The sequence below is a fragment of the Microbacterium sp. CFBP 8794 genome (assembly GCF_014841235.1).
Taxonomy (GTDB): domain Bacteria; phylum Actinomycetota; class Actinomycetes; order Actinomycetales; family Microbacteriaceae; genus Microbacterium.
Genome location: NZ_JACYTT010000006.1, coordinates 114009 through 165553, shown reverse-complemented (window position 1 = coordinate 165553; position 51545 = coordinate 114009). Strand labels below are relative to the sequence as shown.

Sequence of the window (51545 nt, the reverse complement as noted above, 5' to 3'; positions counted from 1 at the left end):
CGGCGTCGGCGGATTCCGCACCATCGCCACCATCACCGTCACCGCCAAAGCCCCGACGATCTCCGCCGGGTCCGTGAAAGTCACGGGTACAGCGAAAGTGGGGGCTATCCTCACCGCCGCGCCCTCGTCCTGGCCCGCGGGCACGACGTTCCGCTACATCTGGTCGGCCGACGGCACAGTGATCGCTGGGGAGAATGCCAAAACCTTCGTTCCCACCGCGGGGGTCGTGGGCAAGAAGATCACGGTCCGCGTGACGGGATCGCTGGCGGGCTACTCCTCCAGCTCCAAAACTTCCGCCGCGACAAATCCGGTCACGAAGGCCACTCTGACCTCGGCCCCGCCCACCATCTCCGGGGCAGCCAAAGTTGGTAGCACGCTGACAGCGAAGGCGGGGATGTGGACTTCCGGGGCCGCACTGCGCTACCAATGGTTCGCGGGCGCGCAGCCTATTGCCGGCGCAACGAGCGCCACCTTCGTACCAAAGGCGGCGCATGTCGGCAGTCGCCTGAGTGTCCGTGTGACGGGGACGCTCCAGGGCTATGTGAACAAGGTTGAGACCTCAGCCCCGACCCGGCCGGTCACTCGCTGACTCTCGGATACTGCGGGTTGGCTGGGCCGGCGCGCCGACCCGCACAATCGCCGCATCAGGCGGGCTCAGACAGGTGTGGTTCCTCGCGGCTGCCAGACAGCGCTACTATTTGTTGACTTTTAGCAAACACCTGGCGCCCGGCTCCGCTCGATCGAGCCGCCCGCCGACCCTTCCCGATGAGGCCCCGATGTCAGACATCACTCGCAATCGCCGCGCGCACACCGCCGGCACCGACACGGTCATGACCCACCGCATGATCATGTTCGTCATCTTCGGCCTCATGGCCGGAATGTTCCTCTCCGCCCTCGACCAGACGGTCGTCGGCACCTCGATCCGCACGATCGGCGACGACCTGCAGGGCTTGAGCCTGCAGGCGTGGGTCACCACCGCCTACCTGATCGTCTCGACGATCTCGACGCCCATCTACGGCAAGCTCTCCGACATCTTCGGACGCCGTCCGTTGTTCCTGATCGCCATCCTGATCTTCATCATCGGCTCGGTGCTCGCCAGCTTCTCGACCTCGATGGTCGAGCTGGCGGCCTTCCGCGCGATCCAGGGCCTGGGCGCCGGCGGCCTGATGTCGATGCCCCTGGCGATCATGGGCGACATCCTCGCCCCGCGCGAGCGCGCGAAGTACCAGGGCTACTTCCTCGCCGTGTTCGGCATCTCGAGCGTCATCGGTCCGCTCGTCGGCGGCCTGTTCGCCGGTGCCAGCGAGATCCTGTTCATCACCGGATGGCGCTGGGTGTTCCTCATCAACGTGCCGATCGGCATCATGGCGCTGGCCATCGTCTGGCGGTTCCTGCACATCCCCAAGCAGCCGCGCGGGTCGGTGCGCATCGACTGGTGGGGCGCCACCACGGTGATCGTCGCCCTCGTGCCCCTGCTGCTCGTCGCCGAGCAGGGCCGCGAGTGGGGCTGGGGGTCGCCCATCGCCCTCGCCTGCTACGTGATCGGAGCACTCGGCATCCTGGCCTTCGTCATCGCCGAGACGAAGATGAAGGATGACGCGCTCATTCCGCTGAAGCTCTTCCGCTCCCCGACCTTCTCGATGGCCACGGTCATCGGCGTGCTCGTCGGCTTCGGCATGTTCGGTGCGATGCTGACCCTGCCGCTGTACCTGCAGCTCGTGCTGGGCTCCTCGCCCACGCAGAGCGGCCTCGAGATGCTGCCGATGATCCTCGGCCTGATGGTCGCCTCGATCGTCAGCGGACAGCTCATCGCCCGCACCGGCCGCTACCGCATGTTTCCGATCCTCGGCACGCTGCTCATGTCGGTCGGCTTCTTCCTGCTGACGTTCCTCAAGTACGACAGCCCCTACTGGCACGTGGCCATCGCCATGCTCGTCATCGGCCTGGGCCTCGGTCAGCTGATGCAGACGCTCACCATCGCGAGCCAGAACTCGGTCGGGGTGCGCGACATGGGCGTGGCCACGAGCGGGTCGACCTTCTTCCGCCAGATCGGTGGAACGCTGGGTACGGCCGTGCTGCTGTCGCTGCTGTTCACGCTCATGCCCACGAACGTGATCGGCTCGTTCTCGGACCGCGCGACCCTCACCGACGCGCTCGACGCCGCTCTCGACCCCACGGTGTCGTCGGCGCCGGCGAACGAGAAGATCATGTCGACGATCTACGGCCCGATCCTCTCGCAGGTCACCGAGGGCACGACCGCCCAGGTGCAGGCGGGCGTGCAACAGGCGACGGATGCCGCGACCCAGGCGGTCGCCGCTCAGGTCGCCGCCGGGCAGATCCCCGCCTCGGCGCAGGCCGCGGCGACGCAGACCGCCGTCTCGCAAGCCCTCTCGGCCGCGTCGGCGCAGATCCAGCAGCAGGTGCCGGTCGCGCGGATCGACACCGACGGAACGGTGAGCCTGGACTTCTCGAATGCCGGCGAGCGCTCGGCGTTCGTCGACACGGTGGCGACCACGCTGGAGGACCAGTTCGCGGCGGGCGGCGACACCTCCGCGCTCGGGGGTGCCGCCCTTGACGACACGTCGTTCCTGGTGGGCGCCGATGCGCGACTGACCAAGCCGTTCCTCGTCGGGTTCAACTCGTCGTCGACGACGGTCTACTGGGTCGCGATGTCGGTCGTGCTGCTCGCGTTCGTGCTGTCGTTGTTCTTCCGCACGCCGCCGCTGCGTGCCAAGTCGGCACTGCAGGAAGCCGCCGATGAGCGCCGCGGCAAGGACGACGAAGACAAGCGCGCCGAAGAGGCCGCCGCGCAGACGGGTGCGCTGATCGCACCCTGACGCGCGTGAGACGACGAAGGGGCGGGGAGTCACGCGGACTCCCCGCCCCTTCGTCGTCGTCAGGCCTGCTCGCGCGCCCGCAGGTCTTTGCGCAGGATCTTGCCCGACGTCGACTTGGGGATGACGTCGATGAACTCCACGCGCCGCACCTTCTTGTGCGGGGCGACCTCCGCGGCCACGAAGGCCTTCACGTCGTCCTCGGTCAGCTCACTGCCGGGGCCGACCACCACGAACGCCTTGGGGATCTCCTGCTCGTCGTCGTCGAGCACGCCGATGACCGCGGCATCCTGGATCTGCGGATGCGAGAGCAGCAGGGCCTCGAGCTCGGCGGGGGCGATCTGGTACCCGTGGTACTTGATCAGCTCCTTGAGGCGGTCGACGATCGTGAAGTATCCGTCGACGTGGTGCACGCCGATGTCGCCGGTGTGCAGGAACCCGTCGTCGTCGAGGGTCTCGGCCGTGGCATCCGGTCGGTTCAGGTAGCCGAGCATGACGTTCGGTCCGCGCACCCAGATCTCACCCGGCGCCGTCAGGCCGTCGTCGCCGTGGATCTCGAGTTCGTCGCCCGTCTCGGGGTCGACGAGTTTCGCCTCGACGTTCGGCAGCAGCACGCCCACCGAACTCACGGGCATGTCGCCGCCGGCGGGGATCGCGTGCGACACGGGACTGAGCTCGCTCATGCCGTAGCCCTGGAAGAAGCGCGCGCCGATGCGGCGCCCGGCGGTCTCGGCGGTCTCGCCGTCGAGGGGTGCCGCCCCCGAGAACACGCTGTGCACGCTCGAGAGGTCGAACTCGTCGACCAGGGGATGCTTGGCCAGCGCAACCGCGATGGGCGGCGCGATGAAGAGGAAGGTGCACCGCTGATCCTGCACCGACCGCAGGAACTCCGTCAGGTCGAACCGCGGCATGGTGACCAGGCTCGCCCGCTGCTTCAGGGCGAGGTTCAGCAGCACCGTCATGCCGTAGATGTGGAAGAACGGCAGCACCGCCAGCACCCGGTCGGCGCTCGAGATCTCGATCACCGGCCGGCACTGGTGCACGTTGGCCACGAGGTTGCGGTGCGAGAGCATGACGCCCTTCGGCACCCCGGTCGTCCCCGACGAGTACGGCAGCACGGCCACGTGCGTCGACGGGTCGAAACGCACCTCGGGCGGCGTGCGCCCCTCGCCCAGCAGGGAGCGCAGGTCGAGGTGCCCCTCGGCGCCGTCGAGCACGATGACGCGGTCGTCGTCGAGTCCCGCGGCCCGGGCGGCGGCGAGCGCCTGCGGCAGCAGGGGCGACACCGTCACGAGCCAGGTCGCCGCCGCGTCGCGCAGCTGCGTCTCGATCTCGCGCGCGGTGTAGAGGGAGTTGATCGTGGTGACGACGGCGCCGAGTCTCAGGATGCCGTGGAACACCGTCGCGAAGGCCGGAACGTTCGGGCAGAGCACGGCGACGACGGTGTCGGCGTCGACCCCGCGTGCGGCGAGAGCCCCGGCGAACCCGTCGACCTGGGCGCGGAGTCCGCCGTAGGTCGTCTCGGCGCCACTGGCCGGGTCGATCAGGGCGACGCGATCGAGATCGTCGTCGGCGAGCGAGCCGAACAGGTAGTCGTAGATGCTCTGGTCGGGGATGTCGATGCGCGGGAAGGGGCTCTGGTACACGGTTCTCTCCTTCGAAAACGGTACGGCGAGGTGCGGTGCGGTGCGTTCATCCTGACAGCGGACGTTGACCCTGTCACCCGATGAGGCCGAGCAGCACTCCCCCGGCGGCCCCGACGAGCACCACGGCCCAGGCCGGTGCCCGGAACGCCGTCAGCAGCACGAAGCCGAGCACCGCGAGGACGAACGGCCCGGGCCCGGTCACCGCGGTGGTGAAGACCGGGCTGTAGAGCGCCGCGGCCAGAATGCCGACGACCGCCGCGTTCGCCCCGCGCATCGCCGCGCGGACGCGAGGTCTCCCCCGCAGGGCGTCCCAGAAGGGCAGTACCCCCACGAGCACGAGGAAGCCGGGCACGAAGATCGCGAGCAGCGCGATCGCCGCCCCGGCGACGCCGCCCGGTCCGACGTCCGACACGGCGCCGAGGTAGGCGGCGAAGGTGAAGAGCGGGCCGGGCACGGCCTGCGCGGCGCCGTACCCGGTGAGGAAGACCTCGGGCGACACCCAGCCGGTCTCGACGACCGCGGCCTGCAGAAGGGGCAGCACGACGTGGCCGCCGCCGAACACGAGCGCCCCGGAGCGGAAGAACGCGTCGGCGAGCGCGACGGTGCCCGAGCCCGTCACCGCGACCAGGACCGGAAGCCCGACCAGGCCGGCGACGGCGAGCACGAGGCAGACGACCGCCACCCGGCGCGACACACCGAACGGCGCGAGAGCGGCCGCGGGCGGCTCGGCGACACCGCGCAGCAGCCACAGGCCCGCGACGACCCCGATGACCAGCGCGCCGATCTGCCCGAGTGCGCCGGGCGCGATGAGAGCCACCGCCAGGGCGATGACGGCGACGCCCGCGCGGCGGGCGTCGGGGGTCAGGGTGCGCGCCATGCCCCACACCGCGTGGGCGACGATGGCGACCGCGATGATCTTCAGCCCCGAGAGCACGCCGTCGCCGACGGGACCGCCCACGAGCGACGCACCCGCGGCGAAGGCGACGAGGATCACGGCCGAGGGCAGCGTGAACGCCACGAACGCGGCGAGCGCGCCGAGCATCCCGGCGCGCTGCAGACCCATCGCGAAGCCCACCTGGCTCGACGCCGGCCCCGGGAGGAACTGGCAGAGCGCCACCAGGTCGGCGTAGGCGCGGTCGTCCATCCACCGCCGCCGCTCGACGAGATCGTCGCGGAAATACCCGAGGTGGGCGACCGGCCCGCCGAACGAGGTCAGCCCCAGGCGCAGGAAGGCGAGGAACACCTCGCTCACGCGTCCCGGTCGTTGCATGGCCGGATCCTCTCGCCCCGGGGGAAACACCGGGTGAACCGTTACGTCAGCGGCACCCGCAGCAGGTCGTCGACCAGACGCAGGGTGAGGGCGGTGAGGTCCTGATCCGCGGAGACGTGGGCGCCGAGCACCGCGTCGCGGAAGCGCTCCACCTCGGCCACCATCGGGTTGGCGGGAGCTGCGACGTCGATGACCTGCGGCGCGGCGTCGCGGGGAGTGATCGTCAGGCGCCTCGGGGCGTCGATCGCATCGATCGAGAGCGAGGCCGTCTCACCCTGGATCTCGCTGGGCAGTGCCGTGTCGGTGATCTTCGACCAGGCGACGTCGGCGACGAACCCGTCGTAGGCGGCGAGCGCGCTGCCCAGCCCGTCGGTGCCCGAGGCGATGCCGACGCGCACGCCGTGAATGCTCCGCGGCGCCCCGAGAAGCCGCACGAGGGCGTGCAGCGGGTACACGCCGAGGTCGCGCAGGGCGCTTCCCCCGAGCGCGGGATCGAAGATGTTCGTCTGCTCCCCGGCGAGCACGTGGTCGTACCGCGCGGAGCGCTTCTCGTAGCGCAGCGAGACGCGGCGGAGGGTCCCCAGCCGCGGCAGGGCGTCGCGCACGGCGGCCAGCCCCGGGTCGTACGCCGTGCGCATCGCCTCGAGCAGCACGACGCCGCGGGAACGAGCGTGCGCGACCGCGGCATCCCAGTCCGCTGCCGTCAGCACGGCCGGCTTCTCGACGAGCACCGGGATGCCGGCATCCACGGCCGTCCGCACCTGTTCCGCGTGCAGCGCGTTGGGGCTCGCGAGGTAGACGGCGTCGACGTCGGCGGCCGCGAGCAGGTCGTCGAGGCCGACGGCGGTCCCGGGCGCCCCGACCGCGTCGGCGAACTCCCGCGCGCGTCGGGGGTCGCGCGAGGCGACGCGCGAGACCTCGATGCCCTCGACCTCCGCCACCGCCCCGGCGAGACGCTCGGAGATGGTGCTGGTGCCGACGATGCCGATGCGGATCATGCCCCCATTGTCGCGCGAGTCCTCGCGCCCGCCCTCGCACCCGTCCTCGCGCCCGTCGAAACCGTTCATCGGCGCCGTGAACCGTCCCGATAGGATCGGCGCGAATCGCCACCCGAGCCCGAGGCACCATGACCACCACCCGAGCCCAACACCGTCGCCGCTCCTCGAGACGCGTCCGTGCCCGCCGCACGCTCGTCGCCGCCGTCGCGGTCGCGGTCATCGCCGCCGGCGTCACCGCTCTCGCTCTGACCCGCGGGCCCGCCGCCCCACCCGTCGCCGACGAGACCGCCGTGGTCGAGACCCCCACGAGCACCCCGACGCCGACCCCGCCGGCGCTGAGCGCCGCCCAGCAGCTGCTCGCCACCTCGACCGACGCGAGAGCCTGCGCGGTGTCGTACGAGGGAGAAGGCATCGAGATCGCCCCCGTGCTGCAGACCGAGGGCAACCGGTACCAGGGCCTGCCGATCCCCCGGACCGCCGGTCGCGTGTTCGCCGGGTGGTACGCCGCGGCCACCGACGCCGCCGCACTGAACCTCTCCGCGCGACTGAACGGCGCCGACCTGGTGTCGTGCAGCGATCGAGAGCGCACGTTGCACGCCGGGTGGACCTCCCCCGAGGCGAACGCGGCCGAGGCCGCCGGCATCCCGATCCTGATGTACCACCAGTTCACGCGGAACCCGCAGGGCGAAGACACCTGGCTGCGTCTGAACTACGCCTACGTCGGCGATTTCGACGCGCAGATGGCGTACATCCAGCAGTCCGGCTTCTACCTGCCCACGTGGGACGAGCTGAGCGCGTTCATCGACGGCGCCCTGTACCTGCCGAAGCACTCCGTCATCATCACCGACGACGACGCCGACAGCTCCTGGCTCGAGCTCGCCGCACCGATCGTCGACGGGCGCAACCTGCTCACGACCTCGTTCGTCATCACCTCTTCGCGCACCGAGCCCACCCCGAACCAGTTCGTGCTGCAGCGCTCGCACACCCACGACCTGCACCGCGCCGGGGCCAACGGCAAGGGCCGCATGGTCAACGACGACGTCGACACGATCGCCGCAGACCTCGAGAAGTCCGCCGAAATCCTGGGCGCGAAAGAAGTGGTCGCCTACCCGTTCGGTCACTACAACGACACGACGAAAGAGGCGGTGCGCAAGGCCGGCTTCGAGATGGGGCGCACCGTCGAGCAGGGGTACGTGCGCATCGGCACCGACAAGCTCGCCCTGCCGGTCGTCCGGATGAACTACGGAATGACCGTCGATGACCTGAAGGGGTACATCGGCTGATCAGGATGCCGATTCCCGACGTTTCCGAGGGGATTCCCGTGCTCCGCAGGGGTGGGCATCCGCAGTCTCCCAGGTAACTCGGCCACAATGCCCAATTGAGCACGCGTCGGCCGGTCTACGCTGTGTACTTCTGTCTCACCGAGAAAACGCGAGCACCTATGGACCTTTCCGTCATCGTTCCGACCTTCAATGAGGGTCCGAACGTCGCCGAACTCGTCCGTCGTACGACGCAGGCGCTCCTCGGTCGCGACGTCGAGATCATCTTCGTCGACGATTCGACCGACGACACCCCCGACATCATCCGCGCCGTCGCCGCCGCCGCGCACGTCCCGGTGCGCCTCATCCACCGCGACGACCCCGTCGGAGGCCTCGGCGGCGCCGTCGTCGACGGTATCCGGGCCGCTGCGGCGGATTACTGCGTCGTCATGGACGGCGACCTGCAGCACCCGCCCGAGGTCATCGCCGAACTCCTCGACCGGGTCGAGGTCGGCGACGCCGACGTGGTCGTGGCCTCGCGCTACATCGCGGGCGGCACCTCCGACGGGCTCGCCAACGCGGTGCGCACCACGGTCTCGCGCGCGTCGACCCTGCTGACCAAGTCGATGTTCCCGAAGAAGCTGCACAACTGCTCCGACCCCATGACGGGCTTCTTCCTCATCGACCGTCGCTCGCTCGACCTCGAAGAACTGCACCCGCGCGGCTTCAAGATCCTGCTCGAGATCCTCGCCCGCAAGCAGATGCGCGTGGCCGAGGTCCCCTTCTCGTTCGCGCCGCGCTTCGCCGGTGAATCCAAGGCCTCGTTCAGCCAGGGAATGCGCTTCCTCATGCAGCTGACCATGCTGCGCTTCGGCCGCATGTCGGCGTTCGCCCTGGTCGGCGGCATCGGCGCGGTGGCCAACCTCGCGATCATGTGGGCCCTGGTGGCCGTACACGTCGAGTACATCCTCGCCGCGGTCATCGCCAGCGTCATCACCATCGTCGCCAACTTCCTCGCGCTCGAGTACCTCGTGTTCGCCGACATGCGGGCCGAGTCGGGGCTCATGCGCCACCGGTTCGTCAAGTCGTTCGCGTTCAACGGCGTCGAGGCGATCGTGCGCATCCCCGTCATCGCGATCCTCGTCGAGCGCGCGCACATGCCCAGCGTCATCGCGGCCGCCCTCACGCTGGTCGCGGCATTCGTGGTGCGCTTCGTCTTCCACGCCCTCGTCGTCTACGCGCCCAAGAAGAGCCGCGTGGGCAAGGCGGTGCGGGCCGTCGAGCCGCTCGAAGACGAACTGACGGCCTGATCCGATCGGCGCTCGTCGCCGTGCGGCGGCGTACGCTGGAAGCATGTCCAGCGAAGCTCCCATCCGTATGTTCGGCGCCGACTGGTGCCGTGACTGCATCCGCACCAAGAAGCAGCTCGACGAGCTCGGCGTCGCGTACGAGTACGTCGACCTCGTGGCCGACCCCGCCGCGGCCGACGTCGCGAAAGAGATCTCCGGGCGTACGAGCATCCCGGTGGTGCTTTACCCCGACTCCAGCCACCACGTCGAGCCCTCGAACGCCGACGTCGAGGCCAAGCTCCGCGAGCTGTCGCTGATCTGACCGGGGTCGGCATGACCCTCGCCACCGCGCGTCCCACCCGCCGCGCGCTCACCGGCGTCGCCGGCACGGCGCTTCCCGCCTTCGTCGATCACCACGTGCATCTGCACCTCATCGACCCGGAGCGGTTGGCGGCGCGCGGCATCGCCGGGGTCGTCGACCTCGGCGGCGATCCGGTGGCCCTCGCCCGTCGCACGACGGGCCTGCCCCGCATCGCCTACGCGGGAGCCTTCCTGACAGCGCCCGGCGGGTATCCGCGTGGCCGGGGATGGGCTCCGGATGCCATCGTGCGCGACGTCTGGGACGCCTCTCTGCATCCGGGAGTCGTCGGGGGCGCACGCACGGCGGTCGACGAGCAGGCGGACGCCGGTGCGTCGGTGATCAAGATCGCCCTGCACGCCGACGCGGGACCGGTGGTGAGCGACGACGTGCTCGCCGCCGTCATCGTGGCCGCTGCCGAACGCGGTCTCGCCGTCGTCGCCCACGCGCAGGGTGCGGGACAGGTCGAGCGGGCGGTCGAGGCCGGCGTGTCGGCCCTGGCGCACACCCCCTTCGACGCCCGCGTCTCGCGCCGTCTGGTCTCGCGCGCCGTCACGGCGGGACAGGCGTGGATCTCGACCCTCGACATCCATCGCGGGGCCGAGCGAGAGCACGCGGTCGCCAATCTTCGCGCCTTCGCCGCCCGTGGCGGACGCGTGCTGTACGGCACCGACCTCGGCAACGGCCCGTTGCCGGTCGGTCTCAATCGCCGCGAGCTCCTCGCCCTACACGAGGCCGGCGTGCGCGGTGACGCGCTGATCGCCGCTCTCGCCGACCCGTGGCCCGCCACCGTCCCCGATGAGGCCGTGTCGACGTTCGTCGCCGGTCCCGCCCCCACCGACCCCGACGACGTGCCGACCTGGCTCAGCCGCGGAACGGTCGTCCCCGCCGAGGAGCTCCCCCGTGCCGACTGATTCCGCCCTCGACGCCGAAGCCGCCGCCCTCGACGCCGCCGACCCCCTCGCGGCGCATCGCGACGCCTTCGTCGGCGCCGAGAGCCCGCTGGTCTACTTCGACGGCAACTCGCTCGGACGACCGCCCCGCGCCACCGCCGACCGACTGGCGCGGTTCGTGACCGACGAGTGGGGCGGTCGCCTCATCCGCGGGTGGGACGAGGCGTGGATGGAGCTGCCGTTCGCCATCGGCGACCGGATCGGCGCGTCGACCCTGGGCGCGGCGGGTGGCCAGACGGTGATCGGCGATTCCGCCACCGTGCTGCTCTACAAGTTGCTGCGCGCCGCCCTCGACGCGCAGATGACCGCCGACGCGAACCGCGTCGAGATCGTCGTCGGGCGCGACGACTTCCCCACCGATCGCTACCTCGTCGAGGGGATCGCCGCCGAACGGGGCGCTCGGGTGGTGTGGGTCGAGGTCGACACCGCCCGGGGAGTGGATGCCGACCTGCTCCGCGCCGTCGTGGGCCCGCGCACGGCCGTGGTGCTGCTGAGCCACGTGTCGTACCGTTCCGGGTTCCTCGCCGACGGTGCCGGTCTCACCGCGATCGCCCACGACGCCGGCGCCCTCGTGCTGTGGGACCTCTGCCACTCGGCGGGTTCCGTGCCGGTGGAGCTCGACGCCTGGGGTGCGGACCTCGCCGTGGGCTGCACGTACAAGTACCTGAACGGCGGGCCGGGGTCTCCGGCGTTTGCCTACGTCGCCGCCCGGCACCAGTCGACGCTCACCCAGCCGGTCCAGGGGTGGATGGGAGCGGCCGACGTCTTCTCGATGGGGCCGCTCTACCGCCCCGCCGACGGCATGCGCCGGTTCCTGTCGGGGACGCCTCCGGTGCTGGCGATGATCGCCCTGCAGGACACCCTCGATCTTCTCGAGCAGGCCGGCATCGCGGCGGTGCGCGCCAAGTCCGTGGCCCTCACCGAATTCGCGCTGCGCGTGGCCGACGGCATCCTGAGTCCGCTGGGTGTGCGGCTCGCCTCCCCCCGCGATCCCGCCGAGCGCGGCGGCCACCTCACGCTCTCGCACCCGTCGATGCGCGCCGTGACCGCACGGCTCTGGGCCGACGACGTCATCCCGGACTACCGCGACCCGCACGGGCTGCGCATCGGACTCTCGCCCCTGTCGACGAGCTTCGCCGAGACGCTCGCCGGCATGCGTGCGGTCGCCGCCGCCGTCGCCCGCGAGGGGTGAGAAGGCTCCGCATCGAGCTTTCGCGGTTTCCGGCCGGGGCTCGGACGCTCGCGAGGGATAGCCTCGGACGGTGATCGATCCCCTCCTCGCCATCGTCGCGGGCGTCGTGGTCGTCGCGCTGGTGACGGTCATCGCTCCCCGCTTCAACGTCGCGGGCCCGCTCGTGCTGCTCGCCATCGGCGCGGCCGTGAGCCTGCTGCCGTTCGTCCCCGCCTTCGCGGTCGACCCCGAGGTGATCCTGATCGGGGTGCTCCCACCCCTGCTGTACTCGGCCGCGGTGCAACTGCCCGCCATCGAGTTCCGCCGCGACTTCGCCCCGATCGCCGGGCTGTCGGTGCTGCTCGTCGTCTTCAGCTCGATCGTTCTGGGGCTGTTCTTCTGGGCGGTGGTCCCCGGGCTCGGCCTCGCTCTGGGCATCGCGCTCGGGGCGATCCTCAGTCCCACCGACGCCGTGGCGACCTCCATCGCCAAGCGCCTCGGCATCTCGCCCCGCGTGGTGACCATGCTCGAGGGCGAGAGCCTGCTCAACGACGCCACCGCCCTGGTGCTCCTGCGCACGGCGGTCGCCGCCGTGGCATCCGGGTTCGCGTTCGCCGACGCCCTCGCCAACTTCGCGTGGGCCGTCGTGCTCGCCCTGGTGCTCGGCGCCGTCGTCGGCTGGGTGAACCTGCGCGTGCGCGAGCGCGTGACCAACTCCGCCGCCAACACCGCGCTGAGCTTCGCCATCCCGTTCATCGCGTACCTGCCCACCGAGCACCTCGGTGGCTCCGGTCTGGTGGCCGCGGTGGTCGCCGGCATCGTCACGGGCCAGGGCGCCGCCCGGCGGTTCACCCCCGAGCAGCGCATGAGCGACCGACTGAACTGGCGCACGATCGAGCTGATCCTCGAGGGCGGCGTCTTCCTGGTGTTCGGGCTCGAGCTGAAAGACATCGTCACCAGCAACCTGCGCGAGCACGAGGGCCTGTGGCACGGCACCTGGCTCGCCCTGTCGGCCCTCGGCATCGCTCTCGTCGTGCGCGGCCTGTACGTGTCGGGTCTCGTCTGGGTGCAGGGCCGCCGCAGTCACGGCCTCTGGCGTCACCAGGACCGCGTCGAGAACGCGCAACAGCGCCTCGACGACTTCGAAGAGGCGTACCACGCGGGTGAGCTCGACACGCAGGGTCGAGCCGACGACCCGGCGCGTGCCGCGCGGCGCATCGGCTGGATGCGCACGCGCATCTCGCGCACCATGGCCGACCTCGACTACTACCGCGACACGCCCCTGGGCGCGCGGCACGGCACGGTGATCGTGTGGGCGGGCATGCGCGGGGTCGTCACGCTGGCCGCCGCCCAGACGCTGCCCGAAGACACGACTCAGCGACCGCTGCTGATCTTCGTGGCCTTCCTGGTCGCGCTCTTCAGCCTGGTGCTGCAGGGCATCACGCTGCCCGCGGTGGTGCGGACGGTCGGGCTGGCCGGGGAAGGCGGCCAGGGACCGTCACGGGAGGAGCAGCGCGCGCTCGACGCCGAGCTGCGCGACGCCGCGATCGCCGCCGTGCAGTCGGGAACCCTCACCCGACGCGACGGCGGCACCTTCCCCGCCGAGATGGTCGAACGCGCCGGAGCGCGGCTCACCCGGCCGCCCGACGACGAGGCGACCAGCCGGGTGCGCGACCTGCTGGAGCTGCGCCTGGCGTCGCTGGATGCCATGCGCCGACGACTCGACCGCCTCAGCCGTGACGGCCGGTACAGCACCGCCGCCCTGCGCCACGCCCTGGCCGAGCTCGACGCCGACCAGCTGAGCCTGGAGCTGCGCATCGACGACGGCACCGACGACTGATCCCTGCCCCCAGCCCCCGCGCGAGTCGCCAGGATTTGTCGCTCTCGGGGGCACGGAAGGGACAAATCTTGACGACTCGCGCGGGGGGTGGGAGCTGGAATAGGCGCGACGGCTGGTGGGTTCTCCCCCACGCGGCTGCGGTCACCGCGAAAGCCGTGGTGACTCGACGGCGGGAGAGAAGTTCGTTCATGAGCAGGTTCACCGGCAAAGTCGCACTCGTCACCGGTGGGGGCAGCGGCATCGGCGCGGAGATCGCGCGGGAACTCGCCGAAGAAGGCGCCTCGGTCGTGGTCACCGACATCAACCGCGAGGCGGCTGACGCCGTCGTCGCGCAGATCACCGACGCGGGCGGATCGGCCGACGCCTTCGCCCAGAACACGGCGAAGTGGCAGGACTCCGAAGCCGCCGTCGCCTTCGCGAAAGAGACGTTCGGCGCCCTTCACCTGGCGGTGAACAACGCCGGCATCGGCGCCGCCCCGCAGAACATCGGCGACTACGACATCGAGGCGTGGGACCGCGTGCGCGCGGTCGACCTCGACGGCGTCTTCTACGGCCTCCGGTTCCAGCTGCCCGCGATCGTCGAGGCCGGTGGCGGCGCCATCGTGAACATGGCCTCCGTCCTCGGATCGGTCGGCATCGCCCAGAACGCGGCGTACGTCGCCAGCAAGCACGCCCTGGTCGGGCTGACGAAGGTCGCCGCGCTCGAGTACACCGCGCAGGGCGTGCGCACCAACGCCGTCGGCCCCGGGTTCATCGACACCCCGCTCGTGCGCTCGAGCCTGTCGCCCGAGGCCCTCACCCACCTCGAGAACGAGCACGCGACGGGTCGCCTGGGCACCGACGCCGAAGTGGCCGCGCTGACGCTGTTCCTGCTGAGCGACGCCGCTTCGTTCATCTCGGGCAGCTACCACCTCGTCGACGGCGGGTACTCGGCCCACTGAGCCGACCGCTCCCGGGCCCGTCGCGCGTCGCGGCGGGCCCGCGGTGCGTCCGGCTCGGCGAGGCCTGTCCCCCGATGGCTGGACGGAGGGCGTCCGGGCAGCCGTTTCCCGCAAGAACCGGACACCGACACGAGAGTGCGCCGGGGCGAGCTGACTGATTCCTCGCGGCGTACGGCACAATGGTGACGGAGGTTTCCATGAGCGATCCGATCCCGACGATGCCGTCATCTGCGGATGCCGCCGGGACCAGCCCCGTGCCCCTCGTGCACGCCGCGGCCGAGTGCCCGAAGTGCTTCACCGAGCTGCAGAGCGACCGTGACTGGTGGCGTGCCCGCCCCGCGGGCTCACGCCTGGTGGGGCTGGTCGTCTCGCGCCCCGACATGCCGACGGTGGTGCAGCAGCGCGACGACCTCACGCGCTTCGGTGTGCCGATCGAGGGATTCCGCCACCCCGCGCCCGAAACGCTCGAGGGGTGGGCGAAGCGGCTGGACCGATTCTTCGGAACCCTCACGCACGGTGACGTGCTCGTGGTCGCGAGCGTCCACGCTCTCGGTCTCACGCGCGAAGACGAGACGCGCGCGGTCGCCGACCTGCGCCGCCGCGGAGTGATGGTGAAGGTGCTGCCGCACGGCGACCGTCACCTGCACGACGCGTCGCTCACCGCACCCGCCTGACGCGGGCGGCGCCCCGCGTCAGGCGGACGCGGGCAGCGCATCGCATCCGTTCGCGCGCGGTCCCGCCCGTCGGGCGGAGCCTCACGACTCGCGTTCGGTCGACGTGGGCCCGCGCGTCACTCCCCGACGTACCGCGCCAGATACTCGCCCGTGAGCGTAGTGCGGGCCGCGACCAGGTCGGCCGGCGCGCCCTCGAACACCACGGTGCCGCCGTCGTGACCGGCGCCCGGTCCCAGGTCGATGATCCAGTCGGCGTGCGCCATCACGGCCTGGTGGTGCTCGATGACGACGACCGTGTTGCCGGCGTCGACGAGGTGGTCGAGCAGCCCGAGCAGAGTGTCGACATCGGCCAGGTGCAGACCCGTCGTGGGCTCGTCGAGCACGTAGACGGCCCCCGACTTGGCCATCGAGATCGCCAGCTTGAGACGCTGACGCTCACCGCCCGAGAGCGTGTTGAGGGCCTGACCGAGCGTCAGGTACCCGAGGCCGACGTCGTTCAGACGAGCAAGGACCGCGACGGCCGGTCCGGTGACGAGGAACTCCGCCGCCTCGGCGACCGACAGCGCCAGCACCTCGGCGATGTTCTTGCCGTCGAGGGTGTACTCGAGCACGGCGTCGGAGAAGCCCGTTCCCCCGCAGAGTTCGCACACGGTCTCGACGGTCGACTGGAACCCGAGCTCGGTCACGATGACTCCCAGGCCCTTGCAGGCGACACATGCTCCCTCGGAGTTGGCGCTGAAGAGCGCCGGCTTCACACCGTTCGCCTTGGCGAACGCTGCGCGCACCGCGTCGAGGATGCCCGTGTAGGTCGCCGGGCTGCTGCGGCGCGAGCCCTTGATCGCCGATTGGTCGACCACGACGACGTCGTCGAACGACGGCAGGTGGCCGTGGATGAGCGAGGACTTGCCCGACCCCGCGACCCCGGTCACGACGGTCAGGACGCCGCGGGGCACGTCGACGTCGACGCCCCGCAGGTTGTGGTCGACGGCTCCGCGGATGGGCAGGGCGCCGGTCGCCGCGCGCACCGCCGGCTTGAGCCGCGCACGGTGGTCGAGGAACCGGCCGGTCAGGGTGTCGGAGGAGCGGAGCCCCGCGACGTCGCCCTCGTACTGCACCCGGCCCCCGTCGCGCCCGGCGCGCGGGCCCAGATCGACGACGTGGTCGGCGATGTCGATGACCTCGGGCTTGTGCTCGACGACGAGCACCGTGTTGCCCTTGTCGCGCAGCTGCAGGAGGGTCTCGTTCATGCGCTGGATGTCGTGGGGGTGGAGTCCCGCCGTGGGCTCGTCGAAGACGTAGGTGATGTCGCTGAGGCTCGAGCCGAGATGCCGGATCATCTTGGTGCGCTGGGCCTCGCCACCCGAGAGCGTGCCGCTCGCGCGATCGAGCGACAGGTAACCCAGACCGATGCGCACGAAGGCGGAGAGGGTGTCGCCCAGCCCCTCGACGAGGGGCGCCACGGAGGAGTCGTCGATCGTCCGCACCCAGGCCGCGAGGTCGGTGATCTGCATGGCGGCGGGATCGGCGATGTTCACGTCGCCGATGCGCGAGGAGCGGGCGCCGTCGTTCAGCCGTGTTCCCGCACACGCCGGGCACGCGACGAAGGTGACGGCGCGATCGACGAAGGCCCGCACGTGCGGCTGCAGGGCGTCGCGGTCTTTCTGCAGCATGCTCTTCGTGATCTTGGGAACGAGTCCCTCGTAGGTCATGTTGGTGTTCGCGATGCGGACCTTGGTCTGCTCTTTGTAGAAGAAGTCGTGACGTTGCTGCGCCGAGTACTGCTCGATCGGGGTGTCGGCGTCGACGAACCCCGACTCGCTGAACACGCGCACCATCCAGCCGTCGGCGGTGTATCCCGGAACGAGGATGGCGCCCGCGTTCAGCGACAGCGTCTTGTCGACGAGCTGGTCGAGGTCGATGTCGCTGACCTTGCCGAGCCCCTCGCACTCGGGGCACATGCCCCCGGTGATCTCGAACGAGCGTCGCTCTTTCTGGCCCTTGCGGGCGCCCCGGGCGACGGTCACGGCCCCCGCGCCCGAGATCGACGGGACGTTGAACGAGAACGCCTGCGACGACCCGACGTGCGGCTGCCCCAGACGGCTGAAGAGCATGCGCAGCATGGCGTGCACGTCGGTGGCGGTGCCCACCGTCGATCGGGCGTTGGCGGTCATGCGCTCTTGGTCGACGCGGATGGTCGCGCTGAGGTTCTCGAGCGCGTCGACGTCGGGCCGCGAGAGCTGACCCATGAACTGCTGCACGAACGTGGGATAGGTCTCGTTGATGAGCCGCTGCGACTCGGCGGCGATCGTCCCGAAGACAAGCGATGATTTGCCCGAGCCGCTCACTCCGGTGAACACCGTGAGCCGACGCTTGGGAACGTCGAGGTCGACGCCCTTCAGGTTGTTCTCGCGCGCGCCGCGCACGCGGATGACGTCGTGCGCATCGGGGACGGGGTCGCTCATGCGGCGCTCCTTCGAGGATCGGCCCCGGGTGGGCCGCCCCCAGTGTGGCGCAGACCCCCGACATCCGCGAGGCTCCTCGCACGCCGGCCCCGAACGACGACGGCCGGTTGAGACGACGACGCCCCCTCAGCCGGAGCTGCGGGGGCGTCGATCGAGGAGAGGTCAGCCCTGCGCGCGACGGTTGGTGCGCGGCGAGCGGGAGCCGACGACCATGCCGGTCGTGGGGGCGCCGGATGCCGAGCGGCCCGCGCCCTGCGGACGTGCGGCGCCGGCACCGGCGCGCTGTGCGCCGCCTGCGCCCTGGCCACGGCCCGCACCGGAACGCTGACCGCCACGACCGCCCTGGGGAGCGCGTGCGCCCGATGCGGCGTCGGCCGCCGGGGCGCCGGCGCTGCGACGACGACCGCCGCCGGCACCCTGGGCGCCACCGCGGCCCGACGACTGCTGGCCCTCGCCGCGAGCGGCGCGCTTGCGCTGGGCGTTGGCGCCCTGCGAGCGTCCGCCACCCTGCTGCTGCGGGGCGACGACGGGCTCGGGCTTGACCCACTCGGCGACCTCGCCGACGAGCGCGACGACCTCGGGCGAGGTGGAGGTCACGACCGTGGGCGTGGCCGAGATCTTGGCCTTGCGCAGGATGTCGAGGGTGTCGCGACGCTGCTCGGGGAGCATGATCGTCACGACGTCACCGGCGGAACCGGCGCGGGCGGTGCGGCCCGAGCGGTGCAGGTACGCCTTGTGCTCGACGGGCGGGTCGACGTGCACGACCAGCTCGACGCCGTCGACGTGCACGCCACGGGCGGCGACGTCGGTGGCGACGAGCACCCGGGCGCGGCCGTCGCCGAAGGCGGCGAGGTTGCGGTCGCGTGCCGGCTGCGACAGGTTGCCGTGCAGGTCGACCGAGGGGATGCCTGCCGCGGTCAGCGCCTTCGCGAGCTTCTTGGCCTGGTGCTTGGTGCGCATGAACAGGATGCGGCGGGCGGTACCCGAGGCGAGGGTCTGCACGAGGCGGTTCTTCGCCTCGGTGTCGGCCGGCGCGAAGACGTGGTGGGTCATCGCGGCGACGTGCGAGTGGGCCTCGTCGACGGAGTGCAGCACCTCGTTGCGCAGGAATCGCTTGACGAGCTTGTCGACCCCGTTGTCGAGCGTGGCCGAGAACAGCAGGCGCTGGCCGTCGGCGGGCGTGCGCGAGAGCAGACGGGTCACGCCGGGCAGGAAGCCGAGGTCGGCCATGTGGTCGGCCTCGTCGAGCACGGTGATCTCGATGTCGCCCAGGTTGGCGAAGCCCTGACCGATGAGGTCCTCGAGGCGGCCGGGGCAGGCGACGAGGATGTCGACGCCGGCGGCGAGAGCGTCGACCTGGCGCTTCTGGTTCACGCCGCCGTAGACGGTGGTCGTGGTCAGGTCGAAGGCGGCGGCGAGGGGCTTGATGACCTCGTCGATCTGGTTCGCGAGCTCGCGGGTGGGCGCCAGCACGAGAGCGCGGGGGCGACGGCCGCGACGGCGGTCGCTCGTGGCCGCGAGGCGGGCGACGAGGGGCAGCGCGAAGGCGAGGGTCTTGCCCGAGCCGGTCTTGCCGCGGCCGAGCACGTCGCGCCCGGCGAGCGTGTCGGGCAGAGTGTCGGCCTGGATCGGGAAGGGCTCGTTCTTGCCCTGGGCGGCGAGAACGTCGATGAGGGGGGCGGGCACGCCGAGGTCGGCGAAAGTCTGAGACGTCATGAATACTCCTGCCGGCGCGCGGGCACGCACGGCGGTTCGGGATGCCGCGATGCTGCGGCTGCAATGGGCGAAGGCGCCGGGTGGCGCATCCGTTCGCCGTGAAGGTCAAAGGCCCGAGAGAGGGGCCGGTGCGTTCGACGACGCTGGGAGCGGAACGCTCCAATCGAAAAGTCTACCGCCTCCAGTGGCGACACGCGGAATCGGCGACTCCGGTCGGCCTCAGTGCGACGCGCGCCAGCAGCCGGCGACGTGGTCGTCGACCATGCCGGAGGACTGCATGAGGGCGTACATCGTGGTCGGGCCGACGAAGCGGAATCCGCGGCGCCGCAGCTCTTTGCTCATCGCGGTGGATTCCGGCGTGACGGCCGGCACCTCGGCGAAGGTCGCGGGCGGCGTGTGCCCGGTGGGGGCGAACGACCACATCAGCGCGTCGAACTCGCCCTCGGCCAGGGCGGCCACGAGGGCCGCGTTGCCGATCACCGCCTCGATCTTGCCCCGGTGGCGGATGATCCCGGCATCCTGCAGCAGACGCGCGACGTCGTCGGGACCGAACGCGGCGACGACCTCGGGGGCGAAGTCGTGGAAGACCTCGCGGAAGCGCGGGCGTTTGCGGAGGATCGTGATCCAGGCGAGCCCCGCCTGGAAGCCCTCGAGACTGAGCTTCTCGAAGAGCGGGCGATCGCCGCGCAGCGTGGAGCCCCACTCCTCGTCGTGGTACCGCTGATACTCCGCGTCGGAGCCCGCCCACGCGCATCGGACGACGCCGTCGGCGCCGGTCACCAGGTCGGTCATACGCCCAGGCTAGAGGGGGCCGCCGACACGGCGGGGCGCCGGCCCGACAAGGCGGTCACGAGAGCAGGCGACACAGCCGCGAACAGGCCGATCCGGGGGAGATCGGCCTGTTCGCGCGGAGCTTGTTCTCGCCGCGGAACGCCGCTACTTCGCGGGCTTCTTCTCGGGAACGGGGGCGTTGCCCGACGCCCGCTGCGCGGCGTAGTACGACGCCGCCTCGTTCTGCCGATCGTCTTCGACACCCGACGCGATCGAGGCGCGGATGTGCTCGGGACCGTAGCCGAAGGCGTCGACCAGGTCTTGCGCGTGCGGACGCAGACGCGCGCACAGGCGGTCGATGTAGCTCGACACCGCGGCACCGCGCTGCGTCGAGAGGCGCCCGTTGATGAGGTACCAGGCGAGGTGCTTCTCGATGAGCTGCAGTCCGAACAGGTCGCGCAACCAGGTGAGCACCCGCAGGGTGCCGTCATCGTCGATCCGGTTGATCGCGTCGGTGAAGGCCTCCCACTGCAGGAGCTCGCCGTGCGCACGCGCCGCCTCGATGAGCTGGGACTGGTTCTCGTTGAAGAGGGCGGCGGCGTCTTCACGCGACAATTTGGATGCCGGGCGCAGGCGCCCCGCGATGTCGGCCACCATCTGCTGCACGCGGCCCGCCAGCAGGTCGTGCTGCTGCTCGGCGCGGAGCCCCTTCTCGACCGAGCGGGCGGTGGACCCGAAATCGCTGACGGCCTGCCCGAGCTGACGCATCCCGGCACCGTGGAAGAGCTTGCCGGCGGTCTGGCCCACGGCGAAGGCGGCGAGCTGCTTGGCATCCTTGCCCTTGAACGACCGGGCGTAATCGGCGAGCAGACGCTTGCCGACGAGCTGCAGCAGCACGTTGTTGTCGCCCTCGAAGGTGACGTAGATGTCGAGATCGGCGCGCAGGCCCACGAGACGGTTCTCGAACAGGAAGCCCTGGCCACCGCAGGCCTCGCGGGACTCCTGCAGGGTGTCGAGCGCGTGCCAGGTCGACAGCGGTTTGAGGGCTGCGGCGAGGGTCTCGAGGTCTTCGCGGTCGGCGTCGGTGTCGAGCGCGCCGCTGAAGACGCCGTCGAACTTCTGCAGGAACTCGTCGTGGGCGAAGATCTCGGCGTACGTCGTCGCCAGGCGCGGCAGCAGACGCCGCTGGTGCTTGCCGTAGTCGAGCAGGGTCACCTCGGGGGTGCCGCTGCCCGAGTCGAACTGGCGGCGCTGGTTGCCGTAGGTGATGGCGATGGTGAGGCCGATGGCCGAGGCCCACGCGGCGGCCCCATCGAGCGAGACGCGGCCCTGCACGAGCGTGCCGAGCATCGTGAAGAAGCGGCGGCCGGGGCTGGCGATGTCGCTCGAGTAGGTGCCGTCGGCGGCGACGTCGCCGTAGCGGTTGAGCAGGTTCGTGCGCGGGACGCGGACGTGGTCGAAGTGCAGACGGCCGTTGTCGATGCCGTTCAGGCCGCCCTTGAGGCCGTCGTCCTCGCCGCCGATGCCGGGCAGGAAGGCGCCCGACTCGTCACGCAGCGGCACGTAGAAGCAGTGCACGCCGTGGTTGACGCCGTTCGTGATGAGCTGCGCGAACACCGTCGCGGCCTTGCCGTGCAGGGCGGCGTTTCCGAGGTAGTCCTTCCACGCACCGCGGAAGGGCGTGTGGATGACGAACTCCTCGGTGTCGGCGTCGTAGGTCGCCGTCGTGCCGATCGCGGCGACGTCGGAGCCGTGGCCGGTCTCGGTCATGGCGAAGGCGCCGGGGATCTCGAGGCTCATGATGCCGGGGAGCCACTTATCGTGGTGCTCGGCGGTGCCGAGCTGCAGCACGGCCGAGCCGAACAGGCCCCACTGCACACCCGACTTGATCTGCAGGCTGGGGTCGGCCGCCACCAGCTCTTCGAAGCCGGCGATGTTGGCCCCGTTGTTCTCTTCTCCGCCGAAGCGCTTCGGGAAGGCCCGGTGCACCGCCTTGTTCTGCACCAGGAGGTGCAGCTGGCTGAGCGTGCGCTCACGGTGGGCGTCCATGCCCAGCGAATCGTCGCGCCACAGCGCGGGATCCTTGAGCATCTCGCGCGCCTGGCGGCGGGTGTCGGCCCACGTGCCGAGCAGCAGGTCGGTGACCCGCTCGGTGTCGATGCGCGCTTCGGCGGCCTCGGCGGCGGTGTGCGGGGCGGCGGGGGCTCCCCCGACGGGGGTACGCGTGCTCGTGGCGGGCGTGGTGGGACGGACGGCGGCGTCGGTCATTCTCGGCACCTTTCGACGTTGCAAAGGAATACCCCCACGGTAGGTGTCCCACAACGCCCCGGCAATCGACCTGTGGGATGTACACAACTCGTCCGGCGGACGTCGGGCCCGGAGGTTGTGGGGGGTCACCATTTCCGAGGATGCGCTGACCGCGCGACGGAGACGTCGGCAGCACCCGCCGCGTGCTCACCCCGCTTGACCGCGGGCGTCGACCGCTGGAGCCGGGCCGACGCCGCCGCGGAAACGGCGCCCTGTCGTCCCGTCAGTTCGCCGCGACCACCGTGAGGATGCCGTCGCCGTACGCCTCGCGCTTCTTGGCGCCGATGCCGGTGATGCCGTCGAGGTCGCCGGTCGAGGCGGGTCGCGCCGCCGCGATCGCGCGCAGAGTGGCGTCACCGAAGACGATGTACGCCGGAACCCCCTGCTCGCGGGCCTTCTCGGCGCGCCAGGCGCGCAGGGCCTCGAACAGGTCGCGATCGGCGGGCGCGACGTCGTCGGCGCTCGATTTGCGCTGCCGGGTCGAACCGCCGCCGCCGCCCGTGCGCCCGAGAGCATCGCGGCGGAGGGGAACGGGCGACTCGCCCCGAAGCACCCCGGCCGACGCCTCGCTGAGCGCGAGCGTGCCGTAATCGCCCTGCGCGGCGATGATCCCGCGGGCGAGGAGCTGACGGATGACGCTGCGCCAGTCCTGATCGGACAGGTCGGCGCCGAGCCCGTAGGTGCTCAGTCGGTCGTGCCCCTGCTGGGCGATGCGCTCGGTCTTGGCTCCGCGCAGGATGTCGATGAGATGGCCCGCACCGAACGCCTGGCCCCGCTCGCGCTGAAGACGCACGATGGTCGACAGCAGCTTCTGCGCCGCGACCAAGCCGTCCCAGGTGTCGGGCGGGGTGAGGCAGGTGTCGCAGTTGCCACAGGGGTCGGACTTCTGCCCGAAGTACTCGAGGAGGTTCTGCCGACGGCATCCGACCGTCTCGCACAGCGCCAGCATGGCGTCGAGGTGCTGCCCCAGGCGCATCTTGTACGAGCGGTCGCCCGGCGACTGGTCGATCATGCGGCGCTGCTGCACGACGTCGCCCAGGCCGTAGGCCATCCAGACGACCGAGGGGTCGCCGTCGCGGCCGGCGCGGCCCGTCTCTTGGTAATAGCCCTCGACGGACTTCGGCAGGTCGATGTGCGCCACGAAGCGCACGTCGGGCTTGTCGATGCCCATTCCGAAGGCGATCGTGGCGACCATGATGACGCCGTCGTCGCGGAGGAAGCGCGACTGGTTCGCCGCCCGCACCGAGGCGTCGAGACCGGCGTGGTACGGCAGCGCGTCGAGCCCCTGCGTGCAGAGGTACGCCGCCATCTGCTCGACGCTCTTGCGGCTGAGCGCGTACACGATGCCCGCCGAGCCCTCGGGCTGCGCCTTGATGAACTGCACCAGCTGACGACGCGGGTCGACCTTGGCGTCGATGCGGTACTGGATGTTCGGGCGATCGAAGCTGGCGACGAAGCCGCGGGCGTCGCGCAGACGGAGACGTTCGACGATCTCTTGCGCGGTCGCCGTGGTCGCGGTGGCGGTGAGGGCCATGCGCGGCACACCGGGGAAGCGCTCGGCGAGGTCGCCCAGCGCGAGGTAGTCGGGGCGGAAGTCATGACCCCACTGCGACACGCAATGGGCCTCGTCGATCGCAATGACGCTCAGGCGTCCGCGCGACAGCAGCCCCAGCGTCTGCGCGCCGTTGAGGCGCTCGGGGGCGACGTAGAGCAGGTCGAGCTCGCCGGCGAGGAAGGCCTGTTCCACCGCCTGACGCTCGGCGGGGGCCTGCGTGGAGTTGAGGTACCCGGCACGCACGCCGTTGGCGATGAGCGCCTCGACCTGGTCGTGCATGAGGGCGATCAGCGGGCTGACGACCAGGCCCGTGCCCGGGCGCACGAGGGCGGGCACCTGGTACGTGACGCTCTTGCCGCCGCCGGTGGGCATGAGCACCACCGCGTCGCCGCCGTCGACGACGTGCTGCACGATGTCGGCCTGGTCGCCGCGGAACGCGTCGTAGCCGTAGACCTCGTGCAGTACCTCGCGCGGATCGCGTCCGGTGAAGTCGCGCACGGCCGGGAGCTCACGAGCGGTGCCCGTCGCGACCGCGGCGCGGGCGAACCGCGAGTTCGCGGCATCCGTCGGCGGCGGCGGGGCGTCGAGGTCGTCGGGCGGGGCGAACAGATCGGGGTCCCAGTCCGCTCCCGCGTAGGGGTCGTCGGGGGTGTCGTACGACTCGGGCGGCGCGTCGGCGTACGACTCGGGTGCGGCGCCGGGATATGTCACCCCTCCACGGTAACCCGCCCCACCGACACCGACACCGCCCCGACCTCCATCGGGGGAGGCCGGGGCGGTGGGGAGGAGGGGTGATCAGCTCGTCGGCGGCGAGAAGACCAGCTGCGAGGCGACGAGACCGTGCTCGCGGCTGACGATCTGCGCCCGACCCGGCGCTGCCCGCTCGGGCTTGACCCGACCGATCAAGGCGCCCTCTTCGGGGTTTCCCCCCAGCAGGATGCCGGTCACGCCGAGATCGGTGAAGCGCTGGATGATCGGGTCGTAGGCCGCTCGGCTCGCACCGCCCGACCGACGCGTCAGGATGACGTGCAGACCGAGATCGCCGGCCTGCGCCAGCAGCGGCTGCAACACCGCCAGGGGGTTGCCCTGGCTGGTGGCGACGAGGTCGTAGTCGTCGACCAGGATGAAGCCCTCGGCGCCCTTCCACCAGCTGCGTTCGCGCAGCTGCGTGGGGGTCACGTCGGGGCCGGGGATGCGCGTGGAGAAGTACTGCGCAAGGTCGTTCATTCCGCCCGTGGCCAGATCGTGCGAGGTGAGATAGGCCCCGAGGTAGTCGTCGGGGATCTCACCGAGCAGCGCGCGACGGTAGTCGACGACGAAGATCTTCGCCTCGGCGGGCGTGTATAGGCGCTGGATCTCTTTCGCCACGCCCCGCAGGAACGCCGACTTGCCCATTCCCGAGTCGCCGTAGACGAACAGGTGCGACTCGAGGCGCGGGTCGACGCCGAAGGGCGACAGCTGCGCCTCCTCGATGCCGAGCAGCAGGCGCGGGTCGTCGGGCGCGGCGAGCGCACGCACCTCGTCGAGCGAGATGGTCTCGGGGAGCAGTCGCATCTTCGGGCCGGGCTCGCCGTGCCAGGCGGCGGCGACCTTGCCGATCATGTCGGCCACACCGTCGGCGAGGGTGCCCGCGTCGCCGGAGCCGTCGATGCGCGGCACCGAGGTGAGCATCTGCAGCTTGGTCGCGCTGAGGCCACGGCCGGGCTGGCCCGCGGCCACGTTGGCCGCCTGCTTGCGGTCGACGTCGGAGTCGGTCGGGTCGCCCAGACGCAGCTCGACCCGCGTCTGGATGAGGTCTTTCAGTGCCGCGCGGATCTCGAGCCACCGGTTCGCGGTCACCACGACGTGCACGCCGAAGCTCAGGCCGCGCGCGGCGATCGTCTGGATGCGGGCTTCGAGGGGCTCGAACTCGGCCCGGAGCGTCGACCACCCGTCGACCACGAGGAAGACGTCGCCGAAGCCGTCGTCGAGCCGACCGTCGCGCCGTCGCGAGCGGTACGTCTCGATCGAATCGACGGCGTTGCGGCGGAAGTACTGCTCGCGCGCATCGAGCACGGCCTCGACCTCGGCCACCGCGCGACGCACGGCCTCGGGTTCGGTTCGCGTGGCGACACCGGCCACGTGCGGGTGCCGCTGCATCGCCGTGAAGCCGCCGCCGCCGAAATCGAGCACGAAGAACTGCAGCTCCTGCGGGGTGCCCGTCAGCGCCAGCGCCGAGACGAGGGTGCGCGCGAGCGTGGACTTGCCGCTCAGCGGCGAGCCGACGATCGCGACGTGACCGGCCGCACCGCCAAGCGAGACCGTGAGGTGGTCGCGGCGCTGCTCCAGCGGGATGTCGACGACACCGATCGGCACGGTGAGGGCTCCGGCGTCACGCCACCGGCGCGAGACGAGGCCCAGCACGGGGTCTTCCGCCAGGTCGGGCATGAGCTCGTCGAGGGGGGACGGTTCGGCCAGCGGCGGCAGCCACACCTGGTGGGCCTCGGGCCCGCGGTCCTTCATGCGGTCCACGGCGATCTGGAACGTCGACCGCTTCTCGGCGACGGGCGCCGAGATCGCCGCCGGCGCGGCATCCATCTCGATGTCGGTGTCGTCGTCGGGCTGGGCCATGGCCGTGAACACCTCGACCCGCGCGGGCCCCGACGAGACGGCGTCGAACTCGTCGACGGCGACGCCGGGGTTACCCCTCGGCCGCCCCGACACGTACGCCGCGCGGAACTGCACGAGGTTCTCGGTGTCGCTCTTGAGAAAGCCCACGCCCGGTTCCTGCGGCAGCGTGTACGCGTCGGGCGTGCCGATGATCGTGCGCGACTCGGCGGCCGAGAAGGTGCGCAGACCGATCCGGTACGACAGGTACGTGTCGAGCCCGCGCAGCTTGCCCTCTTCGAGGCGCTGGGATGCCAGGAGCAGGTGCACGTGGAGCGATCGGCCGACGCGCCCGATGTTGAGGAAGCTGTCGACGAACTCGGGTTTGGCCGACAGCAGCTCGGAGAACTCGTCGACGACGACCAGCAGGGCCGGGAGCGGAGCCAGGTCGGAGCGCCCGCCGCGGCGCGCCGCCTCGTACTCGCCGACGTTGGCGAAGTTGCCCGACGCGCGCAGCAGCTCCTGACGGCGCACGATCTCGCCCTGCAGGGCGTCCTGGAAGCGGTCCACCAGAGCGAGCTCGGCCCCCAGGTTGGTGATGACGGCCGAGACGTGGGGCATGTCGGCCATGCCCGCGAACGTCGCGCCGCCCTTGAAGTCGACGAGGACGAAGTTCAACTGCTCGGGCGAGTGGGTCATCGCGAGCGCGAGCACGAGGGTGCGCAGCACCTCGGACTTACCCGAACCGGTCGCCCCCACCATCACGCCGTGGGGCCCCATACCCTGCGAGGCGGACTCCTTCAGGTCGAGGATGAGCGGCGCCCCCGACGGCTCCTGACCGATCGGGACGCGCAAGCGGTCGCGCTCGAGGCGCGGGCTCCACGCCTGGTCGAAGTCGACCGCGCGCACGTCGGGAAGGCCGAGCAGTTCCGTCAGCTCGGCCTGACCCTGCGTCGTCGGCGCGTCGACTACCACCATGGGCGCGGGCCGCAGCGGCATGAGCCGGCGCGCGGTGGCCTCGGCCTCGGCGATGGTCATGGCATCCGGGTAGAAGGTCTGCGCGCGCCCCGCGCCGTCGATGAACTCCGCGGGCGCGACGACGGCCGCGGTCTCGCCGCGGCGGGGCCGCACGGGAGCCACGGTCTCGGCGAGCGCCACGCGCGCGATCGACGGATCGTCGAGCTCGTCCCACCGCGCGGGCAGGTCGATCACGGTGACGCCCTGCGCGCCCTCGAGCCCCGCGAACGAGGCGTGCGCCATCGTGTCGACACCGTCGACGACGAGCACGACGTGCGGGGTGACCCCGCCGCCGGGCGCGAACCGCGGACGACCGGCGAGCTGGGTCGGCAGCATGTCGACGAGCTCGTCGAGCGAGCCCGAGATCATGCGCGCGGGGCCGAGTCGGTCCTGCACCCGCGACGACATCGCGTGCGGCAGCCACTTCACCCAGTCCCAGGCGGCCGTCTGCGCGGGGCCGGCGAGCACCGCGACGATCACGTCTTCGGGATCGTGCAGCGTCGCCGCCGAGGCGACGAGCGAGCGCGCGAGGCTGCGCACGGCGTCTTCGTCGGCGCCCACGAGCTCGATGCGCGCGTAGTCGCCGAGGGGGAAGCCGAGGGGAAGGTCGCGCTGGATCTCGTGCGTCAGCATGAAGCGGTGGGCGGCCGAGGCGGCGACCGGATCGAGTTGCGCCAGGGGCGGCAGCTCGGGTGCCTCGAGGGCGAGGCTGAGCGGCTGGTCGGCGACGCCGATGCGCGCGAGGAGGAACGTCTCGTCGCCCGGCTGGCGTTCCCAGACGCGGGACCGCTCCTCGGCGATGTAGGGCAGGGCGGCGGGAGCGGGCATGATCCATCCGCCGTGGCGACGCTGCTTGCGCGCGGCGACCCGCACCGTCTCGCGGAGGTCGGACAGGTACGCGAGGTACTCGCGCCGATTGCCCAGCACCTCGGCGTTGCGCTGGGCGCGCTGACGCCAGCCGTTGACGGCGACGAAGCCCAGCGACGACAGCAGGAACATGCCTCCGATGAGGAAGCCCGTCGGCCCGCTGTTCGAGATGGTGACCATCACGATGGCGCCCACGCTGCCGAGCATCGGCAGGAGCGAGGTCAGGATGCCGCTGCCGCCCTCGTTCGGCACGAGCTCGGGCGGCGGCTGCAGCACGATCCGCCCGTTCGGCAGCGACGGCGGGGCGATGCGCGGACCCGTGCTCACGCGGGACCTCCGATCAGGCGGCTGAGGGTGAAGACGCGTTCGCCGAGGCGCACGCGGGTGCCGTCCTCGAGCAGGGTGCGCGCACCGGGAGGGAGGGGATGGACGGCGCCGTCGTCGTCGATGAGCTCGGAGCCGTTCGTCGATCCGGCGTCGATGACCCACGCCACCTCGCCGTCGTGTTCGAGGCGCAGGTGCGTCTTGGAGATGAGGCGGTCGGGGTCGTCGACCGCGATGAGTACGTCGCCGGCCTGATCGGCGACCGGTGCGCGCCCGAAGTTGACCGCGGCGGGGAGTGCGAACTGCGCGCGCTGGCCGGTGTCGAAGACGACCAGCAGCTCGGCGCCCGTCACACCGGTGCGCGGAGTCGGCGCGGCGTCGCCGTCACCGTCGGCGTCGACGGTCGCGGCCGGAGCCACGGGGGCCGGGCGTGCGCCCGCCGACGTGGGCGCCTCGATCGCGATGAGCGGGGAATCCCACTCGGGGGCGGACGGAAGCGCCGCCACGCCGGCGTCGACGCGGAGGGGTTCGCGCGGTGACGCCGGTCGCGCATGGACCGTGGGCTCCGACAGAGCGCGGGGGTCGTCGGCATCCGGGGCCTTCTCGCCCCGCGGGACGGCCAGAAGGACCGTTCCCGCCGCGCGATCCGCCCACGAGCGTCGCCGACCCGAGCGGTCGAAGGCGGCCGAGGCCACGACGACCCACGCCCCCGCCACGAGCACCAGCCCGCCGAGCACGACGAGCAGGCCGCGGACGAAGGCGCGCCCGGCGCCCGGGACGAGCGGCGCCTCGATCCGCGAGGTGCGCACACCGAACAGCAGCGCACCGGGGGTCGACCCCCGACGCGCCTGCAGGATCCACAGGCCCAACAATGCCTCGGCCGCGACCGCGGCACCGAGGACGGGAGAGCCGAGAAGCGATGCCACGCCCGCGGCGATGACCACGAGGGCGGCGTCGACGCTGAAGGCGCCCACGCGCACCCCCACCGTCGCGGGCGCGCCGAACGGCGGCGTCTGCGTCATGTCGCCATCATCGCACGCGCGATCTCGATCGCTCCGGCGGCGAGCATGCCCGCCGGGAGCGACAGAGCCGTCGCGAGCGCCTCGAAGACGTCGCCCGTGCGCGACCAGCCGAGGGAGCGGAAGCCGCGGCCGATGGGCACCGTCAGCAGCGCGCATCCGAGACCCACCGCGAGGCAGATGCCGGCGATCACCACGAGCAGGCCCGACGAGATCGCGGGGAGCAGCGCCACCAGCACCGCGGCCAGGACGACGGCGGCTCCCGCTCGCTCGACCCAGCGGAGGAACGGCACGGTGCTCTTGCGCGAGCCGAGCAGCAACGCCAGCACGACCGTCGTCGCCAGGGCGATCCGCCCGCCCAGGATCACCGGATCGTCGGAGGGGAACGACGGCAGCGCGGTGAACGCGCTGGCCGCCCCCGCCAGGATCAGCAGCAGCACCCCGATGGTGAGTCGCGCCGTGGAGCGCTCGACCAGGGCGTCGGCATCGGCCGCCTCGATCGTGCGCACCTCGTCGGGCAGGCTCTGCCGCACCGTCCACCGCGTGGTCTGGAACCGGGCGTAGTCGACGAACGTGCCGGGCGCGACGTCGACGAGGCTCGCCTGCAGCACGCGCTGCGCGACGGGGACGAGACCGAGCGTGACGGCCGCGGGCGCGGTGGGGTCGAGATGCAGAAGAAGAGAGAGGCCCCAGACGCCCGCGAGCACGCCCACCACGATCGCGGCCGTCCGACCCTGCGCGCGCAGGGTCTCGGGAGCGCCGAGCACGCCGATGACGCCGGCGAGGATCGCCCCGCCGAGCAGCCCGGTGAACACGGCCACCGACGCCGACGACGCCGGCACGTCGGGGACGACGGCCACCCCTCCCCCGAACGCGAGCGAGATCAGGGCGACCACGGGAACGAGGGTCGACGTGGTCGAGCGGGCCGACAGTGAGAACGCGGTGGCCGAGGCCAGCGCGGCGATCAGCGCGACGACCGCGACCGGCACGCGGACCGACGCCGGAAGGGCGTCGCCGCCGAGGAGACGCAGAAGGGCCAGGATGCCGCCCCCCGCCGCCAGCACCGACCACACGGCCGGTGCCCGACGGGCGAGAACGGGCCGCTTCGCGTCGGCGGTCGCGGCGGCGAACGAGGCCGCGGGATCGACGAGGACCAGGACGGAGCCGTCGTCGAGGGAGCGCATGGTCGTGGACCGATCGATCTCGCGGCCGGCGATGCCCACCACCCGCACGCCGTCGCCCGTGACGGCCGCGGCGCGCAGGACGTCGTCGACGCTGGCGTGCAGCGGAACCACGAGATCGAACCGCGTGGCGCCGTCGACCAGCGCGACACGTCGCCCGTGCACCACCTCAGCGCTCAACGGTCCCCCTCGTTCTCGCCGCCCGTCCGCCTCGGAAGGCGCGGGAACCGCACCAGCGTAGCCGCCCGGCACCGGCCGCGTGGTCCTCGACGGCCGGGGTGTGAAGATGAGAATTTTGTCATTTTTGGGTTTGCGCAAGAGGCTTGCCGTGACCCCCTCCTTTACGTACATTCAGTGGGTCGGTGGGGGGCTCCGGTTGTTCCATCGATCCCGCGTCCGGGTCCGATTCCCGTGCGTGAAGACATGATCCGCAACGCCCGGGCGCGCCCGGAGGAACAACGAGGAGACAGACGTGGCAGATCTCATCGCAGCCCAGGAGGGTGCGCTTCGTCGCGGAGCCGAAGCGGCCAACACCGCGAAGTCGGGCATCGACGAGCAGGTTCGCAAGGTTCGTACCGAGCTCGACCAGGTGGCCGGCTTCTGGACCGGCGCCGCCGCCGGTTCCTACACGCAGCTCATGCAGCGGTGGAACGAAGAGACCACCAAGCTCAACAACGTACTCGTCACGCTCGAAGACGCTCTGCGCGGCACCGAGCGCGACCAGGCGGCCTCGGAAGAGTCGCACCAGCAGACCATCGGCAACCTGGGCTCGCTGCTCGGCTGACCCGCTCGACACGAAAGAAGGAACTCCCATGCAGTCCATGTCCGTTCGTCCCGAGCAGGTCATCGCCCTCTCCGGTCAGATCCGCAACGGTGCCTCCGGCATCCGCACCCGTCTCGACGACCTCGAGTCGCAGGTCGGCGCGCTGCGCGCCTCCTGGGACGGTGAAGCGCAGACCGCTTACGACCAGGCCCAGGCTCAGTGGACGCAGTCCATCACGCGCCTGAACGAACTGCTCCAGCAGATCGCCGCCAAGACCGACGAGATGGCCCAGGGTTACACCTCGACCGACAAGTCCGCCGCCGGCCGCTTCGTCTGAGTCGCATCGAGCCGGCGGTCGCGACTCGCGACCGCCGGTTCTTTCGGCCCTGACGGGCTTTCTTCTGCGGCGCTGCGCCGCCGTCGGAGTCGCCCGCACCGCCCCGGCCCGGCGTCGCGGGCGCGGAGACTCCGCGCATCACCCTCTTCTGACCTCGAGAAACGAGTGATCCCATGTCTGACATCGGCTACGAAGGCGACCTTCCCCTTCACAACTCGAGCACGCTGACGACATCGACCGATCAGCTGCCGTCCGCCGCCGTCATCGCGATGGTCGAAGGCAACTCGACCGAGGTCCCCGCGGCCGCATTCACGTCGCACCTCGAGCAGCGCGCCCAGATGCTGGGTATGCGCATCGAAGAGGTACGCCAGTACGTCCAGCAGAACGCCGAGGCGCTCGCTCAGGCCGTCACCACGCTCCGCGATCGCGACGAGATGAACGCCAGCGACGCCACCAACGCCCTCTCGCTGATCGACGCGGCGGCGACGCCCCCGTCGGCGGGCAGCCGATCGCCGTTCTCGAGTCGGAACATCCCTCTGTGATGAGCGCGCCCCGTTCCGCGGGCCGCGCCGTCGGCGCCGTTCTCGTCGCCACCATCGTCTCCTTCGGCGCCGCCTCCCCCGCCCTCGCGGAGGGCGAGAGCGACAACCCGCAAGAGAACCTCGCATTCTGGTACTCCACCTACGGCGTCGACGCGGCGCACGCGGCCGGCCTCACCGGCGCGGGCGTCAAGGTCGGAGTCATCGAGAAGCAGATCAATCCCGACCTCCCGGTGTTCGAGGGACGCAACCTCCGCATCTCGGACTTCCCGATCTGCTCCAACGCCCCCGAGGTGAAGACGGCGGATGCCAACTCGGCAGCGCGTCACGGAACCACGATGACCGCACTGCTCATCGGCAACGGAACCGGGTCGGGCAACATCAACGGTGTGGCCCCCGACGCCGACGTCACCGTCTACGGATACGGGCCCGAGAGCGACGAGCGGTGCGACGTCAACTCCGACGAGGACATCAGCGAATTCGGATTGGCGGTCAAGACCGCCGTCGACGACGGCAACGAGATCGTCTACACGGCCGTCGGCCAGCCCTGGGACGAGCGGGACGCCCCGGTGATCGCCTACGCCATCGCGAAGGGTGTCGCCGTCGTCAGCGCCTCGGCGAACCCCAGCCAACTCGGCGACTCCGAGACCTCGGTCGGTGCGCTCAACGGCGTCGTGACCACCACGGCCATCGATCGCGAAGGCCACATCCAGAAGAGCTCGGACGGCTCGGACTACGTCATCACCCACACCACCGTGGTCGCCGGAGGGTTCCGGATCCCCGGGGTGGGGCGCGAGGGCGACTGGTCGGCCACCGGATCGGGGACGGGGTCGTCGAACACCGCTCCCCTGGTCGCGGGAATGCTCGCGTTGGCCGCCCAGAAGACGCCCCAGGCGACGGGGAACCAGCTGGTGCAGGCCCTCATCGCCACCACGAACGACGAGGTGCACACGCCGGCCCGCACCGATGACGGCTACGGCTACGGCGCCGCTTGGCTGTCGTCGCTTCTCTCCGTCGATCCGCTGCAGTACCCCGATGAGACCCCGCTGATGGACAAGCCCGCGGGAATGCCGACCGCGGAACAGATCGCCACCGCCAAGACGCAGGGCTACGTCGCCCCCGCTGCGCGGTCCCGCAGCTTCGACGCCTACGGCGACGAGCCCAGCGGCTTCGACATCGGGGCGCTCGTCCCCTGGATCATCGGCGCGGTCGTCGGGTTCGTGGTCCTCGCGATCGTCATCACCATCGTCATCATCACCATCAGCCGACGCCGTAAGGCAGAGGGAGGAAAGTCGTCATGACCGGAGACTGGGAACTGCGCCTGCAGCGCCTCGCCGAGGGTGGCGTTCCATGGGACGTTCCGACGCGCACCGAGTTGGTGAGCGGCCTCACGGCGCTCAAGAACGTCCTCGATCGCGTCGCCAGCGACCCGGGCCTGGTGGGACGAGCGGGAACGTCGGCGCAAGCGGCTTTCAGCTCCACCGCGTCCGAGGTCTCGAAGCAGATCGGCTACGTCGAAGACGAGATCCCCCGATACCTCGCTGATGCCAACGACATCCGTTCGCGCGCGCGGGACTCGCTGGCCTCGCTGCCCGCCGGGGAGATGACTCCCGGGCAGGAGATCGCGGTCCGCGGGGCCGCCATGGGCTCCACCTTCATGCTCGGTCCCGTGTCGTTCCTCGCGGGCGAAGGTGCCACCAACGTCATCAACGGCTACCTGGCGGATCGACGCGAAGACGACGCGAGGACGAAGTTTCAAGCGCACTCCGACGAGCTCGACCAGATCTCGATGACCAACCCGCCGCCGTTCAACCCGACGGCCACGCCCGACGACGATCCGTCGCCCGCACCGACGCCCGGCTCGCAACCCGGACCGGGACGCGTCGGCGGTCGGAGCATCGAGCAGTACCCGAATTGGGACGTGTCGCCGCTCGGCCCCGGCGGCGGCGGTAGCAGCGGGGGAAACGGCGGCATCGACATTCCGCCCCCCTCGACGGGTGAGACCCCCGGCGACTACGAGACGCTGCCCGGCACTCCCTCGGGCCCGAGCGAGTACGGTCCTTTCCCGAACGGCCACCCCGACCTGCCGACCGGCCGACCGCCGATCGACCTCGAGAACATCCCGCCCGACCCGACTCCCGACGGCCCGATCTCGGGCTCGCCCACTCTTCCCGGCGGCATCCCGAGCCTGCCCGGCGGAGGAGGCGGCGGCGGCGGACTGATCGGCACCCCCGGTGGTCCGGGCGCGGGCCTCGGCTCGGGCCTGTCGGCCGGACTCGTCGCCGGCGGCGGCGGCGCCCTCGCGCTCGGTCGCGTCGGCGCCCCGACGGGGGGCGCCGGTGGCGGCCTCTTCGGCGGCGGCGGGGCCGTGGCGGGTGGCGGCGGCGCCGGCGGGCGCGCAGGCGGACTTCTGGGCAAGACCCCCGGCGGGGGGGCCGGCGCCCGCGGTGTCGGTGGGCTCGGCGGTGTCGGCGGCGGCGCGGCGGGTTCGTCGACGGCACGCGGCGCGGGCATGCGCGGTGCAGGCATGGGCGGTGCAGGCATGGGCGGCGCGGCCGGCGGCGGTACGGCCGGCGGCGGCACAGCCGCCGGTGGAGGACGCCGCGGTGCCGGTGGAGCGGCGACCGCCGCGGGCGGAGCACGCGGCGCGGGCGCCGCGTCCGGCGCGACGCGCGGCGCAGCGGGCGGCAACCGGGGCGTCGGTGGGATGGGCGGACCGGGTTCGCGGTCCGACCGAAAGGACGAGGCGGCACGCGGCCTCGGTGGCCCCATCGCTCCCCGCATGGAAGACGACGAAGAGATCGGTCCCCGTTCCGAGAACGCCCAGGCGGGCGGTCGCGACGGGTCCGACAGGAGTGAGGACAATGTCTGATCGCATCTCCGCGGGCGAGGGCGCCCTCGCCCGAGGCGCCGAAGTGGTGGAGGGCACGCACGCCGACATCGCCGACAGCGCCCGCCGGGTCCTCGCCGAGCTCGACGAGCTGCGCGCCAACTGGACGGGCGACGCCGCCACGGCGTACGGGGTGCTGGTGAACGAGTGGACGGCCGGGGCGAACCGTCTCAACGACGTGCTGGTCACCCTCAGCGCCGCCCTGACCGCGACGGCGCGCGACCAGGAAGCCGTCGAAGAAGCGCACAGCACGACGATCCACGGGCTCGGCTCACTGCTGGGAGGCGAATGAGATGAGTGATCTCCGCGTCACACCCGAATCCCTGCACGCTGCGGCCGGCCGCTTGCGCGCCGAGAGTGCCCGCATCGACGCCGCTCTGAGCGGCCTCGATGCCGAGGTGTCCCGACTGCGCGGCGAATGGGAGGGCACCGCCCAGGTCGCCTACAACAACGCGCAGCAGCAGTGGAGCGCCACCCTCGAGCAGATGAGGGACGCCCTGCACCGCATCTCGTCCGCCACCGACAACGTCGCCGACGACTACGTCACGGCCGACCGCGCGTCCGCGGCGCGCTTCGGCTGAACGCGTCGACCGAGCACGTGACCGGGCGCTCCGATCGGACGCGCGGTCCCGTGCTCGGCGCGCGGAACGCCGTGCCCCGACGATAGGATTTCGGGGTCTGACCGCAGGGGGCTTCGGTCCGGAAAGAGGGGGCCGCGGATGGCTGACGTCATGAACGCCACACGGGCGCTGCTGCGCCTGTCCGTGCAGAGCGAGGGCCGCCGGCTCGACATCGCGATTCCCGCTCAGGTGCCCGTCATCGAGTTCCTGCCGGGCTTCGCACGATCGCTCGGGGTGCTCGATCCGTCGATGACCTCCGCCGGCTACGCCCTGCAGCGAGCCGACGGCACCACCGTCGATCCGTCGCGCGGGGCCTCGGCCCAGGGCATTGTCGACGGAGAGGTGCTCACCCTCGTGCGTGGCGGGCTCGTCGCTCAGCCGCGCGTCTATGACGACATCGTCGAGGCCGTCATCGACGCCACGTCGCAGCAGAACCGGCCCTGGACGACGCGCGACAACGCCCGCACGGCCCTCGCGGTCAGCCTGGCCCTGCTCGGCGTCTGCGCGGTGCTGCTCCTCGCCGCCGGCCGTGCCCTCCCCTTCGGCGCCCTGGTCGCCGGTGGCGGCGCGGTCGTGCTGCTCGTCGTGGCGGCCGTCGTCGCGCGGCTCGGCCAACGCGAGGCCGGCCAGGGCCTGGGAATGGCGGCCTCCGTGTTCGCGGCGGTGGCGGGGTTCCTCGCCGTCCCGCCGGCGTTCGACATCTGGGGCTGGCCGCTCGCCGCCGCGGGGGGTGGAGCCTTCGTGATCGCCGGCGTCGCTCTGGCCCTCACCCGCGACCGCGCCGAACTTCAGCTCGCGCCCCTGATCGCCGGCGGGGTCATCGGCGTCACGGGCACCTTCGCCGCCTTCTTCCCCGCCGCGACCGTGTGGACGCTCATGGTCGGCATCATCGCGACCCTCGGCGGCGCACTCCCGTGGCTCGCCCTCGGAACCACTCGACTGCGCATCGTCTCGCCGCAGAGTGACGCCGAGATGTTCGCCGAACCGGAGCCCATCGACGCCGACGACGTCGCGGAGCGGGTGGCGCAGGGCAAGCGCATCCTCATGGCCCTGCGGCTCGCCCTCGCCGCGTCCGTGCTCCTCGCCGTCCCCCTCGTCGCCGCGCAGAACGCCGCGGGGGCGCTCCTGGGCGCCCTGGCCTTCGCCGGCATGATGTTCCCCTCCCGGCAGACGTTCGCGCGAGCGGGCGTGCTGACGGTGATGACGACCGGCATCCTGGGTCTCGTCGTCTCGGGCGTGGTCGCCTCGCTGACGCAGCCCGACCTGCGTGTCGGCATCCTGGTCGTGCTCGCGACCGCCACCGTCAGCGTGGTCACCGTCACCCTGCTGGCTCCGAAGACGCGCCTGCGGCTGATCCGGATCGCCGACACCGCCGAACTGCTGGTGCTGGCGTCGCTGCTTCCGCTGTCGGTCATCGCCTCCGGTCTGGCCTGACGTCGTGGCCACCAAGGGCGACCTGATCGAGGCGCAGAACTTCTCGCGCCGACGCCTGCTCACCGCGTTCGTCAGCGGCGCGCCGGGCGGCAAGGAACTGCAGCCGACGTCTCCGCTGCGCGCGGTCATCGCGGCCATCGCCCTCACGGTCATCGTCGTGCTGGTCGGCGTGTTCTACGGGCTGATCCGCCCCGGCCTTCCGACGGGATGGGAGAACGGCAAGCTCGTGCTCGTCTCCGACACCGGGGCGCGTTTCGTCACCGTCGAGGGCGTCCTGCACCCCGTCATCAACACGGCCAGCGCCCGCCTGCTGCTGCCCGCGAGCGATTTCGGCGTGATCTCCACCGACCAGGCGACCCTGGCCGGCACTCCCGTGGGGGACACCCTCGGCATCACGGGAGCGCCCGACGAGATCCCACCCGCGTCGGGGCTCATCAACACCGGGTGGAGCGCGTGCGTCTCCGACGTGGCCGGCCTCGACGTGCGCCTGTCCACGGCGAGCGGTCCGGCCACCGAGACCGACCGCGCGGTCGTCGTCTCGGTCGACGGCATCCTGCACGTGGTGCTGGGGGGTCGCAGTTTCGCGGTGTCGAGCAGCGACGCCGACGCCGTGCTGCGCGCGGCCGGCATCTCGGCGCTGTCGCCGGTGACGGTGCCCGCGGCGTGGCTCGATCTGTTCACCGCCAGCACGCCCCTCACCCCCCTGACGCTGCAGAACTACGGCGCCTCGGTGCCCGGGACCAACCTCAAGGTGGGCCAGGTGATCCGGCAGGCCGGTTCGGCCGACGACGAGCGGTTCCTCGTGCAGACCGGCGGGGTGCTCGAGGCGCTGACCCCCCTCGCCTGGCAGCTCTACCAGCTGGGCAGCGGCAGCGCGCTGAACGGCTCCGTGACCGAGGTCACCGCCGACGAGATCCGCACGCTCTCGACGGCGCCCACCGGCCTCGGCGACGAGTGGCCGCGCACCGGCTTCGAGACCGTCGCCGCCGGCGAGCGCCCCTGCGCGATCCTCCGGGGCGGCGAGGGGCAGGCGACGACCGCCCTCGCCACCCAGCCGGCCTCGGCGCCCATCACGGCCGGCGTACGGGTCGACCCGAGCCACGGTGCCCTCGTGCGCGCCGGAGGCCGCGGCGACCAGAGCTCGAGCGTGCTGACCCTGGTGGATGCCACGGGCACGGCCTACCCGCTGCCGAACGCCACCGACGAGACCATCGCCCGCCTCGGTTACTCCCCCTCCGACGTCGCCGCCGTGACCGACGGGTGGACGGCGCTGCTGCGCACGGGCCCGTCGTTGAGCGAGAGCGCCGCGCAGCAGTCCCCGACCACGGGGTCGAAGTGACCCTTCGCCGGCGGACCGGCGGGTTCGGTGCGGCGATCCTCGTCGCGGGTCTGCTGCTGTCGGCCTCGCCCGCCGCCGCTCAGGCCTCGGGCCCGGCATCCGGTGTCGTGTCGTCGTCGCGCGACCAGTGCCTCGCGGCGACGCGGATCAGCCAGACCCCGCCCGCCCTCGACAAGCTGCAGAGCGAGGCGGCGTGGGAGCTCACCCGCGGCGCGGGCATCACGGTGGCCGTCGTGGATTCCGGCGTCGCCCCGAACCCCCACCTCGACGACGCGATCATCGCCGGCGTCAACCTCGTGCCCGACGGCACCGACGGCATCGGGCGCACCGACGTCTACGGGCACGGAACGGTGATCGCCGGGCAGATCGCGGCCCGGCTCATCCCGAAGTCGGGCGTTCAGGGACTCGCCCCCGAGGTGCGGATCCTGCCGGTGCGCGTGTACGCCGGCGACTCCGATCAGCAGGTCGAGGCCGGGTTCGGTCCGAACACCGCACGCATGGCCGAGGGCATCCGCATCGCGACCGACCGTGGCGCGCAGATCATCAACGTCTCGATGAGCACGACCGAGAAGAACGCGGCCCTGGCCGACGCGGTCGCCTACGCCCGCGATCGCGGCAGCCTGGTCGTCGCCAGCGCCGGCAACCGCGACTCCACCTCCGCGGTCGAAGAGAACGGTTCCGACGGCACGCGCTACCCCGCCGGTTTCTCCGGCGCCATCGGGGTCGCGGCCGCCAACGACGCGGGCGTCGTCACGAGTGCGAGCATCCGCGGCTCCCATGTCGCGCTGGCCGCCCCCGGGCAGAACATCGCGTCGGCGTGGCCGCAGGGCGGCGACTGCGCGGTCGCCACCGACGCCCCCGCCACCAGCTACGCCGCCGCCTACGTCTCGGCCGCGGCGGCCCTCGTCGCCGCCGCCCATCCCGACGAGACGCCCGCGCAGTGGGCCTACCGCCTCGAGGCGACGGCCGTGCGGGCGCAGCCCGACACGCGCTCGAACTCGTCGGGCTGGGGCATCGTGCAGCCCTACGACGCGATCGTGCTCGTACCCGGCTCAGGGCTCCGCGGCCCCAAGAGCCCCTTCCCGGGTGCCGCGTCCACGCCGCAGCCGACGCAGACGCCCGAGGCCGTCGCGGTGGTCGTCGGACCCGGACCGGATGCCGCGGCCATCACCCTGGCGACGGGGATCGGCGTCGGCGGTCTCATCGTGCTGGGCGCGATCGGTGCCCTCGCGGTCCTCGTGAGCCGACGCCGCGAAGAGACCGAGCCCCGCCGACCCGCCCCCACGGGCCGTGGACTCTACGGAGACGCGCCGGCCGACTAGGCGATCGCGCCGGGACGCAGATCGATCTGCGCGTCGCCGAGACGGAACCGCTCCGAGGCGAGAGCGGGGGTCTGCGCGCGCAGCCGTTCGCTGCGCCCGTCGTCGTGCAGCAGCGTCACGCCGTTCGTCGAGTCCAGGTCGGTGATGGTCCAGCCCGTCACCGTCCAGTCGAGCCGCGCATGCTGCTTCGACATGGTGCGCGTGTCGTCGGCGACCGCGATGTACTGCACGGATTCCTCGGTCTGCGCGGGTTTGCGTCCGAGCACGACGGTTCGTCCGGTGATGCTCACCTGCTCCCCGTCGGGGAGGCCGAGGATCCACTCCCCCCGGCGGCGGGAGCGGGGCCGAGCGGTCTGCGTCGATTCGTCGAGCGGCGCCGCGACCGGCATCTCGGCGCGGTCGGCGGCGGATGCCGTGGCGTCGGTCGTCTCGGCGACCCGGTCGAACGGCGCGCCGGTGTCAGCGGCCGCGGGTCCGTCCGCGGCGTCGATCCCCCCGAGACCGCTCTCGGCGGTCGGGGCGATGGGCGCGGCACTCACCGGCGCGACGTCGTCGTGCTCGGCCGGGCCGGAATCGTCGCCGCGCACGGCGGAGCCGGAGGGGGGAGCGACCGGCACGGAGGGTCCGACCTCGGGCGTCGTCGTGAGGACCGACGCGCCCCGCGGGGGGACGTCGACGGGTCCGGCCAGCACCGGTACGGCGGCCGGGACCTCGACCGAGCGCGAAGCGCGGCGGGTTCCGGCGGCCGCGGCGGGCGTTCCCGCCCCGGGGACCGCGGTCAGGGGACCCGACGAGGGCTCCTCGGCGTCGTCGACCGCGGCCTCGTCGACCGCGGGGTCGTTCGCGTCGTGGGGCTTCGCGGCATCCGGGGTCGCTCCGGGTGCGGCGAGGATCCCCGCCCACACGGGCGGCAGAACGAGCGCCAGCGCCGTCGTACCGGCACCGCGTCCCGACGCAGCGCCCAGGCGGTGCGCCGCGGTCGCCTTGAGCACGAGGGCGTAGACGTTGACGAAAGGCACGAGCAGCAGCACGGCGCGCACCGGCTCGACCCGCCCCAGCCGGAAGACCTCGGCGTCGTTCACGATCGGCACCCACGCGCGCCAGGGCTCCGCACCGCGCGCCGCGAAGACGCGCGACAGGCCCATCGCGTACCAGACGTGCAGCACCACGGCGAGCACGAGTACCGCGCCCGCGGTCGTGGCGATCAGGCCCAGAGCGTTCATGCATCCCCCGTCGATGGTCTGCTCCGACGCTACCGTCTCGCGCGGCGCGCGCGGAGGCGTGGTCAGCCGATCGGTCGGGTCATCGCAACGGGCGGCGCCGGTGACACCGGATCCAAGTCCACGCGTCGGGCGGCGCAGCCCGTGCAGCGCACGTAACGCACGCGACCGGCGCTCGTGGCGTGCACCGATTCGGTGAGCCAGGCGTGTTCGTGGACGGATGCCGAGGCGGCGGGCAGGACGGTCGGGAGGGCGGTCATGGAACCAGCGTGATGTAATGCCGTTATGCATCTCAACCCTTACGGTGAGTACGCCGTCCTGTTGGCCGCCTCGCTCGCGAACGACTGGCCGGCCGACCGCGAGGGGATCGAACGCCGCACGCGCGAGAGCGGGATGACGATGACCTTCCCCGCGGCACCCGACGACCACGAACGCACCCGCACCGTCGTCGACGAGTGGTTGCGGATCGTCGATGAGACCGATCCCGATGCGCGCGCCGCGCGGCTGAACGCCCAGATGGCCGCCGTGACGGCCTACCCGCGCCTGACGAACCACGACGGCGAGGGGTGGCACCTGCACTATCGCGACAGCGACGAATCGCTCCCCCGCGTGCTCGCGGCGGTCATCTCGGTCGGCACGTCGCTGCACCTCGTCACCCGGGGAATGACCCGCCTCGCTCGATGCGCCGCCGAGCCCTGCGATCGCGTGGTCGTCGACGTCACGCGCAACGGCCGGCAACGGTACTGCTCGGTGCGCTGCGCGAATCGAGCCGCGGTGCGCCGCCATCGCGCGCGCGTCCCGCGCTGACCTCCCCGGCGCTCACGACGAGCGCCCGGAGGCGGGCGGCCACGACCGGCACCCACCACAGCCGCCGAGATAGCGACCGAGACGACGCGGTGCCGGCGGGCGCTGCCGGGGGCGCCCGCGAGGACCGGGGGTACCAGATCCGTCGCCGACCGGGCGGGGATGGCGGAACACCGCGGGACGCACGTACGTTGTCGTGGACACCGACGACGGACACCGACGACAGGAGACTCCCATGGCCGACGAACTGACCGTGACCCGAAACGACGAGGCGCGCCGCTACGAGATCCACGTGGGCGACGAGCTCGGTGGCTTCCTCGACTTCCGCCCCGCGGGTGAGGACCGCACGACCCTCCCCCACACCGAGGTCGACCCGGCCTTCGCCGGTCGCGGCCTCGGCAAGGTCCTCGCGAGCGAGGCGCTGGCCGACCTCGCCCGACGCGGCGGCAGCATCATCCCGTCGTGCCCCTTCGTGGCGCACTACCTGCGCGAGAACGACGTGCCGGGCCTCGTCGTGGAGTGGCCGAACGAAGACGACGCGGCCGACGCCGCCGGGCCCGGCGAACCCTCGTGACCCGACTCGACGTCGCCCCGCCGGCATCCGAGGGTCCGATCGCGTGCGACGGACCGCGTTCCCTCGTGATCGAGGCGCGCGAGGTGCCGTTGGGCGGCGTCCGGGGCATGGAGGTGCACCGCACGCTGCCGCATCGCGCCCTGCCGATGGTGGGGGCGTGGTGCTTCCTCGACCGGTTCGGCCCGCAAGAGACCCTCATGCGGGTCGAACCGCACCCGCACATCGGCCTGCAGACGGTGACGTGGCCGATCGTGGGCGAGGTGCGACACCGCGACGCGGTGGGCAGCGACGTCGTGGTGCGACCGGGGGCGCTGAACCTCATGACCAGTGGTGCGGGCATCGCGCACTCGGAATACTCCGTCGGCGAGGGCCCCATCCCCCTCGACGCCCTCCAGCTGTGGGTCGTGCTTCCCGACGCGCGCCGGCACGGTGCTCCGGCCTTCGAGCGACACGAGCACCTGCCCACGATCGACCTCGGCGACGGCGCCGACGCGGTCGTCGTGATGGGCGAACTCGGCGACGTCGCCTCTCCCGCGACGGTGCACACCCCGATCGTCGGGGCCGAAGTCCGGCTGCCTGCCGGCGTGACCGTGCGCGTGCCCCTTCACCCCGAATGGGAGTATGCCCTCTACGGAATGACCGGCCACGCCGACGCCGTGACGGGAATGGATGCCGTCGACGCCGACGCCGCGCGACGACCGGCGCCGGGCCTGGAGCCGGGATCCACCGCGGCGATCGACGACAGCCGGCTGGTCTACGTCGGCAAAGGACGCGACCACCTCGAACTGCGTAGCGACGGCGGCGCCCGGGTCTTCTTGTTGGGCGGCGAGCCGTTCGAAGCCGACATCGTGATGTGGTGGAACTTCGTCGGCCGCTCGCACGACGAGATCGTCGAGGCGCGCGACGCCTGGGAGGCACGGGCCGACCGCTTCGGCACGGTGATCGATCACGGCCCCGAGCGCATTCCCGCCCCGCCCCTGCCCGCGGTGCGCTTGACGCCGCGGCGGCGGCGCGACTGACGCGTCAGCCCGCGGAGCGCGCAGGGCGCACGAGTCCGACCCGACCAGCGAGCCCGGCGTGAAACGCCTCGACGAGACCGCCGAGCCGCGGCATCGGGTGCCCCTAGACTCGGGGGAATTCGAGGAGGAACCATGCGCCGTCGCACCGTCGCACAGCATGCGCGCCTGCGGTCCCCGCACCCGATCGCTCAGCTGCTTACCGTCGTCGCCGTCGCCGTCGTGGTGGTCCTCGTCTCGGCCGCGGGCGTTGCCGCGTACACCGCCTACGACCTGACCACGAGCTTCACCGAAGAGGCCGTCGTCGTCGAGAACCAGCCGCCCGTCCCGCCCGACCTCAGCGAGCTCGAGGGCGGCGTGAACATGATGGTCGTCGGCATCGACGCGTGCGAAGAGAGCCTGCGCGAGGTCTTCGGCGAGCGCTGCGAGGGCCCCGACGCCGAGGGGCAGCTCAACGACGTCAACATCCTCGTGCACATCTCCGATGCCCCGCGTCGGGTGACGGTGGTGTCGTTCCCCCGCGACCTGCTCTTCGACGCCCCGGCCTGCGACACCGCCGACGGCGACCGCTGGGGCGGCGGCTACGTGCAGATCAACGAGATCTACACCTACGGCGGACTGTCGTGCGTGATGACGGCGATCTCCGACATGAGCGGGCAACCCGTGCAGTTCGGCGCGATGGTCACCTTCGGCGGGGTGATCGAGATCACGAACGCCATCGGCGGCGTCGAGATCTGCCTCGCCAGCGACATGCGCGACGAGAACACCGGCATCGACTGGGCCGCGGGTCCGCGCACCATCCAGGGTCTCGAGGCCCTGCAGTTCCTGCGCACCCGCTACGGCGTGGGCGGCAGCGACCTGGCGCGCGTGAGCAACCAGCAGCAGTACATGTCGCGTCTGGCCCGCAAGCTCGTCAGCGAAGAGGTGCTGTCGAACCCGGCGACGCTGTTCCGTCTGGCCTCCACGGGGTTGCGCAACGTCACGCCGACGCAGAGCCTGACCAACCCGCTGACGCTCGTGCAGATCGCGTCCGCGGTCAAAGACGTGCCGTTCCAAGACATCGTGTTCGTGCAGTACCCGACCGTTCAGGCCAGCGCCGACGCCAACCGCGTCGAGCCGAACTACGACGCGGCGCAGGTGCTGTGGGACGCCCTTCTCGCCAACCAGGGCATCGAGGTGACCGGCGACGCCGGCGCGAACGGGGGCGTCGTCGTCGCAGAACCCGCTCCCGGTGAGGCCGTGCCGAGCGAGGCACCCTCCGAGGGCGAAGCGGTCGAGCCCGGAACCGTCGACCCGAACACCGGCGCGGTGGCCCTTCCCGAGTCGATCACGGGGTCGAGCGCGGCGCAGCAGACGTGCAGCGCCGGCGTGGTGAACTGACCGGCGTCGCCGAGGTCCCCCGAGCCCGCCGGATTCGTCACGCTCAGCAGCCTCCCCCGTGACCAGCCCGACTCGACCGGCGGGGCGTCCAGCGATCCCGGCGTCGCCGCTACGCTGAGCGGGTGTCCCTGGCATCCGGTCTCTCCACGCGCGTGCTGCTCGTCTGCGCCGCGATCGGGGTGGGGACCGGCATCGTGGGCGGTGCCGCCGGGTGGCTGACGCTGATCGTCCTGGCGGGCGCACCCTGGGCCTACGGGCTCGTGCTGGGCTCGCACGTGCTGCCCGGAATCATCGCGCAGCAGGTGGTGCGCCGCGCCGGGGTGGCCCTGGTGACGCACGTGCTCGCCGCGCTGGTGGCGAGTGCCATGGCGCCGCAGTGGACGTTCCGTTTCCTCGGCACGGCCCTGCTGTTCGGCGGGATCCAAGAAGGCGTCGCCGCCCTCACCCGGTACCGCGTGTGGGCGTCCGTGCGCTTCTACGGCTCGGCGCTCGTGATCGGCGCGCTCGTCGCCGTGGTCGTCTGGTTCGCGGCCGACATCGCCAGCCTCGCGCCGGTCACCCGCGTCGCCTACCTCGTGATCGGCGTCGCGGGACCGGTGGCCTGGACCGCAGTAGGACTCGCCATCGGCTCGGGTCTGCGTCGCGCCGGGGTGGGGCGCGGTCTCTCGACGACGAAATGAGGGCGCGCGGCCAACTTAGGCTGCACTAAGTTAGGGCGTACTCACTTCTCGAGGACTCGCCCGTGACCGCTCACCCCCACCCCGATACCGCGCCCACCCGCGCCGACACCGGGGCTCTGCTGCGCATGCGCGACGTGGCCATCACCCACCTCGACGCCGCGACGCCCACCCCCTCCGCGCTTCGTCTGGACGTGCACCCCGGAGACGTGGTGCTGCTGCTCGGTCCGAGCGGATCGGGGAAGTCCACGGCGGCGCTCGCCATGAACGGCCTCATCCCGCACGCCGTTCCCGCCACGGTGGAGGGCACGGTGAGCGTCGGGGGGAAGGATGCCACGACCACGCCCGTCGCCGAGCTCGCGACCACCGTGGCCATGGTCTTCCAAGACCCCGATGCACAGCTCGTGACGGGCACCGTTCTCGACGAGGTGGCGTTCGGACCCGAGAACCTGCGGCTCCCCGTCGAGGTCGTGCTCGCCCGCACCGAAGAGGCCCTGCGCCGCGTGGGCCTGTGGGAGCGTCGCCACGACGCCCCCGACGTGCTCTCCGGCGGCGGACGTCAGCGTCTGGCCATCGCCTGCGCGCTGGCGATGGGCTCGCCCCTGCTCGTGCTCGACGAGCCCACCGCCAACCTCGACCCTCGCGGCGTCGACGACGTGTACGCGGCGCTGCGCGACGTCGTCGCCGAGGGTGACCGGGCGATCGTGCTCGTCGAGCACAACCTCGATGCCGCGATGGGTCTGGTCGACCGCGTCGTCGCCCTGGATGCCACGGGCCGGGTGGTTGCCGACGGCGGCGTCGACGACGTGCTGCGCGACCGCGCGGAGCAGTTGCACGCGCTCGGGGTGTGGCTGCCCACGGCCACCCTCGCGGCCCTGCGCCTGCGACGGGCGGGATACGACATCGCCCCCTTGCCACTGACCCCTCGCGAGTTGCGACGGACGCTCGAGACGATCGCCCCGCCCGCGACGGCACCCGCTCCCCCACGCCCGCGACGAGGCATCGGCGACCCCCTCGTGCAGGTACAGGGGCTGACCATCTCGCGCGGACGCACGCGCGTGCTCCACGGCGTCGACCTGTCCGTCGGCGCGGGCGAGTTCGTCGCCGTCGTCGGCGCCAACGGCGCGGGGAAGACGACCCTCGTGCAGGCCCTGGCCGGGGTGCTGCGCCCACCGCGCGGAACCGTGCGGATCGCGGGGCTCGACGTTCGCCGCACCGATCCGCGCACGCTTTCGCGTCACGTGGGTTTCGTGTTCCAGAACCCCGAGCACCAGTTCATCGCGACGACCGTGTTCGACGAGATCGCCCACGGCCTGCGCCGACAGCGGCTCTCCGACGACGAGGTCCGCGCGCGCACCGAGGCGCTGTTGCAGCGGTTCGGCCTCGCCGACAAGGCCACGGTGCACCCCTTCCTGCTGTCGGGCGGTCAGAAGCGGCGGCTGTCGGTGGGAACCGCGCTCGTCGGCGGCGCCCGGCTGCTCGTGCTCGACGAACCGACGTTCGGCCAGGACCGCGCCCGCGCCGAGGAACTGCTGCGCCTGCTCGACGACCTGCGCGACGACGGCACGACCATCATCGTCGTGACCCACGACATGCAGGTGGTCGCCGAGCACGCCGACCGCGTGATCGTCGTCGACGACGGCCGGATCGCCGCCGACGGACCGGTCGGCGATGTCTTCGACGACGAGGACGTCGTCGGACGCGCGGGCCTCAGCACGCCCGCGCTGCGGCGCGCCTTCGCCGGTCTGCAGCGGCATCCGGAGCTCGCGGCGCTGATGCGACTGCGCGACCTGCCGGGCGGGGCCGCATGACCGCCCCCGCCGCGGCATCGACACGCGCCGACACGCCCGCCGTCACCCGCGGCCGGCGCGACACGCGGTGGCTCGGGGGTCTCAATCCACTCGCCAAGATCACGGGCCCGGCCCCCGCCATGATCGCGCTCGTCTTCGTGCGTGACCTGAGCACTCCGATCGCGTTCCTCTGCCTCGCCTACGTCCTGCTCCTGACCGGAACGCGTCTCACCCGGCGTCTCGTCGCCCTCCTCGCCGGAGTGGTGCCCCTCTCGATCGTGGTGATCGGCCTGGGCTTCTCGCTCTGGGTCGACCCGGCCCGCGTGGAGGCCACCACCGCGCTGATCCGCGTGGGCGAGTGGACCCTCACCGACGGGGCGGTGTCCACGGGTCTGTCGACCGCGCTGCGGCTGGCCGCGATCATGACGCTCGCCTTCGTCGGCGGACTGACCACCTCGGGCCCCGACCTGGTGCGGGCGCTGGTGCAGAACCTGCGCGTGCCCTACCGCATCGGCTACGCGGCTCTCGCGGCGATCCGCTTCGTCCCGCGCTTCGGCCACGAGCTCGACGTGATCCGCCAGGCGCATCGCGTGCGGGGAACGCGGGGCGGCGTGCTCTCGGCACCCGCGCGCGGGATCGGGTACGTCGTTCCCCTCTTGGCCGGGGCCATCCGCCACGCCGAACGTGTCGCCCTCGCGATGGATGCGCGGGCGTTCGGCGCCCACCCCGACCGCACCGAGCGCCACCGCGTGCCCTGGCGCCGGCGCGACACCGTCTTCACCCTGGCGTTCTGGGCGATCTCGGCCGCCCTCTTCGTCGTTCCCCGCCTGTCCGTCTGATCCGATCCGGAGCATCCATGTCGCGCATCTCGACCGTCTTCCTGCTCACCTGCGCCGCCATCGGCGTCGCCGGCGGCATCATGCTGACCGCCGCCAACTGGGTGTCGACGGTGCTGTTCGCCGCCGCGCCGTTCGCGGCGGTGGCACTCGCCGGGCTGTGGCTGGTGCCCGCGGCCGTCGCGATGCGCCTACTCGAACGCCCCGGTTCCGCGCTGCTGGTCGGGCTCATCTCGGGCCTCGTGGCCGCGCCGCTCTCCGGGTACGGGTGGGGCAGCGTCGCGACCAACCTCTGGTGGGCCTTCTTCGTCGAGCTGCCGTTCCTCGTCGTGCTGTACCGGTTCTTCCACCGGTGGCAGTTCTTCGCCGGAGCCGTCGTGGTGGCAGCCGTCTACCCGACCCTCGCCTGGGCGTCTTTCGGACTCGACACGTTCGCGCCCCTCACCGTCGTGCTCTTCTACCTGCTCACGCTCGTGGCATCCGCTGCCGGGATGGCGATCGGCATCGCCGTCGCCGATGCTCTGCGCCGCGCGGGAGTCGCACGCCTCGCTCGCCGCCGCCCGCGGACGAGCGCCACCTGAGGACGACCCCGCCGGAGGACGATCCGGCCGGCGCGCGGCGTCGCGGCACGACCTCGCGCACGGCCGGACCTCGGCCTCGCCCGCCGTCGGACTCGAGGAGCCGGAGGCCCCCTCCGACGCCTCGACGTTCAGTACGAGGGCGCCCCGGGAAGGCCGAAGAACTCCTCGAGGGTGGCGTAACCGCCCTCGTGGTACGCGCGGGCCAGCTCGGGGCCGATGTAACGCAGGTGCCACGCCTCGGGCTCGTACCCGCTGATGCCCTCGCTGCCCTCGACGTACCGGGTGATGAAGCCGTACTCCCACGCGTGATCGCGCACCCACGCACCCTGGGGCGAGGCGGCGACGTCGTCGAGCGTCGCGCACGAGCCGTTGCACGGCACGATGTCGACGGCCAGGCCCGACTGGTGCTCGCTGTACCCGGCGCGGGCGCTCTCGCGGTCGGCGGCTTCGACCCCGCCCACGGCCACGCGGCCGGCGTACGTCGACTGCTGCGTGCTGTACGAGCGGAAGGCACTCAGGTAGCCGATCTCGCCGGCACCGGCGTCGGAGGCCGCACGCACGAGCTGAGTCAGCGCCCCCGCCGCGGGCGCGCGCAGCGCCGACTCCTCGAGCGCGCGCACACTGTCGGGCATCACGAGGTCGCCCGGGCGGTAGTCGACGGGGTCGTACGCGCGCTGCTTGTTGACCACCATCCACTCGCGGTTCGGGTCCGACAACGACACGCAGGGCGCGATCCCGGATGCCACCGCTGCGCGGAAGGCGCTCCCGCCCCCGGCGGCCGCGATCGCGCCGGCGTCGTCACCCGCGGCCAGGGCCGAGGTGAACGCCGCGTCGTCGCAGGGCGTCGAGGTGGCGGCGACGGCGGCCTGCTGCACGACCGGCAGACCCTCGTCGGGCACGGTGGGGGGCCCCGCGACGACGGCGGCGACGGGCGGAGCGTCGGTGTCGGCCGCGACGCCACCGGGGGATCCCGAGGTCGCCGCACCGATCGCGATGGCGAGGGCGGCCACCACGATGACGGCCCCGCCCACGGCGACAAGGCGACGGCGGCGGAGGACCGGGATCGAGGCCGTCGTCGGCGCAGCGGTCGCGGCCTCGCGCAGCCGGCGGCGGGTGGCGAGGGCCGCCGTGTCGGTGGCGGGCCGCTCGGCGGCGGGGATCGGGGGCACGGGCTCTGCCGCGGCGGGCGCGAGCGTGAGGGCCGCCGTCGCGAGTCGTTCGGCCTCCGCGCGCGCGGCGCGGCGGGGCGAGATCTCGGGATCGTGCGACATGACTCGACCCATTCTCCCCTGGACGGGGGCACGGGTCGAGTCGGCCGCGCGTTCGCGCGGTGAATGTGCGGTCGGGCAGACTCGGGCCGACGGGAACGGCGAGCAGTCAGATATCAGTCACGAGGCTCAGCTCACCGGCCGCCAGGAAGCCCAGCACGATGCTCACCGCACCCGCGACCAGCAGCAGCAGCAGCGGGTGGGCGAACCCGATCAGGACGCGACGTGTGCGAGGGTGCTCGGCGAAGAAGTGATCGGGGATGCGGTGCCGGTCGGGGACGGCGGCCCACCCCCGCAGCCGCGCGATGTATCCCACGCAGCGCAGCACGAGCACCGCCCAGAGCATCGCGATGATCAGCGGCACTACCCCGCCGATGATCTCGAACGCCTCGAACCACGCCTGATCGGGGTTGCTGCCGGTGTCTTCGGCGAGCTGCACGGCGACCGCGGCGCCGAGCACCACCGACCCGACCCACAGCACCAGAGCCCCGAGCACGGCGAAGAAGCGCGCGAAGAAGTGTCCGAGGATCGACTCCTCGTGATCGAGGTGGGTGCGCGGCGTCTGCGAGAGCACGATGAGGGTCGCGCCGAGGCTGGGCGCTGCCGCGCTGAGCGACACGACGAGCGCGACCCACTCCGGGGCGTCCACGAGGTCGCACACCAGCAGCAGCGCCGCCATGAGTGCCAACCACGAGCATCCCGACAGCGCCGGACGACGCACGACCAACGCCGGATGCCAGGGCTCCAAGCGACCGATCGACGCATGGAGCAGGTGCTGACCGCGTACTCGCGAGACCGACTCCATGGGCGCCTCCGTGTCTCGCCGGTGGTCGGCGTCGCGATCACCGTACCGCGACGACACTCGTTCGTGCAGGCGAGGTGCGCGGCGTGGCGGTTGCGAGAAAATCGAACATGTGTTCGACTATGGCGATGAGATGGCAGGGGCAGCAGCTGGGCGTGGACGACCCGTCGGCGCTCCCGGGCATGGAGCGCATCGACGGTCTCGTCCGCTCGGTGACGACTCCGGAGTTCGCCGGAATGACGTTCCACGAGGTGCAGTGCAAGAGCGCCCTGAATCGCGTGCCCGGCATGTCGGCCATGCCGTTCGACTGGACCG

At 71.9% G+C, this 51545-nt stretch carries 42 protein-coding genes and 2 pseudogenes (1 of these 44 only partly in view); 29 read left to right on the top strand and 15 right to left on the bottom strand.

Annotated elements, in window-relative coordinates; translation table 11 throughout:
* Positions 1-589 (top strand): annotated as a pseudogene (locus IFU19_RS15905) (lamin tail domain-containing protein); the annotation flags it as partial.
* A 187-nt stretch (positions 590-776) separates the two neighbouring features.
* Complete coding sequence (locus tag IFU19_RS15900) at positions 777-2837, top strand: MDR family MFS transporter (protein ID WP_249405524.1); 2061 nt, start codon at positions 777-779, stop codon at positions 2835-2837.
* 59 nt (positions 2838-2896) lie between these two features.
* On the opposite strand, the gene IFU19_RS15895 is transcribed toward IFU19_RS15900, so the two are convergent.
* From IFU19_RS15895 to IFU19_RS15885, 3 genes are all read right to left on the bottom strand, one after another.
* Positions 2897-4480 carry an AMP-binding protein gene (locus IFU19_RS15895; RefSeq protein ID WP_192212161.1) on the bottom strand — a complete coding sequence of 528 codons (1584 nt, stop codon included), beginning with the start codon at positions 4478-4480 and terminating at the stop codon, positions 2897-2899.
* Between the two features lie 73 nt (positions 4481-4553).
* Positions 4554-5750 carry a chromate efflux transporter gene (gene chrA / locus IFU19_RS15890; protein ID WP_192212160.1) on the bottom strand — a complete coding sequence of 399 codons (1197 nt, stop codon included), beginning with the start codon at positions 5748-5750 and terminating at the stop codon, positions 4554-4556.
* A 41-nt stretch (positions 5751-5791) separates the two neighbouring features.
* Positions 5792-6748: a Gfo/Idh/MocA family protein gene (locus IFU19_RS15885; protein ID WP_192212159.1), complete on the bottom strand. Its 957-nt coding sequence runs from the start codon at positions 6746-6748 to the stop codon at positions 5792-5794.
* 128 nt (positions 6749-6876) lie between these two features.
* On the opposite strand from IFU19_RS15885, the gene IFU19_RS15880 reads away from it, so the two are divergent.
* The 8 genes from IFU19_RS15880 (at position 6877) to IFU19_RS15845 (ending at position 15233) form a co-directional block, all read left to right on the top strand.
* Positions 6877-8031: a polysaccharide deacetylase family protein gene (locus tag IFU19_RS15880; RefSeq protein WP_192212158.1), complete on the top strand. Its 1155-nt coding sequence runs from the start codon at positions 6877-6879 to the stop codon at positions 8029-8031.
* Positions 8032-8189: 158 nt separating this feature from the next.
* Positions 8190-9317: a glycosyltransferase gene (locus IFU19_RS15875; RefSeq protein WP_192212157.1), complete on the top strand. Its 1128-nt coding sequence runs from the start codon at positions 8190-8192 to the stop codon at positions 9315-9317.
* 43 nt (positions 9318-9360) lie between these two features.
* The gene (locus tag IFU19_RS15870) at positions 9361-9618 is read left to right on the top strand and encodes a glutaredoxin family protein (protein ID WP_055831826.1); all 258 of its coding nucleotides are present in this window, start codon (positions 9361-9363) and stop codon (positions 9616-9618) included.
* 11 nt (positions 9619-9629) lie between these two features.
* Positions 9630-10568 carry an amidohydrolase family protein gene (locus IFU19_RS15865; protein WP_192212156.1) on the top strand — a complete coding sequence of 313 codons (939 nt, stop codon included), beginning with the start codon at positions 9630-9632 and terminating at the stop codon, positions 10566-10568.
* Positions 10558-11799 (top strand): kynureninase, encoded by a 1242-nt coding sequence (locus IFU19_RS15860; protein WP_342343441.1) that lies wholly within the window; start codon positions 10558-10560, stop codon positions 11797-11799. Before IFU19_RS15865 ends, IFU19_RS15860 begins: the two co-directional genes overlap by 11 nt.
* Positions 11800-11869: 70 nt before the next feature.
* Positions 11870-13618: a cation:proton antiporter gene (locus tag IFU19_RS15855; RefSeq protein ID WP_342030288.1), complete on the top strand. Its 1749-nt coding sequence runs from the start codon at positions 11870-11872 to the stop codon at positions 13616-13618.
* Positions 13619-13806: 188 nt separating this feature from the next.
* Positions 13807-14559, top strand: a complete 753-nt coding sequence (locus tag IFU19_RS15850; RefSeq protein WP_192212154.1) for an SDR family NAD(P)-dependent oxidoreductase — start codon at positions 13807-13809, stop codon at positions 14557-14559.
* 197 nt (positions 14560-14756) lie between these two features.
* On the top strand, positions 14757-15233 hold the full coding sequence (locus IFU19_RS15845) for a hypothetical protein (RefSeq protein ID WP_055831833.1): 477 nt from the start codon (positions 14757-14759) through the stop codon (positions 15231-15233).
* Between the two features lie 116 nt (positions 15234-15349).
* On the opposite strand, the gene IFU19_RS15840 is transcribed toward IFU19_RS15845, so the two are convergent.
* The 8 genes from IFU19_RS15840 to IFU19_RS15805 form a co-directional block, all read right to left on the bottom strand.
* Entirely contained in the window at positions 15350-17695 is a 2346-nt protein-coding gene (locus IFU19_RS15840; protein WP_192212153.1) for an ATP-binding cassette domain-containing protein, read from the bottom strand.
* Between the two features lie 162 nt (positions 17696-17857).
* Positions 17858-19411: a DEAD/DEAH box helicase gene (locus IFU19_RS15835; protein ID WP_055935685.1), complete on the bottom strand. Its 1554-nt coding sequence runs from the start codon at positions 19409-19411 to the stop codon at positions 17858-17860.
* Between the two features lie 219 nt (positions 19412-19630).
* Positions 19631-20203 carry a DNA-3-methyladenine glycosylase I gene (locus tag IFU19_RS15830; RefSeq protein ID WP_192212152.1) on the bottom strand — a complete coding sequence of 191 codons (573 nt, stop codon included), beginning with the start codon at positions 20201-20203 and terminating at the stop codon, positions 19631-19633.
* Positions 20204-20347: 144 nt separating this feature from the next.
* A complete protein-coding gene (locus tag IFU19_RS15825) occupies positions 20348-22450 on the bottom strand; it encodes an acyl-CoA dehydrogenase family protein (RefSeq protein ID WP_192212151.1) in 2103 nt (700 codons plus the stop codon).
* Positions 22451-22712: 262 nt separating this feature from the next.
* The gene (gene recQ / locus IFU19_RS15820; protein ID WP_441004779.1) at positions 22713-24755 is read right to left on the bottom strand and encodes a DNA helicase RecQ; all 2043 of its coding nucleotides are present in this window, start codon (positions 24753-24755) and stop codon (positions 22713-22715) included.
* Between the two features lie 84 nt (positions 24756-24839).
* Positions 24840-28841, bottom strand: a complete 4002-nt coding sequence (gene eccCa / locus IFU19_RS15815; RefSeq protein WP_055935642.1) for a type VII secretion protein EccCa — start codon at positions 28839-28841, stop codon at positions 24840-24842.
* Positions 28838-29860 (bottom strand): RDD family protein, encoded by a 1023-nt coding sequence (locus IFU19_RS15810; protein ID WP_055935640.1) that lies wholly within the window; start codon positions 29858-29860, stop codon positions 28838-28840. Before IFU19_RS15810 ends, eccCa begins: the two co-directional genes overlap by 4 nt.
* The gene (locus IFU19_RS15805; RefSeq protein ID WP_156784845.1) at positions 29857-31218 is read right to left on the bottom strand and encodes a hypothetical protein; all 1362 of its coding nucleotides are present in this window, start codon (positions 31216-31218) and stop codon (positions 29857-29859) included. The genes IFU19_RS15810 and IFU19_RS15805 overlap by 4 nt, the downstream gene beginning before the upstream one ends.
* A gap of 292 nt (positions 31219-31510) precedes the next feature.
* Between IFU19_RS15805 and IFU19_RS15800 the strand changes: the two genes are divergently transcribed.
* The 10 genes from IFU19_RS15800 (at position 31511) to IFU19_RS15755 (ending at position 40282) form a co-directional block, all read left to right on the top strand.
* Positions 31511-31822: a WXG100 family type VII secretion target gene (locus IFU19_RS15800; protein ID WP_192212150.1), complete on the top strand. Its 312-nt coding sequence runs from the start codon at positions 31511-31513 to the stop codon at positions 31820-31822.
* 28 nt (positions 31823-31850) lie between these two features.
* On the top strand, positions 31851-32138 hold the full coding sequence (locus tag IFU19_RS15795) for a WXG100 family type VII secretion target (RefSeq protein ID WP_070408677.1): 288 nt from the start codon (positions 31851-31853) through the stop codon (positions 32136-32138).
* Positions 32139-32311: 173 nt separating this feature from the next.
* Positions 32312-32680 carry a hypothetical protein gene (locus IFU19_RS15790; protein ID WP_055831853.1) on the top strand — a complete coding sequence of 123 codons (369 nt, stop codon included), beginning with the start codon at positions 32312-32314 and terminating at the stop codon, positions 32678-32680.
* A complete protein-coding gene (locus tag IFU19_RS15785; protein ID WP_070408678.1) occupies positions 32680-33978 on the top strand; it encodes a S8 family serine peptidase in 1299 nt (432 codons plus the stop codon). Before IFU19_RS15790 ends, IFU19_RS15785 begins: the two co-directional genes overlap by 1 nt.
* The gene (locus tag IFU19_RS15780; RefSeq protein WP_192040417.1) at positions 33975-35549 is read left to right on the top strand and encodes a hypothetical protein; all 1575 of its coding nucleotides are present in this window, start codon (positions 33975-33977) and stop codon (positions 35547-35549) included. Before IFU19_RS15785 ends, IFU19_RS15780 begins: the two co-directional genes overlap by 4 nt.
* On the top strand, positions 35542-35859 hold the full coding sequence (locus IFU19_RS15775; RefSeq protein ID WP_191916147.1) for a WXG100 family type VII secretion target: 318 nt from the start codon (positions 35542-35544) through the stop codon (positions 35857-35859). The genes IFU19_RS15780 and IFU19_RS15775 overlap by 8 nt, the downstream gene beginning before the upstream one ends.
* A gap of 1 nt (position 35860) precedes the next feature.
* The gene (locus tag IFU19_RS15770; RefSeq protein WP_191916148.1) at positions 35861-36148 is read left to right on the top strand and encodes a WXG100 family type VII secretion target; all 288 of its coding nucleotides are present in this window, start codon (positions 35861-35863) and stop codon (positions 36146-36148) included.
* 138 nt (positions 36149-36286) lie between these two features.
* Complete coding sequence (gene eccD, locus IFU19_RS15765) at positions 36287-37621, top strand: type VII secretion integral membrane protein EccD (RefSeq protein ID WP_191916149.1); 1335 nt, start codon at positions 36287-36289, stop codon at positions 37619-37621.
* A gap of 4 nt (positions 37622-37625) precedes the next feature.
* The gene (gene eccB / locus IFU19_RS15760) at positions 37626-38960 is read left to right on the top strand and encodes a type VII secretion protein EccB (protein ID WP_191916150.1); all 1335 of its coding nucleotides are present in this window, start codon (positions 37626-37628) and stop codon (positions 38958-38960) included.
* Positions 38957-40282, top strand: coding sequence for a S8 family serine peptidase (locus IFU19_RS15755; protein WP_192212149.1), 1326 nt, complete (start codon positions 38957-38959; stop codon positions 40280-40282). The genes eccB and IFU19_RS15755 overlap by 4 nt, the downstream gene beginning before the upstream one ends.
* On the opposite strand, the gene IFU19_RS15750 is transcribed toward IFU19_RS15755, so the two are convergent.
* Both IFU19_RS15750 and IFU19_RS15745 read right to left on the bottom strand, forming a co-directional pair.
* Positions 40279-41505: a DUF5684 domain-containing protein gene (locus IFU19_RS15750; RefSeq protein WP_192212148.1), complete on the bottom strand. Its 1227-nt coding sequence runs from the start codon at positions 41503-41505 to the stop codon at positions 40279-40281. The genes IFU19_RS15755 and IFU19_RS15750 overlap by 4 nt on opposite strands.
* Before the next feature lie 62 nt (positions 41506-41567).
* Positions 41568-41762: a hypothetical protein gene (locus IFU19_RS15745; RefSeq protein WP_192212170.1), complete on the bottom strand. Its 195-nt coding sequence runs from the start codon at positions 41760-41762 to the stop codon at positions 41568-41570.
* A 25-nt stretch (positions 41763-41787) separates the two neighbouring features.
* Here IFU19_RS15745 and IFU19_RS15740 point away from each other — a divergent pair, with 25 nt between their 5' ends.
* From IFU19_RS15740 to IFU19_RS15705, 8 genes are all read left to right on the top strand, one after another.
* The gene (locus IFU19_RS15740; RefSeq protein ID WP_055935618.1) at positions 41788-42309 is read left to right on the top strand and encodes a CGNR zinc finger domain-containing protein; all 522 of its coding nucleotides are present in this window, start codon (positions 41788-41790) and stop codon (positions 42307-42309) included.
* A 232-nt stretch (positions 42310-42541) separates the two neighbouring features.
* The gene (locus tag IFU19_RS15735) at positions 42542-42880 is read left to right on the top strand and encodes a GNAT family N-acetyltransferase (RefSeq protein ID WP_055935615.1); all 339 of its coding nucleotides are present in this window, start codon (positions 42542-42544) and stop codon (positions 42878-42880) included.
* The gene (locus tag IFU19_RS15730) at positions 42877-43899 is read left to right on the top strand and encodes a pirin family protein (RefSeq protein WP_191916154.1); all 1023 of its coding nucleotides are present in this window, start codon (positions 42877-42879) and stop codon (positions 43897-43899) included. The genes IFU19_RS15735 and IFU19_RS15730 overlap by 4 nt, the downstream gene beginning before the upstream one ends.
* Positions 43900-44031: 132 nt before the next feature.
* Positions 44032-45276: an LCP family protein gene (locus IFU19_RS15725; RefSeq protein WP_191916155.1), complete on the top strand. Its 1245-nt coding sequence runs from the start codon at positions 44032-44034 to the stop codon at positions 45274-45276.
* 122 nt (positions 45277-45398) lie between these two features.
* Positions 45399-45956: an ECF transporter S component gene (locus IFU19_RS15720; RefSeq protein ID WP_055831879.1), complete on the top strand. Its 558-nt coding sequence runs from the start codon at positions 45399-45401 to the stop codon at positions 45954-45956.
* Positions 45957-46081: 125 nt separating this feature from the next.
* The gene (locus tag IFU19_RS15715; protein ID WP_191916229.1) at positions 46082-47764 is read left to right on the top strand and encodes an ABC transporter ATP-binding protein; all 1683 of its coding nucleotides are present in this window, start codon (positions 46082-46084) and stop codon (positions 47762-47764) included.
* Positions 47761-48582, top strand: a complete 822-nt coding sequence (locus IFU19_RS15710) for an energy-coupling factor transporter transmembrane component T family protein (protein ID WP_191916156.1) — start codon at positions 47761-47763, stop codon at positions 48580-48582. Before IFU19_RS15715 ends, IFU19_RS15710 begins: the two co-directional genes overlap by 4 nt.
* 17 nt (positions 48583-48599) lie before the next feature.
* Positions 48600-49160, top strand: a complete 561-nt coding sequence (locus tag IFU19_RS15705; RefSeq protein WP_055831885.1) for an ECF transporter S component — start codon at positions 48600-48602, stop codon at positions 49158-49160.
* 128 nt (positions 49161-49288) lie between these two features.
* Here the strand turns inward: IFU19_RS15705 and IFU19_RS15700 are convergent, their stop codons facing one another.
* Together IFU19_RS15700 and IFU19_RS15695 are read right to left on the bottom strand one after the other, a co-directional pair.
* Positions 49289-50431 (bottom strand): M15 family metallopeptidase, encoded by a 1143-nt coding sequence (locus IFU19_RS15700; protein WP_191916157.1) that lies wholly within the window; start codon positions 50429-50431, stop codon positions 49289-49291.
* 106 nt (positions 50432-50537) lie between these two features.
* On the bottom strand, positions 50538-51233 hold the full coding sequence (locus tag IFU19_RS15695) for a hypothetical protein (protein WP_191916158.1): 696 nt from the start codon (positions 51231-51233) through the stop codon (positions 50538-50540).
* A 125-nt stretch (positions 51234-51358) separates the two neighbouring features.
* Here IFU19_RS15695 and IFU19_RS15690 point away from each other — a divergent pair.
* Positions 51359-51545: pseudogene (locus IFU19_RS15690) on the top strand (Rv2578c family radical SAM protein) (its annotated part continues 897 nt past the right edge of the window); the annotation flags it as partial.

Excerpts from the sequence above, each read along its gene's own strand:
- IFU19_RS15715 (WP_191916229.1), top strand. The coding sequence starts at position 46,082 with ATGCGCGACGTGGCCATCACCCACCTCGACGCCGCGACGCCCACCCCC.
- IFU19_RS15710 (WP_191916156.1), top strand. The coding sequence starts at position 47,761 with ATGACCGCCCCCGCCGCGGCATCGACACGCGCCGACACGCCCGCCGTC.
- IFU19_RS15885 (WP_192212159.1), bottom strand. The coding sequence starts at position 6,748 with ATGATCCGCATCGGCATCGTCGGCACCAGCACCATCTCCGAGCGTCTC.
- IFU19_RS15870 (WP_055831826.1), top strand. The coding sequence starts at position 9,361 with ATGTCCAGCGAAGCTCCCATCCGTATGTTCGGCGCCGACTGGTGCCGT.
- IFU19_RS15795 (WP_070408677.1), top strand. The coding sequence starts at position 31,851 with ATGCAGTCCATGTCCGTTCGTCCCGAGCAGGTCATCGCCCTCTCCGGT.
- IFU19_RS15850 (WP_192212154.1), top strand. The coding sequence starts at position 13,807 with ATGAGCAGGTTCACCGGCAAAGTCGCACTCGTCACCGGTGGGGGCAGC.
- IFU19_RS15785 (WP_070408678.1), top strand. The coding sequence starts at position 32,680 with ATGAGCGCGCCCCGTTCCGCGGGCCGCGCCGTCGGCGCCGTTCTCGTC.
- chrA (WP_192212160.1), bottom strand. The coding sequence starts at position 5,750 with ATGCAACGACCGGGACGCGTGAGCGAGGTGTTCCTCGCCTTCCTGCGC.
- IFU19_RS15835 (WP_055935685.1), bottom strand. The coding sequence starts at position 19,411 with ATGACGTCTCAGACTTTCGCCGACCTCGGCGTGCCCGCCCCCCTCATC.
- IFU19_RS15875 (WP_192212157.1), top strand. The coding sequence starts at position 8,190 with ATGGACCTTTCCGTCATCGTTCCGACCTTCAATGAGGGTCCGAACGTC.
- IFU19_RS15900 (WP_249405524.1), top strand. The coding sequence starts at position 777 with ATGTCAGACATCACTCGCAATCGCCGCGCGCACACCGCCGGCACCGAC.
- IFU19_RS15750 (WP_192212148.1), bottom strand. The coding sequence starts at position 41,505 with ATGAACGCTCTGGGCCTGATCGCCACGACCGCGGGCGCGGTACTCGTG.
- IFU19_RS15810 (WP_055935640.1), bottom strand. The coding sequence starts at position 29,860 with ATGACGCAGACGCCGCCGTTCGGCGCGCCCGCGACGGTGGGGGTGCGC.
- IFU19_RS15725 (WP_191916155.1), top strand. The coding sequence starts at position 44,032 with ATGCGCCGTCGCACCGTCGCACAGCATGCGCGCCTGCGGTCCCCGCAC.
- IFU19_RS15880 (WP_192212158.1), top strand. The coding sequence starts at position 6,877 with ATGACCACCACCCGAGCCCAACACCGTCGCCGCTCCTCGAGACGCGTC.
- IFU19_RS15700 (WP_191916157.1), bottom strand. The coding sequence starts at position 50,431 with ATGTCGCACGATCCCGAGATCTCGCCCCGCCGCGCCGCGCGCGCGGAG.
- IFU19_RS15695 (WP_191916158.1), bottom strand. The coding sequence starts at position 51,233 with ATGGAGTCGGTCTCGCGAGTACGCGGTCAGCACCTGCTCCATGCGTCG.
- IFU19_RS15790 (WP_055831853.1), top strand. The coding sequence starts at position 32,312 with ATGTCTGACATCGGCTACGAAGGCGACCTTCCCCTTCACAACTCGAGC.
- IFU19_RS15865 (WP_192212156.1), top strand. The coding sequence starts at position 9,630 with ATGACCCTCGCCACCGCGCGTCCCACCCGCCGCGCGCTCACCGGCGTC.
- IFU19_RS15745 (WP_192212170.1), bottom strand. The coding sequence starts at position 41,762 with ATGACCGCCCTCCCGACCGTCCTGCCCGCCGCCTCGGCATCCGTCCAC.
- IFU19_RS15735 (WP_055935615.1), top strand. The coding sequence starts at position 42,542 with ATGGCCGACGAACTGACCGTGACCCGAAACGACGAGGCGCGCCGCTAC.
- IFU19_RS15770 (WP_191916148.1), top strand. The coding sequence starts at position 35,861 with ATGAGTGATCTCCGCGTCACACCCGAATCCCTGCACGCTGCGGCCGGC.
- eccD (WP_191916149.1), top strand. The coding sequence starts at position 36,287 with ATGGCTGACGTCATGAACGCCACACGGGCGCTGCTGCGCCTGTCCGTG.
- IFU19_RS15840 (WP_192212153.1), bottom strand. The coding sequence starts at position 17,695 with ATGAGCGACCCCGTCCCCGATGCGCACGACGTCATCCGCGTGCGCGGC.
- IFU19_RS15830 (WP_192212152.1), bottom strand. The coding sequence starts at position 20,203 with ATGACCGACCTGGTGACCGGCGCCGACGGCGTCGTCCGATGCGCGTGG.
- IFU19_RS15775 (WP_191916147.1), top strand. The coding sequence starts at position 35,542 with ATGTCTGATCGCATCTCCGCGGGCGAGGGCGCCCTCGCCCGAGGCGCC.
- IFU19_RS15780 (WP_192040417.1), top strand. The coding sequence starts at position 33,975 with ATGACCGGAGACTGGGAACTGCGCCTGCAGCGCCTCGCCGAGGGTGGC.
- IFU19_RS15845 (WP_055831833.1), top strand. The coding sequence starts at position 14,757 with ATGAGCGATCCGATCCCGACGATGCCGTCATCTGCGGATGCCGCCGGG.
- IFU19_RS15740 (WP_055935618.1), top strand. The coding sequence starts at position 41,788 with ATGCATCTCAACCCTTACGGTGAGTACGCCGTCCTGTTGGCCGCCTCG.
- IFU19_RS15825 (WP_192212151.1), bottom strand. The coding sequence starts at position 22,450 with ATGACCGACGCCGCCGTCCGTCCCACCACGCCCGCCACGAGCACGCGT.
- IFU19_RS15705 (WP_055831885.1), top strand. The coding sequence starts at position 48,600 with ATGTCGCGCATCTCGACCGTCTTCCTGCTCACCTGCGCCGCCATCGGC.